Origin of the sequence: Streptomyces ferrugineus (assembly GCF_015160855.1) — a bacterium.
Taxonomy (GTDB): Bacteria; Actinomycetota; Actinomycetes; order Streptomycetales; family Streptomycetaceae; genus Streptomyces; species Streptomyces ferrugineus.
Genome location: NZ_CP063373.1, coordinates 8,013,358 through 8,070,410 on the forward strand (window position 1 = coordinate 8,013,358; position 57,053 = coordinate 8,070,410).

At 71.1% G+C, this 57,053-nt stretch carries 50 protein-coding genes and 1 pseudogene (1 of these 51 running past the window's edge); 12 read left to right on the top strand and 39 right to left on the bottom strand.

Annotated elements, in window-relative coordinates; translation table 11 throughout:
• The 3 genes in view from IM697_RS35685 to IM697_RS35695 are tightly spaced (each overlapping or abutting the next) and all read left to right on the top strand, a layout consistent with a single transcriptional unit that may run on beyond the window.
• Positions 1 to 1,041: the 3' portion of an ABC transporter permease subunit gene (locus IM697_RS35685; protein WP_194040242.1), read on the top strand. 738 nt of this gene lie to the left of the window's left edge; 1,041 of the gene's 1,779 nt are visible here — the last part of the coding sequence; the start codon falls outside the window, past its left edge; the stop codon is at positions 1,039 to 1,041.
• Positions 1,031 to 2,002, top strand: coding sequence for an ABC transporter ATP-binding protein (locus IM697_RS35690; RefSeq protein WP_194040244.1), 972 nt, complete (start codon positions 1,031 to 1,033; stop codon positions 2,000 to 2,002). The genes IM697_RS35685 and IM697_RS35690 overlap by 11 nt, the downstream gene beginning before the upstream one ends.
• Entirely contained in the window at positions 1,999 to 2,670 is a 672-nt protein-coding gene (locus IM697_RS35695) for an ATP-binding cassette domain-containing protein (protein WP_194040247.1), read from the top strand. The genes IM697_RS35690 and IM697_RS35695 overlap by 4 nt, the downstream gene beginning before the upstream one ends.
• A gap of 528 nt (positions 2,671 to 3,198) precedes the next feature.
• On the opposite strand, the gene serA is transcribed toward IM697_RS35695, so the two are convergent.
• From serA to IM697_RS35730, 6 genes are all read right to left on the bottom strand, one after another.
• Complete coding sequence (gene serA, locus IM697_RS35705) at positions 3,199 to 4,788, bottom strand: phosphoglycerate dehydrogenase (protein WP_194040250.1); 1,590 nt, start codon at positions 4,786 to 4,788, stop codon at positions 3,199 to 3,201.
• Positions 4,789 to 5,071: 283 nt separating this feature from the next.
• A complete protein-coding gene (gene ilvC, locus IM697_RS35710) occupies positions 5,072 to 6,070 on the bottom strand; it encodes a ketol-acid reductoisomerase (RefSeq protein ID WP_031485291.1) in 999 nt (332 codons plus the stop codon).
• A 129-nt stretch (positions 6,071 to 6,199) separates the two neighbouring features.
• Positions 6,200 to 6,724: an acetolactate synthase small subunit gene (ilvN, locus tag IM697_RS35715; RefSeq protein ID WP_030614411.1), complete on the bottom strand. Its 525-nt coding sequence runs from the start codon at positions 6,722 to 6,724 to the stop codon at positions 6,200 to 6,202.
• 31 nt (positions 6,725 to 6,755) lie between these two features.
• Positions 6,756 to 8,612, bottom strand: a complete 1,857-nt coding sequence (locus tag IM697_RS35720) for an acetolactate synthase large subunit (RefSeq protein ID WP_194040253.1) — start codon at positions 8,610 to 8,612, stop codon at positions 6,756 to 6,758.
• A gap of 237 nt (positions 8,613 to 8,849) precedes the next feature.
• Positions 8,850 to 11,867: a putative bifunctional diguanylate cyclase/phosphodiesterase gene (locus IM697_RS35725; protein ID WP_194040255.1), complete on the bottom strand. Its 3,018-nt coding sequence runs from the start codon at positions 11,865 to 11,867 to the stop codon at positions 8,850 to 8,852.
• Between the two features lie 404 nt (positions 11,868 to 12,271).
• Positions 12,272 to 13,213, bottom strand: a complete 942-nt coding sequence (locus IM697_RS35730; RefSeq protein ID WP_194040258.1) for a 2-hydroxyacid dehydrogenase — start codon at positions 13,211 to 13,213, stop codon at positions 12,272 to 12,274.
• Between the two features lie 76 nt (positions 13,214 to 13,289).
• On the opposite strand from IM697_RS35730, the gene IM697_RS35735 reads away from it, so the two are divergent.
• Complete coding sequence (locus tag IM697_RS35735) at positions 13,290 to 14,288, top strand: aldo/keto reductase (protein ID WP_194040261.1); 999 nt, start codon at positions 13,290 to 13,292, stop codon at positions 14,286 to 14,288.
• 156 nt (positions 14,289 to 14,444) lie between these two features.
• On the top strand, positions 14,445 to 15,596 hold the full coding sequence (locus tag IM697_RS35740; protein WP_228044305.1) for a PQQ-dependent sugar dehydrogenase: 1,152 nt from the start codon (positions 14,445 to 14,447) through the stop codon (positions 15,594 to 15,596).
• A 6-nt stretch (positions 15,597 to 15,602) separates the two neighbouring features.
• On the opposite strand, the gene IM697_RS35745 is transcribed toward IM697_RS35740, so the two are convergent.
• The 8 genes from IM697_RS35745 to IM697_RS35780 all read right to left on the bottom strand — a co-directional run bounded on the left by IM697_RS35745 (position 15,603) and on the right by IM697_RS35780 (position 24,720).
• Positions 15,603 to 15,803: a DUF6191 domain-containing protein gene (locus IM697_RS35745; protein WP_194040266.1), complete on the bottom strand. Its 201-nt coding sequence runs from the start codon at positions 15,801 to 15,803 to the stop codon at positions 15,603 to 15,605.
• Between the two features lie 38 nt (positions 15,804 to 15,841).
• The gene (locus tag IM697_RS35750) at positions 15,842 to 18,892 is read right to left on the bottom strand and encodes a helix-turn-helix transcriptional regulator (RefSeq protein WP_194040268.1); all 3,051 of its coding nucleotides are present in this window, start codon (positions 18,890 to 18,892) and stop codon (positions 15,842 to 15,844) included.
• 56 nt (positions 18,893 to 18,948) lie between these two features.
• Positions 18,949 to 19,137 (bottom strand): hypothetical protein, encoded by a 189-nt coding sequence (locus IM697_RS35755; protein ID WP_194040270.1) that lies wholly within the window; start codon positions 19,135 to 19,137, stop codon positions 18,949 to 18,951.
• A gap of 184 nt (positions 19,138 to 19,321) precedes the next feature.
• A complete protein-coding gene (locus IM697_RS35760) occupies positions 19,322 to 19,894 on the bottom strand; it encodes a hypothetical protein (RefSeq protein ID WP_194040272.1) in 573 nt (190 codons plus the stop codon).
• Between the two features lie 35 nt (positions 19,895 to 19,929).
• Positions 19,930 to 20,505: a GNAT family N-acetyltransferase gene (locus IM697_RS35765; RefSeq protein ID WP_194040274.1), complete on the bottom strand. Its 576-nt coding sequence runs from the start codon at positions 20,503 to 20,505 to the stop codon at positions 19,930 to 19,932.
• The gene (locus IM697_RS35770) at positions 20,483 to 22,711 is read right to left on the bottom strand and encodes an MMPL family transporter (RefSeq protein ID WP_194040276.1); all 2,229 of its coding nucleotides are present in this window, start codon (positions 22,709 to 22,711) and stop codon (positions 20,483 to 20,485) included. Before IM697_RS35770 ends, IM697_RS35765 begins: the two co-directional genes overlap by 23 nt.
• 237 nt (positions 22,712 to 22,948) lie before the next feature.
• Positions 22,949 to 23,299, bottom strand: coding sequence for a hypothetical protein (locus IM697_RS35775; RefSeq protein ID WP_194040278.1), 351 nt, complete (start codon positions 23,297 to 23,299; stop codon positions 22,949 to 22,951).
• Between the two features lie 8 nt (positions 23,300 to 23,307).
• Positions 23,308 to 24,720 carry an NF041680 family putative transposase gene (locus IM697_RS35780; RefSeq protein ID WP_322734582.1) on the bottom strand — a complete coding sequence of 471 codons (1,413 nt, stop codon included), beginning with the start codon at positions 24,718 to 24,720 and terminating at the stop codon, positions 23,308 to 23,310.
• A gap of 353 nt (positions 24,721 to 25,073) precedes the next feature.
• On the opposite strand from IM697_RS35780, the gene IM697_RS35785 reads away from it, so the two are divergent.
• Positions 25,074 to 25,886, top strand: a complete 813-nt coding sequence (locus IM697_RS35785; RefSeq protein ID WP_194040282.1) for an SAM-dependent methyltransferase — start codon at positions 25,074 to 25,076, stop codon at positions 25,884 to 25,886.
• Between the two features lie 70 nt (positions 25,887 to 25,956).
• On the opposite strand, the gene gatB is transcribed toward IM697_RS35785, so the two are convergent.
• From gatB to IM697_RS35810, 5 genes are all read right to left on the bottom strand, one after another.
• Entirely contained in the window at positions 25,957 to 27,471 is a 1,515-nt protein-coding gene (gene gatB, locus IM697_RS35790; protein WP_194040284.1) for an Asp-tRNA(Asn)/Glu-tRNA(Gln) amidotransferase subunit GatB, read from the bottom strand.
• Positions 27,472 to 27,486: 15 nt separating this feature from the next.
• Positions 27,487 to 27,726 carry a hypothetical protein gene (locus tag IM697_RS35795; RefSeq protein WP_194040287.1) on the bottom strand — a complete coding sequence of 80 codons (240 nt, stop codon included), beginning with the start codon at positions 27,724 to 27,726 and terminating at the stop codon, positions 27,487 to 27,489.
• Entirely contained in the window at positions 27,723 to 29,216 is a 1,494-nt protein-coding gene (gatA, locus tag IM697_RS35800) for an Asp-tRNA(Asn)/Glu-tRNA(Gln) amidotransferase subunit GatA (RefSeq protein WP_194040289.1), read from the bottom strand. The genes IM697_RS35795 and gatA overlap by 4 nt, the downstream gene beginning before the upstream one ends.
• Before the next feature lie 6 nt (positions 29,217 to 29,222).
• Positions 29,223 to 29,519: an Asp-tRNA(Asn)/Glu-tRNA(Gln) amidotransferase subunit GatC gene (gatC, locus tag IM697_RS35805; RefSeq protein ID WP_095936815.1), complete on the bottom strand. Its 297-nt coding sequence runs from the start codon at positions 29,517 to 29,519 to the stop codon at positions 29,223 to 29,225.
• 130 nt (positions 29,520 to 29,649) lie between these two features.
• On the bottom strand, positions 29,650 to 30,021 hold the full coding sequence (locus tag IM697_RS35810) for a DUF4267 domain-containing protein (protein WP_194040291.1): 372 nt from the start codon (positions 30,019 to 30,021) through the stop codon (positions 29,650 to 29,652).
• A gap of 87 nt (positions 30,022 to 30,108) precedes the next feature.
• Here IM697_RS35810 and IM697_RS35815 point away from each other — a divergent pair, with 87 nt between their 5' ends.
• Positions 30,109 to 30,693: a TetR/AcrR family transcriptional regulator gene (locus tag IM697_RS35815; protein ID WP_194040293.1), complete on the top strand. Its 585-nt coding sequence runs from the start codon at positions 30,109 to 30,111 to the stop codon at positions 30,691 to 30,693.
• 25 nt (positions 30,694 to 30,718) lie between these two features.
• On the opposite strand, the gene IM697_RS35820 is transcribed toward IM697_RS35815, so the two are convergent.
• The 5 genes and pseudogenes from IM697_RS35820 to IM697_RS35840 form a co-directional block, all read right to left on the bottom strand.
• Positions 30,719 to 32,974, bottom strand: coding sequence for a putative bifunctional diguanylate cyclase/phosphodiesterase (locus IM697_RS35820; protein WP_194040295.1), 2,256 nt, complete (start codon positions 32,972 to 32,974; stop codon positions 30,719 to 30,721).
• 272 nt (positions 32,975 to 33,246) lie between these two features.
• Positions 33,247 to 35,439, bottom strand: a complete 2,193-nt coding sequence (gene ligA, locus IM697_RS35825) for an NAD-dependent DNA ligase LigA (RefSeq protein ID WP_194040297.1) — start codon at positions 35,437 to 35,439, stop codon at positions 33,247 to 33,249.
• A gap of 15 nt (positions 35,440 to 35,454) precedes the next feature.
• Positions 35,455 to 36,462, bottom strand: coding sequence for a methionine synthase (locus IM697_RS35830; protein ID WP_194040299.1), 1,008 nt, complete (start codon positions 36,460 to 36,462; stop codon positions 35,455 to 35,457).
• A gap of 52 nt (positions 36,463 to 36,514) precedes the next feature.
• Positions 36,515 to 37,204, bottom strand: a complete 690-nt coding sequence (locus IM697_RS35835) for an SDR family oxidoreductase (RefSeq protein WP_194040301.1) — start codon at positions 37,202 to 37,204, stop codon at positions 36,515 to 36,517.
• 16 nt (positions 37,205 to 37,220) lie between these two features.
• A pseudogene (locus IM697_RS35840) lies at positions 37,221 to 37,792 on the bottom strand (LOG family protein).
• A 50-nt stretch (positions 37,793 to 37,842) separates the two neighbouring features.
• On the opposite strand from IM697_RS35840, the gene IM697_RS35845 reads away from it, so the two are divergent.
• Both IM697_RS35845 and IM697_RS35850 read left to right on the top strand, forming a co-directional pair.
• A complete protein-coding gene (locus tag IM697_RS35845) occupies positions 37,843 to 38,166 on the top strand; it encodes a DUF427 domain-containing protein (RefSeq protein WP_194040303.1) in 324 nt (107 codons plus the stop codon).
• 37 nt (positions 38,167 to 38,203) lie between these two features.
• Complete coding sequence (locus IM697_RS35850; RefSeq protein ID WP_194040305.1) at positions 38,204 to 38,983, top strand: alpha/beta fold hydrolase; 780 nt, start codon at positions 38,204 to 38,206, stop codon at positions 38,981 to 38,983.
• A 7-nt stretch (positions 38,984 to 38,990) separates the two neighbouring features.
• Here the strand turns inward: IM697_RS35850 and mnmA are convergent, their stop codons facing one another.
• On the bottom strand, positions 38,991 to 40,121 hold the full coding sequence (mnmA, locus tag IM697_RS35855) for a tRNA 2-thiouridine(34) synthase MnmA (RefSeq protein ID WP_194040307.1): 1,131 nt from the start codon (positions 40,119 to 40,121) through the stop codon (positions 38,991 to 38,993).
• A 59-nt stretch (positions 40,122 to 40,180) separates the two neighbouring features.
• Between mnmA and IM697_RS35860 the strand changes: the two genes are divergently transcribed.
• Positions 40,181 to 40,849 (top strand): N-acetylmuramoyl-L-alanine amidase, encoded by a 669-nt coding sequence (locus tag IM697_RS35860; RefSeq protein WP_194040309.1) that lies wholly within the window; start codon positions 40,181 to 40,183, stop codon positions 40,847 to 40,849.
• Between the two features lie 4 nt (positions 40,850 to 40,853).
• Here the strand turns inward: IM697_RS35860 and IM697_RS35865 are convergent, their stop codons facing one another.
• From IM697_RS35865 to IM697_RS35880, 4 genes are all read right to left on the bottom strand, one after another.
• Positions 40,854 to 41,228: a DUF1304 domain-containing protein gene (locus tag IM697_RS35865; RefSeq protein ID WP_194040311.1), complete on the bottom strand. Its 375-nt coding sequence runs from the start codon at positions 41,226 to 41,228 to the stop codon at positions 40,854 to 40,856.
• 26 nt (positions 41,229 to 41,254) lie between these two features.
• Complete coding sequence (locus IM697_RS35870; protein WP_194040313.1) at positions 41,255 to 42,430, bottom strand: cysteine desulfurase family protein; 1,176 nt, start codon at positions 42,428 to 42,430, stop codon at positions 41,255 to 41,257.
• Between the two features lie 71 nt (positions 42,431 to 42,501).
• Entirely contained in the window at positions 42,502 to 42,774 is a 273-nt protein-coding gene (locus IM697_RS35875; RefSeq protein WP_194040315.1) for a DUF4190 domain-containing protein, read from the bottom strand.
• 43 nt (positions 42,775 to 42,817) lie between these two features.
• Positions 42,818 to 42,970, bottom strand: a complete 153-nt coding sequence (locus tag IM697_RS35880; protein ID WP_194040317.1) for a hypothetical protein — start codon at positions 42,968 to 42,970, stop codon at positions 42,818 to 42,820.
• A 167-nt stretch (positions 42,971 to 43,137) separates the two neighbouring features.
• Here IM697_RS35880 and IM697_RS35885 point away from each other — a divergent pair, with 167 nt between their 5' ends.
• Positions 43,138 to 43,767: a TetR family transcriptional regulator gene (locus IM697_RS35885; protein WP_194040319.1), complete on the top strand. Its 630-nt coding sequence runs from the start codon at positions 43,138 to 43,140 to the stop codon at positions 43,765 to 43,767.
• 503 nt (positions 43,768 to 44,270) lie between these two features.
• On the opposite strand, the gene IM697_RS35890 is transcribed toward IM697_RS35885, so the two are convergent.
• A complete protein-coding gene (locus tag IM697_RS35890) occupies positions 44,271 to 45,161 on the bottom strand; it encodes a thioesterase family protein (protein ID WP_194040321.1) in 891 nt (296 codons plus the stop codon).
• 143 nt (positions 45,162 to 45,304) lie between these two features.
• On the opposite strand from IM697_RS35890, the gene IM697_RS35895 reads away from it, so the two are divergent.
• Entirely contained in the window at positions 45,305 to 46,543 is a 1,239-nt protein-coding gene (locus IM697_RS35895) for an alpha/beta hydrolase (RefSeq protein ID WP_194040323.1), read from the top strand.
• Here the strand turns inward: IM697_RS35895 and IM697_RS35900 are convergent.
• The 9 genes from IM697_RS35900 to IM697_RS35940 form a co-directional block, all read right to left on the bottom strand.
• Positions 46,452 to 47,108 (bottom strand): trimeric intracellular cation channel family protein, encoded by a 657-nt coding sequence (locus tag IM697_RS35900; protein WP_194040325.1) that lies wholly within the window; start codon positions 47,106 to 47,108, stop codon positions 46,452 to 46,454. The two genes, IM697_RS35895 and IM697_RS35900, sit on opposite strands and share 92 nt — an antisense overlap.
• A 63-nt stretch (positions 47,109 to 47,171) precedes the next feature.
• Positions 47,172 to 48,341 (bottom strand): ABC transporter ATP-binding protein, encoded by a 1,170-nt coding sequence (locus tag IM697_RS35905; RefSeq protein ID WP_407699567.1) that lies wholly within the window; start codon positions 48,339 to 48,341, stop codon positions 47,172 to 47,174.
• Complete coding sequence (locus IM697_RS35910; protein WP_194040327.1) at positions 48,338 to 49,432, bottom strand: ABC transporter ATP-binding protein; 1,095 nt, start codon at positions 49,430 to 49,432, stop codon at positions 48,338 to 48,340. Before IM697_RS35910 ends, IM697_RS35905 begins: the two co-directional genes overlap by 4 nt.
• A complete protein-coding gene (locus IM697_RS35915; RefSeq protein WP_194040329.1) occupies positions 49,429 to 50,436 on the bottom strand; it encodes an ABC transporter permease in 1,008 nt (335 codons plus the stop codon). Before IM697_RS35915 ends, IM697_RS35910 begins: the two co-directional genes overlap by 4 nt.
• 70 nt (positions 50,437 to 50,506) lie before the next feature.
• Complete coding sequence (locus IM697_RS35920; RefSeq protein ID WP_194040331.1) at positions 50,507 to 52,258, bottom strand: ABC transporter substrate-binding protein; 1,752 nt, start codon at positions 52,256 to 52,258, stop codon at positions 50,507 to 50,509.
• A 76-nt stretch (positions 52,259 to 52,334) separates the two neighbouring features.
• Positions 52,335 to 53,333, bottom strand: coding sequence for an ABC transporter permease (locus IM697_RS35925; RefSeq protein ID WP_194040333.1), 999 nt, complete (start codon positions 53,331 to 53,333; stop codon positions 52,335 to 52,337).
• Between the two features lie 362 nt (positions 53,334 to 53,695).
• On the bottom strand, positions 53,696 to 54,496 hold the full coding sequence (locus IM697_RS35930; RefSeq protein ID WP_194040335.1) for an enhanced serine sensitivity protein SseB C-terminal domain-containing protein: 801 nt from the start codon (positions 54,494 to 54,496) through the stop codon (positions 53,696 to 53,698).
• Between the two features lie 97 nt (positions 54,497 to 54,593).
• Positions 54,594 to 55,385 (bottom strand): enhanced serine sensitivity protein SseB, encoded by a 792-nt coding sequence (locus IM697_RS35935; RefSeq protein ID WP_194040337.1) that lies wholly within the window; start codon positions 55,383 to 55,385, stop codon positions 54,594 to 54,596.
• 934 nt (positions 55,386 to 56,319) lie between these two features.
• The gene (locus IM697_RS35940) at positions 56,320 to 56,994 is read right to left on the bottom strand and encodes an AAA family ATPase (protein WP_194040339.1); all 675 of its coding nucleotides are present in this window, start codon (positions 56,992 to 56,994) and stop codon (positions 56,320 to 56,322) included.
• Between the last annotated feature and the right edge of the window lie 59 nt (positions 56,995 to 57,053).

Here is a 57,053-nt window from a genome sequence, read left to right on the forward strand (position 1 = left end):
ACCGGTGGCGCGGTCGCGGTGGAGATGGTGTTCGCGGTGCCCGGCATCGGCCGTACCGCGCTCGGCGCGGCCAAGTCGCAGGACCTGCCGCTGCTCCAGGGCTCGGTGCTGGCCCTGCTGCTGCTCGGCCTGGTCGCGGGCGCGGTGGCGGTGGCGGTACGGCGCCGGCTGCTGGGCCCGGCCCTGCGCGACGCGGGGCTGACGCTGCCGCCGGTCCGCCCGGTCCGCGCCCACCCGTCGATCCCGCTGACGCTCGCCGCCGTGCTGGGCCTGACCATCGGCTGGGGTCTGCTGCGCGACCCGTACACGGTGAACACGGCCGCCCGCCTGGCCGCCCCCTCCTGGGCGCACCCGCTCGGCACCGACGCCCTCGGCCGCGACGTCCTCGCCCGGCTCGGCCACGGCGCCGCCGCGACGGTCGGCACGGCCGCCGCCATCTGTGCGCTGAGCCTGCTGGTCGCGCTCGCGCTGGGCTTCCTGCCCGGCGTCGCGACGGGCGCGGCCGACATCGCCAACGCCCTGCCCCCGGTGATCGTCGGCATCCTGGTCGCCGCGGCGACCGGCCCCGGCACCGGGGGCGCGGCCCTCGCGGTCGCGCTGATCTCCTGGCCGGCGCTGTCCGCACACGCGGCGGCTCTGGTGCAGGAGGTGAGGGCATCGGCGTTCCTGACCGCCCAACGGGCCATGGGCGCGACCCCGTTGTGGATCCTCACCCGGCACGTCCTGCCGTCCGTCGCCGGCCCGGTCGCCCGGCACGCCATCCTCCGGCTGCCCGGTATCGCCCTCGCCCTGGCCTCCCTGGGCTTCCTGGGCCTGGGCGCCCAGCCGCCGACGCCCGAGTGGGGCCTGCTGCTGGACGAGTCCCGCGCCTACGTCGAACGGGCCCCCTGGGCGGCCCTCGCCCCGGCCGTGGCGCTGGCCCTGCTGGCGGGGCTGGCGGTGTCGGGAGCGGCGTCCGTGCAGGGCCGGAGGGTGAAGCGACCCGCTCCAGTGGATCGCCCCGCTCCGGTGGAGCAGAAGGAGACCTCCGTTGCCGTCTGACGCACTGCTGTCGGTGCACGACCTGCGCATCGCCTTCGACGGAGTCGCGGCCGTACGCGGCCTGACCTTCGACGTCCGCCCGCGCGAAGTCCTCGCCCTCGTCGGCGAATCGGGCGCGGGCAAGTCCCTCACGGCCCGGGCGCTGCTGGGCATGCTGCCGCGCGGCGCGACGACGAGCGGCACGATCCGGCCGGACCTCGTACCCCACCGCGGCCGCCGCATCTCCCTCGTTCCGCAAGATGCCCTGTCCGCCCTCTCCCCCGTGCACCCGGTCGGGGACCAACTGGCCGCCGCCGTACGCTCGGTGGCCCGCGTCCCGCGCAAGGAGGCCCGGGCCCGCGCGGTCGCCGCCCTCGAACGGGTCGGCATCCCGGATGCCGTACGCAGGGCACGGGCGTATCCGCACGAGTACTCCGGCGGCATGCGGCAGCGCGCGGTCATCGCCATGGCGACGATCAACGAGCCCGACATCGTCGTCGCCGACGAGCCCACCACCGCCCTGGACGAGGCCCACCGCGACCAGGTGCTGCGGGTGCTGGCCGAGCGGCGGGAGGCGGTGGGCGCCGCGCTCGTGCTGGTCACCCACGACATGGACGTCGTACGGGACCACGCGGACCGCGTGCTGGTCATGTACGCCGGCCGCCTCACCGAACTCGGCCCGGCGGACGAGGTCCTGGGCCGCCCCCGCGCCCCCTACACGGCGGGCCTGCTGGCCTCCCTCCCTCAGCACGCGCCCCCGGGCCGCCGCCTGCCCGCGCTGCACGGCACCCCTCCCGCCCCCGGCACCCTCCCTCCGGGCTGCGCCTTCGCCCCCCGCTGCCCGCTGGCGACGGACGCCTGCCGTACGGCGGAACCGGAGCCGCAGGAGGTGGAGGGGCGGCTGGTGGCCTGCGACCGCTGGGCGGAACTCCCCCACCCGGCCACCCGGTTGTTCCAGGAAGAGGAGCGGCAGCCCGTATGAGTGACGCCCTGCTCGACGTCCGCGACCTCGTGGTCCGCTACGGCGACGCCACCGCCGTCGACCACGTCTCCTTCACCCTGGCCCCCGGCGAGACCCTCGCCCTGAACGGCCCCTCCGGCTGCGGCAAGTCCTCCACGGCCCTGGCGGTCCTCCAGCTGCGCCGCCCGGCCTCCGGTGAAGTCCGCTTCGAGGGACAGGAGTTGACGACCCTGTCCGAACCCGAACTCCGCCCGATCCGCCCGCGGATGCAGCCGGTCTTCCAGGACCCGTACGGTTCGCTCAGCCCTCGCCACAGGATCCGCGACGCGGTGGCGGAACCACTGCGGATCCAGGGCCGCCGGCCCACCCCCGACCAGGTGGCCGAGCTCCTGGACCGGGTGGGCCTGGACCCGGCGTACGGCGACCGCCGGCCGCACGAGCTCTCCGGCGGCCAGTGCCAACGCGCCGGAATCGCCCGCGCGCTGGCCTGCGAACCCCACCTGCTGGTCCTCGACGAACCGGTCTCGTCCCTCGACCCCTCCATCCGGGCCGGCGTGCTGAACCTGCTCGCCGACCTCCAGGACGACCTCGGCCTCGGCTACCTGTTCATCTGCCACGACCGGGCGGTCGTACGACGTTTCGCGGACCGGGTGATGGAGATGCGGGACGGGCGGGTCATTTCCGGGTAGCGGCCTCGAGACCGTCATGAGGGTCGTTTAGAACCTGCCGAGGGTGTCCAGGGCCCGGTCCGAGACCTCCTCCTCCGGAACACCCACCATGACAGCGCGACGAGAGCGCGCTCGGCGTCCCGCTGCTGCCGCACCAGGCGATCACGCACCGCGGGCAGCTGGTCCCCCATGGCCACGATCTCGATGCTGAGGCGCCACATCGACCCCGGCCCCTTCATGGTGCCGATGACGTCCGCCCACACCTGGCGGCCTCGGGCCCCGGGCTGCTGGCCCTCGCGGTACGGACTCGATGGTGCTGGTCGCGTGCGCGGTCATCGCCGTCGGGAGTGTCGTGGTGATGTCCCAGATCGTGGACCTGGCGATGGGCACCGCCACGAGATCCCGGCATCAGCGCCGGACGTGGCACGCGAGACGCTGGGCGGAGCGCTGGCGGCGGTCGCGCTGCGGTGGGTCGAGGTGTGGGAGCCCGCGTGCGAAACGCCGGACGAGCCGAGTCGCCTCAGCCCGTCCGGCGTGTGAGTCGGTCTCTCAGACCAGGTTCACCGAGCGAGCCGACGTCGCCCCGATCTCCTCGGCCACCTCGGTCAGCACCGCCTGGGTCACCGTGTCGTCGACCGTCAGGACCGCCAGCGCCTCGCCGCCGGCCACCGACCGCGACACCTGCATACCGGCGATGTTGATCCCGGCCTCACCGAAGATCCGGCCGACCGTGCCGACGACACCGGGACGGTCCTCGTACTTGAGGACGACCATGTGGTCGGCCAGCGCGAGGTCCACGTCGTACTCGCCGACCGCGACGATCTTCTGCAGGTGCTTGGGCCCGGCCAGCGTGCCGGACACCGACACCTCCTCGCCGCCCGCGAGCGTGCCGCGCACGGTCACGACGTTGCGGTGGTCGGTGGCCTCCGAGCTGGTCGTCAGCCGCACCTCGACACCGCGCTCCTGCGCGAACAGCGGGGCGTTGACGTACGACACCGTCTCGTCGACGACGTCCTCGAAGACACCCTTGAGGGCGCTGAGCTCCAGCACCTTCACATCGTGCTGGGTGATCTCGCCGTACACCTCGACGTCGAGGCGGACCGCGACCTCACCGGCGAGCGCCGTGAAGATGCGGCCGAGGCGCTCGGCGAGCGGCAGACCCGGCTTGACGTCCTCGGCGATGACACCGCCCTGGACGTTCACCGCGTCGGGCACGAGCTCACCGGCGAGGGCGAGGCGCACCGAGCGGGCGACGGCGATGCCGGCCTTTTCCTGCGCCTCGTCGGTGGAGGCACCGAGGTGCGGGGTGGACACGACCTGGTCGAACTCGAACAGCGGGGAGTCCGTGCAGGGCTCCTTCGCGTACACGTCGAGGCCGGCACCGGCGACCCGGCCCTCCTTCAGCGCCGAGTACAGCGCCTCCTCGTCGACGATGCCGCCGCGCGCGGCGTTGACGATGCGCACGCTCGGCTTGACCTTGCGCAGCGCCTCGTCGCCGATGAGGCCGAGGGTCTCGGGGGTCTTGGGCAGGTGGACGGTGATGAAGTCGGAGACCTCGAGCAGCTCGTCCAGCGACAGCACCTTGACGCCCATCTGCGCGGCGCGCGCGGGCTGCACATAGGGGTCGTAGGCGACGACCTTCATGCCGAAGGCGGACATGCGCTGCGCGACGAGCGCGCCGATGCGGCCGAGGCCGACCACGCCGAGGGTCTTCTCGGCGAGCTCCACTCCGGTGTACTTGCTGCGCTTCCACTCGCCGTTCTTCAGCGCGGCGTTGGCCTGCGGGATGTTGCGGGCGGTGGCGAGCAGCAGACCACAGGCCAGCTCGGCGGCGGTCACGATGTTCGAGGTGGGGGCGTTGACGACCATCACGCCGGCCTTGGTGGCGGCGGAGACGTCGACGTTGTCCAGGCCGACGCCGGCTCGTGCGACGACCTTGAGCTTGTTCGCGGCGGCGATCGCCTCGGCGTCGACCTTGGTGGCGGAGCGGATCAGGATCGCGTCCACGTCGGCGATGGCGGGCAGCAGGGCGGCCCGGTCGGCGCCGTTGCAGTGCCGGATCTCGAAGTCCGGACCGAGCGCGTCCACGGTTGCGGGCGAAAGCTCTTCAGCGATGAGTACGACGGGTTTCGAGCTCACGTGAGTCCTCACATGTCCAATGCGGACGGCCGTCCCGACGGCCGCAGGCGGTGGAGGGAAGCGGCGCCGGAGAAGGGCGGCGTGGGGACGTGCCCGCACTTCTTCGGTGTCGCTGGGCCGCGTGGAAGACGCACGACGCTGTGGGCCTGACGCGTATGTTGTGCGCCAGTGTAGTGGCGCGGCGGAGGCCGTCTTGCGCCTCAGCGGAAGGATCACCCGTCCGAGATCCGACGGGTTGGACAAAGGGGCCGGAGCAGCGCGCTCCGGCCCCGTCGGGCGAGGCTTACGCCTCCTCGTTCACCCAGCTCATGAGCTTGCGCAGCTCCTTGCCGGTGGTCTCCAGCAGGTGCTCGGAGTCGGCCGTCTTGTACTCGTTGTACTTCTTCAGACCGCCGTGGTACTCGTCCATCCAGGCCTGGGCGAAGGTGCCGTCCTGGATCTCGGCGAGGACCTTCTTCATCTCGGCCTTGGTGGCGTCGGTGATGATCCGCGGGCCGGTGACGTAGTCGCCCCACTCGGCGGTCTCGGAGATCGACCAGCGCATCTTCTCCAGGCCGCCCTCGTACATGAGGTCCACGATCAGCTTCAGCTCGTGCAGGCACTCGAAGTAGGCGATCTCCGGCTGGTAGCCGGCCTCGGTGAGCGTCTCGAAACCGGCCTTCACCAGGGCGGCGGTGCCACCGCACAGGACGGCCTGCTCACCGAACAGGTCGGTCTCGGTCTCCTCGGTGAAGGTCGTCTTGATGACGCCGGCGCGGGTGCCGCCGATGCCCTTGGCGTACGACAGGGCCAGCGCGAAGGCGTTGCCGCTCGCGTCCTGCTCGACGGCGGCGATGCAGGGAACGCCGCGGCCCTCCTCGTACTGGCGGCGCACCAGGTGGCCCGGGCCCTTGGGGGCGACCATGCAGACGTCCACGCCGGCCGGGGGCTTGATGAAGCCGAAGCGGATGTTGAAGCCGTGGCCGAAGAACAGGGCGTCGCCGTCGTTGAGGTTCGGGGCGATGTGCTCCTCGTAGACCTGGGCCTGGATCGGGTCCGGCACCAGGATCATGATGACGTCGGCCTCGGCGGCGGCCTCGGAGGGGGTCACCACGCGCAGGCCCTGCTCCTCGGCCTTCGCCTTGGACTTGGAGCCCTCGTGCAGACCGACCCGCACGTCGACACCCGAGTCGCGCAGCGACAGCGCGTGGGCGTGGCCCTGGCTGCCGTAGCCGATGACCGCGACCTTGCGGCCCTGGATGATGGACAGGTCGGCGTCGGCGTCGTAGAACAGCTCGGCCACTTTGGGTTCTCTCCTTGTGTGCAGGTGTTGCGTCCCACCGTATGACGGCGGGGGGAAGGGAAGTTCGGGGGTCTCGCCATACGGGCGGAATCCGGGCGGTCGGAGTCACCCGACCGCCCGAACACGGCCCTATGCCGACCGGTCCAGCGCCCGCAGCGAGCGGTCCGTGATCGAGCGCGCGCCGCGGCCGATCGCGATGGTGCCGGACTGGACGAGCTCCTTGATGCCGTACGGCTCCAGCATCTTCAGCATGGCGGACAGCTTGTCGCTGGAGCCGGTGGCCTCGATGGTGACGGCCTCCGGGGAGACGTCGACGGTCTTGGCGCGGAACAGCTGGACGATCTCGACGATCTGGGAGCGCGTCTCGTTGTCGGCGCGCACCTTCACCAGGACGAGTTCGCGCTGAACGGCCTGTCCCGGCTCCAGCTCGACGATCTTCAGCACGTTGACGAGCTTGTTGAGCTGCTTGGTCACCTGCTCCAGCGGCAGGTCCTCGACGTTCACCACGATGGTGATGCGGGAGATGTCGGGGTGCTCGGTGACACCGACCGCGAGGGAGTCGATGTTGAAGCCGCGGCGCGAGAACAGGGCGGCGATCCGGGCCAGGATGCCCGGGGTGTTCTCCACCAGGACGGAGAGCGTGTGCTTGGACATGGTCTTTACGTCTCTCTCTTACGTCTCTCGCTCAGTCGTCTTCGTTGTCGCCGAAGTCGGGGCGGACGTCCCGGGCGGCCATGATCTCGTCGTTGGAAGTGCCGGCGGCGACCATCGGCCACACCATCGCGTCCTCGTGGACGATGAAGTCCACGACGACCGGGCGGTCGTTGATGGAGTTCGCCTCCTCGATGACCTTGTCGAGGTCGGCCGGCGACTCGCAGCGGATCGCGTAGCAGCCCATGGCCTCGGACAGCTTCACGAAGTCGGGGACGCGGGTGCCGGCGCTCGGCTGCTTGCCGTCGGCCTCCGGGCCGCTGTGCAGCACGGTGTTGGAGTAGCGCTGGTTGTAGAACAGCGTCTGCCACTGGCGGACCATCCCGAGGGCACCGTTGTTGATGATGGCGACCTTGATCGGGATGTTGTTCAGGGCGCAGGTGGTCAGCTCCTGATTGGTCATCTGGAAGCAGCCGTCGCCGTCGATCGCCCACACCGTCTGCTGCGGCGCTCCGGCCTTGGCGCCCATCGCGGCCGGCACCGCGTAGCCCATCGTCCCGGCGCCGCCGGAGTTCAGCCAGGTGGCGGGCTTGTCGTACTGGATGAAGTGCGCGGCCCACATCTGGTGCTGGCCGACGCCCGCCGCGAAGATCGTGCCCTCCGGGGCGAGCTGGCCGATCCTCTCGATGACCTGCTGCGGGGACAGCGAGCCGTCCTCGGGCTGGTCGTAGCCCAGCGGATAGGTCTCCCGCCACCGCGACAGGTCCTTCCACCAGGCGCTGTAGTCGCCCTGATGGCCCTCGGCGTGCTCCTTCTGCACCGCCTGGACCAGATCGGCGATGACCTCCCGGGCATCCCCCACGATCGGCACGTCGGCGGCACGGTTCTTGCCGATCTCGGCCGGGTCGATGTCGGCGTGCACGATCTTGGCGTACGGGGCGAAGCTGTCCAGCTTGCCGGTGACACGGTCGTCGAAGCGGGCTCCGAGGGCGACGATCAGGTCGGCCTTCTGCAGCGCGGTGACGGCGGTGACCGCACCGTGCATGCCCGGCATTCCCACGTGCAGCGGGTGGCCGTCGGGGAATGCGCCGAGCGCCATCAGGGTGGTGGTGACGGGCGCTCCGGTCAGTTCCGCCAGGACCTTCAGCTCGGCGGTGGCGCCGGACTTGATGACACCGCCGCCGACGTAGAGGACGGGCCGCTTGGCGGCGGTGATCAGCTTGGCGGCCTCACGGATCTGCTTGGCGTGCGGCTTGGTGACGGGCCGGTAGCCGGGCAGGTCCATGGCGGGCGGCCAGGAGAAGGTGGTCTTCGCCTGGAGGGCGTCCTTGGCGATGTCGACGAGAACCGGGCCGGGGCGGCCGGTGGCGGCGATGTGGAACGCCTGCGCGATCACCCGCGGAATGTCCTCGGCCCGGGTGACCAGGAAGTTGTGCTTGGTGACCGGCATCGTGATGCCCACGATGTCCGCCTCCTGGAAGGCGTCCGTGCCGATCGCCTTGGAGGCGACCTGCCCGGTGATCGCCACCAGCGGCACCGAGTCCATGTGCGCGTCCGCGATCGGCGTGACCAGGTTGGTGGCGCCGGGGCCGGAGGTCGCCATACAGACACCGACCTTGCCGGTGGCCTGCGCGTAACCCGTGGCCGCGTGGCCGGCCCCCTGCTCATGGCGGACCAGGACATGACGCACTCGGGTGGAGTCCATCAGCGGGTCGTACGCCGGAAGGATCGCACCACCGGGAATGCCGAATACCGTGTCGGCGCCGACCTCCTCGAGCGAACGGATGAGGGACTGCGCACCCGTGACGTGTTCGGGGGCGGACTGGTGTCCTCCGGATCGGGGCCGCGGCTGCGGGTGATGGGCCCCGGTGGCCTGCTCGGTCATCGGCATTCTCTTCTCGATGCTGAGGGTTTTTGCGAAGTTTGAGCGGAGTTTCGATGCTGCACGACTGGCGCCTGTGCAACAAAAAACCCCTCGTGCCATAAGGCAAGCGAGGGGAGCGCGTCGGGTGTGGACGCTGGGAGTTCCGGATCTGTCCGGACGTCACCAGCTTCAGCCGACGCGCTTTCCAAGTACGAGGATTCGGGTGCGCATGGCACTGACCCTCCCCCCGGCACACACCCACTGTCAAGTGGGTGGGACGGGAGTCTCATTATGTGAGCGAAGGGCACTGCCGCCTCCGAGAACGACGGGGACACCACTGGTGTACACCCCCGAACCACCCCCCGCGAACGCGGGCTCCACCGGGGCGTGCGGAACCGGATAGTGGCCGGAACTGAGCGCCCGGCGCAGCCGGTACTCGTCCAGCGGCCCGGAGAACGCCATGCCCTGCCCGTGCGTGCACCCCATAGCGCGCAGCGCCACGACCTGCTCCGGCAGGTCCACGCCGTCGGCCACGGACTGCAGCCCGAGGTCCCCGGCGATCCGCAGCAGCCCGCTGGTGATCTTGTGCAGCCGTGTGGACTCGACGACGCCCTCGACCAGACCGCGGTCGAGCTTGAGCACGTCGACGGGGAGCCTGCGCAGCGCGGTGATCGCCGCGTACCCGCTGCCGAAGCCGTCCAGGGCGACCCGGACGCCGAGTCTGCGCAGGCCGCTCAGGCGGCGCTCCAGGTCGTCCAGCGAGATCCTCGGGTCGAGGTCGGACAGCTCGATGATCAGCGACCCGGACGGCAGCCCGTGCCGGGTCAGCAGCGCCTCGATCGAGCCCAGCGGCATCGAGCGGTCCAGCAGCCGGCGCGCACCCATCCGTACGGCAACCGGTACGGCGAGCCCGGTCGCGGTGCGCTCGGCGGCCTGCTCGGCGGCCTCCTCCAGCATCCAGCGGCCCAGCTCGGCGGTCTTGTCGCTGTCCTCGGACACCCGCAGGAACTCGGCGGGCGTGAACAGCACCCCTTGCGAGGACCGCCAGCGCGCCTGGGCGGCGACCGACGTGATCCGGCCGTCCGCCAGGCACACCACCGGCTGGTGCAGCAGTGCGAACTCGCCGTCGTGCAGCGCGGCACGCAGCCGCGTGGCCAGCTCCGCCTTGCGTACGACGTCCTGCTGCATCTGCGGCTTGTACAGCTCGACGCGGCCCTTGCCGCCCGCCTTGGCGCGGTACATGGCGAGGTCGGCGTTGCGCAGCAGCTCCCCCGCGCCGAGGCCCGGCTCGGCGAAGGCGACGCCGATGGAGGCGTTGACACGGACATCGTTGCCGTCGATGAGGTACGGCTGCGACAGCGTGACCCTGAGGCGGTCGGCGAGCTCCAGGATGTGGCGTTCACGGGCGGTGCGGTCACGGGTGTTGTCCCCGGCGATCAGGGCCGCGAACTCGTCGCCGCCCAGCCGGGACGCGGTGTCGCCGTGCCGGACCGCCTCCTGGAGTCTGCGGGCGGCCTGGACGAGCAGTTCGTCGCCGGCCTGGTGTCCGATCGTGTCGTTGACGCCCTTGAAGCCGTCGAGGTCGATGAAGAGGACGGCCGTGTTGCGCAGGGCGAGACCCCGGTCGGTGGCGCGGCGGCCGGACAGGGCCTGCTGCACGCGCTTGGTGAACAGCGCGCGGTTGGGCAGGTCGGTGAGCGGGTCGTGCTCGGCGTTGTGCTGGAGCTGCGCCTGCAGGCGCACTCTTTCGGTCACGTCCCGGCTGTTGAAGATGAGGCCGCCGTGGTGCCGGTTGACGGTCGACTCGACATTGAGCCAGCCGTCGTCGCCCGAGCGGAAGCGGCACTCGATGCGCGTAGTGGGTTCCTCAACTGGGCTGGCGGCGAGGAAGCGGCGCACTTCGTGCACCACGCAGCCCAGGTCCTCCGGGTGGATGAGATTGGCCAGTTCGGTACCCACCAGCTCCTCGGCGGAGCGTCCGTAGACCCCGGCGGCGGCCGGGGAGACGTACCGGAGGATTCCGTTGGGCGCGGCGATCATGATGACGTCGCTGGAGCCCTGCACCAGGGAGCGGAAGTGGTTCTCCTTCTGCGCCAGTTCCTGGGTGAGGGTGATGTTGTCGAGGAGCATGATGCCCTGGCGCACCACGAGGGCCAGCACCACGGTGCCGCCGGTGATGAGCACCACGCGGTCGACGCTGCGGCCGTTGAGGACGTTGTAGAGGATCCCCAGGGTGCAGACGGCGGCGGCGAGGTACGGCGTGAGCGCGGCCAGGGAGCCGGCGATCGGACGGGTGACCGGGTACCGGGTGTGATCACCTCCCTGCGCGGGCGGCGTGTGGTGGTGGCCCCCGCCGCGCTGTCCGGGCACGTGCTCGTGCACCACGCGCGTGTGCCCCGCCCTGTCGTGCCGGTCGGCGTCCTCGTGCCCGCGCCGGGGCGCGGCCCACGGGGCGTACGCCAGGAGCAGCGAGCCGGCGAACCAGCCCGCGTCGAGGAGCTGGCCGGAGCGGTAGCTGTTGTGCAGCAGCGGCGAGGTGAACAGGGCGTCGCACATCACGGTCAGGGCGAGCGCGCCGATCGCGGTGTTGACCGCGGTGCGGTTGGCCGAGGAGCGCCGGAAGTGCAGCGCGAGCACCATGCTGACCAGGGCGATGTCGAGCAGCGGGTAGGCCAGCGAGAGCGCGGTGTGCGCCACGCTCGTGCCGCCGGAGTCGAGCTTGGCCGCCTGGGCCAGGGCGAGGCTCCATGCCAGGGTCAGCAGCGAGCCGCCGATCAGCCAGGCGTCCAGCCCGAGGCAGACCCAGCCGGCCTTGGTCACCGGCCGTTTGGCGAGCACCAGGAGTCCCACGATGGCGGGCGGCGCGAAGCACAGGAAGAACCCGTCGGCGTAGGAGGGGCTGGGCACGGGCCGCTCCAGGACGACCTCGTACCACCCCCAGACGAGGTTGCCGAGGGCCGCCATGGCCGAGGAGAGCGCGAACAGCAGCCAGGCGGGTCGAAAGCGGATACGGCGGCTGCGGGCGTAGCGGAAGCAGGACACGGAGGCCGCGCCGGCCGCGGCGGCCAGCCCGAAGTCGCCCATGATCAGCGCGACTTGGACCGAACCCCAGCCGACCGCGGAACCGACGGCGTATCCCGCGCACACCAGGGCCAGAACGAGTTGCGGATACAGTCCCGAGCCGGTGCCCCGGGACGAGAGACGAGGCAGCGTCGCCGCCGGTGAGGGCTTGGCCCGCAGCGCTCCGTCGAGCGTGGTCGTGGGGGGCGGTGGCGAGCTCACCGGGTCCTCCCGGTCCGCGCCGCTCGCGGGTCCCGAGGGTCCCGGTGCGCTGCGTGTGCCTGCCGCCTGCGGCTGCTGTGCCGGCGGTGGTGATGGCTGTGACGGCAGCCGTGGGTGCCGTGATGGCCGCGTCTGCGCGTGGTCGGTCGCCAGGGTCGCCGCCGACGGCCCCGTCGCGTCGGATCGCTCGTCCATAGGCCGTGCATCGCCCGTCGCCCCCCTCACAAATCTGAAATGTCCATCCCCGGCGCCGATCGGTGCTGGCGCTGCCCCTGTCGGGACGATACACCAGTCTCGTCACTCAGGGACATAGTGCCTCTACGCTCCGTGACGACCAGCGCATATGCGAGTACTGACCGCTTCCGTGAGGTTGCGGACGGTACTCGAAACGGATTATGGGCCTGTTACGTGCCTGTCGTAAGGATCACGTTGCGCAGCGGCTCCCGGTTCACGTAACGACTCAACTGGTCCACCAGCAGCCGCTTCGCGCGCGGCAGGAACGCGGATGTCGGCCCGCCCACGTGCGGGCTGATGAGCACGCCCGGCGCCCGCCACAGGGGGTGCTCCCGGGGCAGCGGTTCGGGGTCGGTGACGTCCAGGGCGGCGGTGATGCGCCCGGTCTCCAGCTCGGCCAGCAGCGCCTTTGTGTCCACGACGGGTCCGCGGGCGACGTTGACCAGCAGCGCGCCGTCCTTCATGCGGGCGAGGAAGTCGGCGTCGACCAGGTGCCGGGTGGCCTCCGTCAGGGGCGTGGACAGGATGACGACGTCCGCTTCCGGGAGCAGGGCGGGCAGTTCGGTGAGCGGATGCACATCTCCGCGCGCCGTGGTGCGCTCAGAGCGCGCGACGCGCGCCACCCGCGCGAGTTCAAAGGGTACGAGCCGGTCCTCGATGGCGGCGCCGATCGAGCCGTATCCCACGATGAGGACGTTCTTGTCCGCCAGCGCGGGCCGGAACCCGCCGAGCCACTCCCCCCTGTCCTGCGCCCGCACGAAGTCGGGGACGCCGCGCAGCGAGGCGAGGATCAGCGTGAGCGTGAGCTCGCCCGTGCTCGCCTCGTGCACCCCGCGCGCGTTGCACAGCCGCACGCCGGGCCGCAGGTGCTTCAGGCCCGCCTCCACGTGATCGATACCGGCGGAGAGCGTCTGCACCACCTCCACGCCGCTCATCTCCGGCAGGGGACGCTGCCCGAGCCCGGCGGGCTTCATGTACGGGACGACGTAGAAGACACAGTCGGCCGGGTCGGCGGGGAAGTCCTCGGCACCGTCCCAGAAGCGGTAGTCGGGGCCCTCGGGGAGGCCCTCGATCTCGTCCGGCGGGATGGGGAGCCACACGTCAGCAGTCATGCTCTGGAGGCTATGTCAGGCGAACAGGAGTCCAGAGGTTAGGTTGGGGTGCCGGAAGAGGGAGGGTTACGGCCAGGTGGAGCGCAGGACGATCGGCGCGGCGGCGCTCGCGGTGGGGGCCATAGGGCTCGGGTGCATGCCGATGAGCTGGGCGTACAGCTCGTCGCGGCAGCGGGGCGAGGAGTCGGTCAGGGCGGTGCACCGGGCGCTCGATCTGGGCTCGACGCTGCTGGACACGGCCGACATGTACGGCCCCTTCACCAACGAGCTGCTGGTGGGGCGGGTGTTGAAGGAGCGCCGCCAGGACGCGTTCGTGTCGACCAAGGTCGGGCTGCTGGTCGGCGAGCAGCACATCGTGGCCAACGGCCGCCCCGGCTATGTGAAGCGGGCCTGCGACGCCTCTCTGCGCCGTCTCCAGACGGACGTCATCGACCTCTACCAGCTGCACCGCGCGGACCCCGAGGTGCCGGTGGAGGAGACGTGGGGCGCGATGGCGGAACTCGTCCGGGCCGGAAAGGTACGGGCGTTGGGGCTGTGCGCGGTGGGCGCGCGGGGTGGCCGCCGCCTTGGGACGCGTCTGCACGACGCCACGATCCGGCAGTTGCAGCGGGTGCAGCAGGTCTTCCCGGTCAGCGCGGTGGAGGCCGAGCTGTCGGTGTGGTCGCCGGAGGCGCTGGAGGCGCTGCTGCCGTGGTGCGAGGCGCGTGGCATCGGCTTCCTGGCCGCGATGCCGCTGGGCAACGGCTTCCTCACCGGCACACTGACCCCGGGCGAGGGTTTCGAGCCGGACGACGTGCGGGCCCGGCACCCGCGCTTCACCGCCGAGATGATGGCGGCGAACCAGCCGATAGTGGCCGGACTGCGCCGCATCGCGGCCCGGCACGGGGACGCGGTCACGCCGGCGCAGGTGGCGCTGGCCTGGGTGGTGGCTCAGGGACGGCACGTCGTCGCGGTGCCGGGGGCCAAGCGGGAGCGCTGGGTGGCGCAGAACGCGGGGGCTCAGGGGTTGCGGCTGACCCCGGAGGACCTGGTCGAGGTGGCGGAGCTGCCGGGCGCGCAGGGATCCTGGGACTGACGGCCGCCGAGCCGGGGGCGGAATCCGGCCGAGTCGGGCCGTGCGCCCGGCGGCATTGGTTCAGTGTTCATGGATCGGGAACCTGTGAGGCCCGAGCGGTGTAAGAAAAGTAGAACCCGCCGCGTCGAAGGGACCGTGATCGTGCAACGTCGAGCTGTGACGGCCGTATTGGCCGCTGCCGCACTCCTGCTGGCGGCCGGCTGTTCCTCCGACGACGGGGAATCGCCGGGCAAGAACGGGAGCGCGGAATCGAGCACCACCTCGGGAGCGGACGCCTCGCCCACCGGCCGGGCGGCCGAGGAGACCCCGCCGGCACAGGGCTCGGTGAAGGTGGTGCGCACGGTCGCCGAGGGCCTGAACTCCCCGTGGGGCCTGGCCCCGCTCCCTGACGGGGACCTGCTGGTCTCCTCCCGCGACGACGCCACGATCACCCGGGTCGACGGGGAGAGCGGCAAGAAGGCCGAGCTGGGCGAGGTGCCCGGGGTGTCGCCGGCGGGCGAGGGCGGACTGATGGGCCTGGCACTGTCGCCGGACTACGCCTCGGACCACATGGTCTACGCCTACTTCACCTCGGCCTCGGACAACCGCATCGTCCGCATGCTGTACGACGAGCAGCGCCCGTCCGGCGACCAGCTCGGCGCGCCCGACACGATCTTCAAGGGCATCCCCAAGGGCTTCATCCACAACGGCGGCCGGATCGCCTTCGGCCCGGACAAGATGCTCTACGCGGGCACGGGAGAGAGCGGTGACACGGGCCTGTCCCAGGACAGGAAGTCCCTGGGCGGCAAGATCCTGCGCCTGACCCCGGAGGGCGAACCGGCTCCCGGCAACCCCTTCCCGGACTCGCCCGTGTACTCCTACGGCCACCGCAATGTGCAGGGCCTGGCCTGGGACTCCCAACAGCGCCTGTTCGCCTCCGAGTTCGGCCAGGACACCTGGGACGAGCTGAACGCGATCAAGCCGGGCGACAACTACGGCTGGCCGGAGGCCGAGGGCAAGTCGGACGACTCCGAGTACCACAACCCGCTGGCCCAGTGGGGCACCGACGACGCCTCCCCCAGCGGCGCCGCCTACGCCGAGGGCTCCATATGGATGGCCGGCCTGAAGGGCCAGCGCCTGTGGCGCATTCCGCTGAACGGCACGGAGGCGTCGGCGGACCCGCAGGCCTTCCTGGAGGGCGAGTACGGCCGGCTGCGCACGGTCGTCCCGGCGGGCGGCGACAAGCTGTGGCTGATGACCAGCAACACGGACGGACGCGGCGACCCCAAGGACGGGGACGACCGGATACTGGAGCTGCGGGTGACCTGAGCGGCCTCACCCCTTGCCGTCGTCCTCGTCGCCCTCCTCACCCGACTCCTCGGGCGGTCTGACGACGACCTTCCCGGACGCGAGATCTATCGGCCCGCGCCCGGGGTCGTTGTCGCCGACGTCCTCGCGGGTCAGTTCCAGGCGGTTCTGCTCGTCGCGGGTGTGCTTGCGGCCGGGGGCGAAGAGTTCCTCGAACGCGTTGAACACGGAGCCTCCCTGGACCGACGTCCCTTACAGCGTAAACCTCAGCCTTCCATCCCGGACGTGAGCATTTCGGCCGGAAACAGTCCCAGCCGATGCGCCACCGCCGCCGCCTCGCCCCTCCCCGAGACGCCGAGCTTCCCGAGGATGTTCGACACATGGACGCTGGCCGTCTTCGGGGAGATGAAGAGTTCCTCGGCGATCTGGCGGTTGGTGCGACCGTCGGAGACCAGGCGCAGCACGTCGCGTTCTCGGGTGGTGAGACCGAGGGAGTCGGCCGGGTCGGCCGGGGGCGGGGCCGTTGTGAGGGTGAGGCGGGCGCGCTGGGCGAGCTGGGTCGTGGCGTCGGCGAGTGGGCGGGCGCCGAGGTGGACGGCGGTGGCCCGGGTCAGGCGGAGCAGTTCGGTGGCGCGGGCGCGCTCGTCGTCGCCGCCGATCGTGAGCAGGGCCTCGGCGAGGCGGTGGCGGACCTGGGCGAGGTCATAGGGGCGCTCCAGGGCTTCGAAGGCGGTGACCACGTCCGACCAGGTGTCGGGGGCGGCGCGGCCCTGAGCGCGGTCGAGCTCGGCGCGGGTCCACTTCTCGTACGCCAGCCACAGGGGTGCGCCGGTGGTGAGCCGACGGACGGTGTCGAAGAGCCGTTCCAGGAAGGCGGCGCGGCCCTCCCGGGCGGCGGGCAGGGCTTGGGCGCGGGCGTCGGACTCGGCGACGGCGGCGGCCAGCAGAAGCGGCCAGGCGTAGCGCTGGGTGCCGGGCGGGAAGCCGGCGCTCAGGGCTCGCTCGGCCTCCGCCCGGGCGTCGAGGAGGCGGCCCTCGGCGGCGGCTATGCCGAGGGCGAGGTAGGACATCGGCAGGTTGTTCTGCGGCATGGGGTCGTGGGTGCCGTAGGAGGCGCGGGCGGCGGCGAGGTGGCGGGCGGCCTCGGCGACCTCGCCGCGGGCCAGGGCGAGATGGGCGAGGCGGTTGGAGGCGCCGCCGCGCGGCTTGACGGACTGGCCGGTGCGCTGGGCGTTCAGCGCGGCTTCGGCGGCCTCGTCCCAGCGGCCCAGGGAGATCAGTGACTCGGCGAGGTTCGCCCAGATCCAGGCCTCGGAGTCGCGCAGGCCCCACTCCTGGGTGAGCCGCAGCCCCTCGCGCAGGATGCGGACGGAGTCCTCGGAGCGGCCGATGCCTTCGAGGACGGAAGGGAGGTTGACATGGCTGCGGCCCACCACGGCCGTGAGGCCCCGGGCCAGTACCTGGTCCTTGACCTCGTACATCTGGTCGAGTCCGGCCTCGATGTGGCCGGCGTCGACCATGAGGACGCCGAGGGTGAGGCGGGCGTTGAGTTCGATGTCCTCGGCGCCCACCATGCGGGCGTACTCGACGGCCCGTTCGGCGGCCGACATGGCGTCGGGGCCGGGGGCGCGCAGCATCGACCAGTTGGCCGCGGCGGCCAGCACCTCGGCGTGCACCTCGGAGGGCGGCAGACCGCGGACCAGGTCCTGTGCGGTGCCCAGCTCCTTCCAGCCGTCACCGCGGGCCTGTGCCTGGACGAGACGGGCGCGCTGGACCCAGAACCAGGCGGCGCGCAGGGGTGCGCCCTCGTCCTCCAGCAGGTGCAGGGCCCGCTTGGTGATCTTCAGGGCGCGTTCGCGTTCCCCGCAGAGCCGTCCGGCGACGGCGGCCTCGGCCATCAGGTCGAGGTAGCGCAGGGGTGTGGTCGCGGGGTCACAGCCGCAGGGCGGATAGACCTCGGTGTAGTCGACGGGGCGCAGCGTGGCCCGGGTCTCCTCGGGGGCGGAGTCCCACAGTTCCATCGCACGTTCCAGCAGCCGCAGTTGCTCGGCGTGGGCGTGCCTGCGGCGGGCGGTGACGGAGGCGTCCAGGACGGCGGGCAGGGCCTTGGCCGGGTCGTGGGCGTGGTACCAGTAGCTGGCCAGCCGCATGACGCGTTCGCCGGCCGGGACGAGCGTCGGGTCGGCCTCCAGGGCCTCGGCGTAGCGGCGGTTGAGGCGGGAGCGCTCGCCGGGCAGCAGGTCGTCGCCGACGGCCTCGCGGACCAGGGAGTGCCGGAAGCGGTAGCCGTCGCCGGAGGGCGCGGCGCTGAGGATGTTGGCGTTCACGGCGGCCCGCAGCGCCTCGATGAGGTCGTCCTCGGCGAGCTGGGCGACGGCGGCGAGCAGCCGGTACTCGACGGTGGAGCCGCCCTCGGCGACGATCCTGGCGACCCGCTGGGCGCTCTCGGGCAGTCGCTCGACGCGGACCAGGAGCAGGTCGCGCAGGGAGTCGGTGAGGCCGGTGCAGCTGCCCTCGTGGGTGGCGACGGCGAGTTCCTCGACGAAGAAGGCGTTGCCGTCGGAGCGTTCGAAGATCGCGTCGACCTGGGCCGGGTCGGGTTCGCAGGCGAGGATGCCGGCGATCTGGCGGCCGACCTCGGCGCGGTTGAAACGGCCGAGTTCGATTCGGCGGACGGTGCGCAGCCGGTCGAGTTCGGCGAGGAGCGGGCGCAGCGGGTGGCGGCGGTGGATGTCGTCGGAGCGGTAGGTGGCGAGGACGGCCAGGCGGCCGGTGCGCAGGGTGCGGAAGAGATAGGCGAGCAGGTGGCGGGTGGAGGCGTCGGCCCAGTGCAGGTCCTCCAGGGCGACGACGACCGTGCGGCCGGCGGCGACGCGCTCCAGGAGGCGGGCGGTGAGTTCGAAGAGGCGGGCCATGCCCTCCTCGTCGGAGCGGTCCGGGCCGCGGGCGGCAGCCGTCTCGCCCAACTCGGGCAGCAGCCGGGCCAGTTCCTCCTCCTGGCCGGCGGCAGCGGCGGCCAGTTCGTCGGGCAGTTCCCGGCGCAGGGCGCGCAGGGCGGTGGAGAACGGGGCGAAGGGCAGGCCGTCGGCGCCGATCTCGACGCAGCCGCCGAGCACGACGACGGCGCCCTCGCGGGCGGCGGCGCCGGCGAACTCCTCGACGAGGCGGGTCTTGCCGACCCCTGCCTCACCGCCGATCACCAGCGCCTGCGGCTCGCCCGCGGCGGCTCCGGCGAGGGCGTCGTGCAGTGTCTCCAATTCGGCTGCGCGACCGACGAACACGGGGCTGACGGACCTGCTTTCCACGGGGGTGAGCATGTCACGCGGCGTCGACAGCCGTGCACCGGTTTTCTGAGGGCTGCCGTCCCCCGCCCTCATGCGGCACGCGGATGCCGATTCCGGCGCAGGCGCGACCTCTGCGCCGGCGCGTCCTCCGTGCCCTCGGCGGAGCGTTCGCGGCGGGCCGCGCGGCGGACTCGGACGGCCTCGCGGACCAGGCGCTCGTGTTCGGCCTGCCGGATCAGGTCGGCGGAACGGATGTGGTGAAACGCGTAGTCGTACATGGCTGGTCCCTCGTTTTCCCTGGTGAGAGGCGGTTTTGTGCTCGCTTTTCGCGATGCCTCAACCTTCCTCTCCCAGGCGGGTCCGCCACATCGGGAGAGTTCCGCATCTTCAGCGGGGCGCCGGGCCTTAGACATGCGTGAGGGGCCTCAGGAATCCCTAAGGCCCCTCAGCGCCTGCGGTAAGTCAGCCCGCCGAGGGCAGGCCGAGCAGTGCGTCGGTGTACTTGAGGACGGCGAGCAGCAGGCCGATGACGCCGAGCGCGACACCGCCCCAGGCGACCGACTTGATCCACGCGGGCTGCGGGCTGCTGCCGGGCGCCCCGAACGCGGGGCGGGCGAGCACCACGACGCCGACGATCAGCGCGGTCAGCGCGAAGAGGCCGGCCCACAGCGCGGAGGTCTGCCAGGCGTCGCCGTAGACCTCCTTGATCTGCTGGGCGACACCCGCGTTGGACGCGGTCTCCAGCTGGCCGATGAGGGTCTCGCGCGCGGCGGCGACCGTACCGATCCAGCCACCGGTCAGGGAGACGAGACCGAGCGCCGCGGAGACGACCGCGCCCGCGCCCTGGCCGACGACGGAGGGACCGGCTTCCGTGGCCTCGGCGGTCACCTCGTCCCCGGCCGCGGCCTCGTCGTTCTCGGTCACCTCGTCGGAGACGGTGGTGTCGGTCGCCTTGCCGACGTCCACCTTCTCCTCGTCGGTCTTGGCCTCGGTGCCCGTCTCGGACCCGGTCTCGTCCACTGTCTTCGTTCCCATGCCTCGCACCGTACGGACGCTGTCTGAGAGCTCTCTTAATGATCCCCGTGAGCGGCACGCGCGCGTGCTTCACGCCACTCGGGGGCCAGGATCGACCACATCTCGAGGTCGTGCCGCACCCCACGATAGGGGTAGCTCTCACGCCGTACGCCGTCGCGGGTCATGCCGAGGCGCCGGGCGACGTTCAGGCTGGGCGTGTTCCCGGCGGAGGCGATCCACTCGACCCGGTGGACACCGCGCTGCTCCACGGCGAAGTCGATGAGCACCCGCATCGCGCGCGTGACGAGCCCGCGCCCGGTGCCGGCGGGCTCCAGCCAGCAGCCGACCTCGCAGTTGGCGTTCTCGGCGTCGAAGTTCAGGAAGAGCACCCCGCCGACCAGCTTCCCCTCCAGCCACAGGCCGTGCAGGGAGCCGGTGTCGGCGGCGCGCATGTCGGCGTACCGCTGGAGCGTCTCGCGCGCGGTGTCCAGGTCGACGGCCTTCGACCCGAAGGGGACGTACTGGTTGATGAACTCCCGCCCCCGCTCCAGGTGCGCCAGGAACTCCTCGGCGTGCCACGGTTCCAGGGGCCTGAGCTCGGCTCCGTCGTCACCCAGCGGTATCGCGTACATCGCCCTGCTGCTCCTTCTCAAGTTCCGCCACGACGTCGGTGAGCCTCTCATGGGCGACGCGGGACTCGGGCGGCTCGATGCTGATGCGGGGCATGCGCTTGTCGAGCCAGCGGGGCAGCCACCAGTTGGCGCCGCCGAGCAGATGCATCAGGGCGGGGACGAGGAGGGTGCGCAGGACGAAGGCGTCCAGGGCGACGGCGGCGGCGAGGGCGATGCCGAACATGGCGATCACGCGGTCGCCGCTGAGGACGAAGGCGAGGAAGACGGAGATCATGATGACCGCGGCGGAGTTGATCACCCGGCTGGTCTCGGCGAGGCCGACCCGGACGGCCCGCCGGTTGTCGCCGGTCTCCAGCCACTCCTCGTACATCCGGCTGACCAGGAAGACCTGGTAGTCCATGGAGAGGCCGAAGAGGACGGACACCATGATGACCGGGAGGAACGGCTCGATCGGGCCCGCCCGGCCCAGTCCCAGCAGCTCGCTGCCCCAGCCCCACTGGAAGATCGCGACGACGACACCGAAGGCGGCGGCGACGGCGGCCACGTTCATCGCGGCGGCCTTCAGCGGTATGCCGACGGACCGGAAGGCGAGCAGGAGCAGCAGACAGCCCAGGCCGATGACGACCCCGACGAACAGCGGCAGCTTGCCGACGATCACCTCGGCGAAGTCGTCGTAGCCGGCCGTCATGCCGCCGACGTGCACGTCGAGGGACGTGCCGGTCTCGGCGCGCGGAAGGATGTCGTCGCGCAGCCGGTCGACGAGGTCGCTGGTCTGCCGTGACTGCGGCGAGGACTCCGGTACGACGGTGAGGTACGCGGTGTCGCCGCCGGCGTTGTACGTCACCGGGGTCACGGACGCGACGCCCTCAGTGGCGCGCAGGGTGGCGTCGAGGTTGTCGAGGGCGAGCGTGTCGTCGCCGCCGTCGACCTTGGTGACGAGGGTGAGCGGGCCGTTCACGCCGGGGCCGAAGCCGTCGGCTATGAGGTCGTAGGCCTGGCGGGTGGTGGAGGTCTCCGGGCCGTTGCCCTGGTCGGAGGTGCCCAGGCGCAGGCCGAGGGTGGGCAGTGCGAGGAGCGTGATGACGGCCAGGGCGAGGGCGCCGAGCGCCTTGGGGTGGCGCTCGACGAACGCCGACCAGCGGGCGGCGAACCCGGTCGGCAGCTCGGGCTCGGGGCCGTGCTCGGTGAGGCGGCGCCGCTCGCGGCGGCTGAGGGCGCGCATGCCGATGAACGACAGCAGGGCGGGCAGCAGGGTCACGGAGGCGGCGACCGTGAGGACCACGGTCAGCGAGGCTGCTATCGCCACGCCGTTGAGGAAGCCGAGCTGCAGGATCAGCATCCCGAGCAGGGCTATGCACACCGTCGCGCCCGCGAACACCACGGCCCGTCCGGTGGTCGCCACGGCGTTCGTGATGGACTCGGCGACGGGCAGCCCGCGTTTCAGCCCGCGCCGGTGCCGGGTGACGATGAACAGGGCGTAGTCGATGCCGACACCCAGCCCGATGAGCATGCCGAGCATGGGCGCGAAGTCGGCGACGGTCATGGCGTGCCCGAGGAGCACGATCCCGGCGTACGCGGTGCCGACGCTGACCAGCGCGGTGGCGATGGGCAGCAGCGACGCGGCGAGCGAGCCGAAGGCCAGGAACAGGACGACCGCGGCGACGGCCACCCCGACGATCTCGGCGACATGCCCGTCGGCGGACTCGGTGAGCGCGACGGCGCTGCCGCCCAGCTCCACCTGGAGCCCGTCGGTCTCGGCGTCCTTGGCCGCGTCCACGACGGCCTGCGCCTCGCCGCTGACGAGGTTCTCGGCGCGGTCGTCGAAGGTGACGGTGGCGTACGCCGTGTGCCCGTCCCCGCTGATCTGGGCGGCGCCCTGCTTGTCGTACGGGCTGCCGACGGCCGCGACGCCGGGCAGTTCGGCGATCTCGTCCAGGGCGCGCGTCATGGTCTGCTCGACGTCGGCGGCGTGGACGGTGCCGGACCCGGTGTGCCAGACAACGGTGTCGCTGTCGCCGCCGAGGCCGGGGAAGCCCTCCTGAAGGAGCTGGGTGGCGCGGCCCGACTCGGTGCCGGGGACGTGGTAGTCGTTCGAGTACGCGGTGCCCGTGACGACGGCGGCCGCGCTCACCCCGCCGAAGGCGAGCAGCCAGAGCAATACGGCGACGAGGCGGCGTTGGACACACCAGCGTGCAAGAGCTGCCACGAACGTGCTCCCGGGGACGATTTATGGATCTTTGACCGGGATCAGTCGTTCATGAAGTGAACAGCCCGCAAAGAACGCATGAGCGATGTGAAGCAAACTCTTACAGGCGGGAGAGATCGTTTGCCGCGTTCGTGGCTTTATTCACAGGAGTGGGAGCCAGATCACAGGACAGTAACGGTCACTCTGTCGTCGCACGTGGCACCTCTCACAGAATTGCCCGCCCGCACCGGGAACTTCTCAGTCGAACTTGTCCCCCAGTGCCATCACCATCACCCCGGTGACGAGCAGCCACAGCGCCCGGCGGGTGCGCCCCCGCGAACCGAGGAAGGCGGCGAGCGCGCAGACGGCCGCGCCGAAGGCATAGGCGGCCGGGACGAGGGCCGGGGCGGATCCGGTGGCCCGCAGCGCCGACGCGGCCAGCCCGGCGAGGGCGAGGAGCGCCCCGGTCACGGCCGCCGACCAGCGGGCCCGCCGCGCCACCCGCGCCGGATCCTCGGCCTCTTCCAGCTCTTCGTCGCCCACGTCCTCCGGCGTCTCGGACCGCTCCTCCCCCGTCTCGGATATCTCGGAATCACCGCGTCCACTCATCTTGATCATTAACCTCGCTGCTGTTTCAGGCGGACGTGTTCGGTGAGGGTTTCGATTCGTTTCACGGTCTTCCCAGGCTCGTGACGTGGGGCTGGCCTGCGGTTCTTCGAGCCGGGTGGGCGTCCGGGTCCGGGCTTGGAGGGTCTGGGCACGTCGGCGGGACGGGCGGTCTTCACGCGGAGGTGGCGGAACCCTCGGCGGACTCGGGCGGGGGTGAGCCGGCGCGGCTCGGAGGGCCGTTCCCAGGGGCGGCGGAGGTCCTCGGCGAGGGGCCGGGCGAGGCGGAGTTGGGTGTGGGCGGCGATGATCAGCCAGGTCCACAGGTCGGCCGTGTGCGGATCGCGGACCTTGGGGACGGTCCAGCCCAGGGTCTGCTTGAACAGCCGGAAGGTATGTTCAAGATCGAATCTGCGGAGGAACGCCTGCCAGCGCAGGTCGACGTCCTGGCCGGTCATGCCGGTGCGCGAGGACCACATCCATACCGGCTTGGGGTCGCGGTCACCAGGTAGGTGCTCGACCTTCAGCCGGATCAACGTGCCGTGGATCAGAGGGAGTTCGCCGCAGTGGTCGAGCCAGGGGCCGCGGGCCTGCAATCGGGGGTGCATCCGGTCCCAGGCGAGGGCTTCGGCCGTGCCGTAGCGGGTGGTGTCGCAGGTCGTGGCTTGGTCGGGGGTGTGCCAGGTCTCCGGCTTGGAGAAGGTGAGGACGCCGCCGTGCTTGCGGGGCTGCCCGCCACGCGGGGAGGAGCGGCGTGGGCCGGCGTCCCGGAGCATGACGCGGTCCGAGCGTAGGCGGCCGACCAGTTCGACGGGCAGGTCGGCCAGGACGTAGGCGAGGCGGGTGACGTCGTAGCCGGTGTCCATCACGACGAGGATGTCTGCGTCGCCCGGCTGCCACTGCCCGGCGTGCACCAGCCGGGTGACCACCTCGCGCAGCTGGGCGGCGGTCACCGCGGTGGCATCGTCGCACGGCCCCAGCCGGATCGCGTCCAGCACGGCCGTCCATGACGTGCGTCCCGTCGCCAGGGCGGCGACGAAGGAGTAGGGCCAGCCGGGGATGAACTGATCCGCGCTGCGGCCCCGCCCGTAGACGTGGCAGAACAGCAACTCCGGGCTGGTGGGGGCGTCGGGTCGCAGCCAGTTGCTCACGTCCACCGCGAGCACGATCCGCCCGTCGGCGGCGCGTGGCAGCGGCGTGGCGGCCAGCAGCCTGCGCAGGCGGCGCGGTTCCAGCCAGCCGTGGTTGACCGCGTCGTACATCGCTCCGTGCCCGCGCCGGTGCTCGGCGGTGAGCGTCAACTCGACCAGCGACGTCACCGGGCCGTCCGAGCACAGCACCGCGTCGGTGAGCTCGAAGAGCGCATCCGCCCGGGTGTAGAGGCAGTCGTAGAACTCGACACGAAAGTGGGACAGGACGCCCACCGCGGCGTCAGCGGACTGTTCAGCGGCGAGACTCTTCACCAGCGGCCGTTCCTTCACGCGACGTTGCTCGACACCTCGAAGCGTGAAGAACGGCCGCCCTGTTGTCCCTGGAACGAACCAAGATCAGCGGGTCAGGTGAACGGCCGAGGTTAAACACCAAGCTCATGGCGGGCGAGCGTAGCGCGTCGCGCTGGGAAACCGGGTGCGGGACCGAACGGCCGGCTGCTAGCTTCCGAAGGTCGACCCCTGTGCGGCACACCGCCGCCGACCTGGGCAGGTGCATTGTTTGAGCGTCCGACCGAGCTCCTCCGTATCCCTTTCCGCTTCCCCGGACTCAAGGAGCCGTCTCACCGATGCCGGACATCCCCCCGCCGACGATGGAACCCTCGGATGAGGACCTCGCCAAGCGGCTGACGCACACCCGCTACCCGCGCAGCAACAGCTACGACCCCCGCTGGGTCATCGAGAACCAGATGGGCCCGAACGCCCTCTGGCTGCTGGAGTGGCTGTCCCCCGCCCTCGGCCTGGACGCCCTGCGCCCCTGCGCCCGCGTCCTCGACCTGGGCTGCGGCCGGGCGATGACCTCCGTCTTCCTGGCCAGGGAGTACGACGCCCAGGTCACCGCCGCCGACCTGTGGATCAAACCCGACGACAACGCCCGGCGCGTCGCCGAGGCCGGCTTCGCCGACCGGGTGCTGCCGGTGCACGCCGAGGCGCACGACCTGCCGTTCGCCGAGGGCGGCTTCGACGCGATCGTGAGCATCGACGCGTACCAGTACTTCGGCACGGACGATCTCTATCTGCCCACCCTGACCCGGCTGCTGAAGCCCGGCGGGCGGATCGGTGTCGTCGTGCCCGCCCTGCGGGAGGAGCCGGCCGGCTTCGAACCGCCGGAGCATCTCGAACCCTGGTGGGAGCCCGACTTCTGGTGCTTCCACTCCGCCGAGTGGTGGCGGCGCCACTGGACTCGCAGCGGCGCCGTCGAGGTCGAGACGGCCGACTGGCTGGAGGACGGCTGGCGGGACTGGCTGCTGTGGTGCGAGGTGATCGCCGAGGAGAGCCCGGAGGAGTTCCATCGCACGATGGCCCGCCGGGTGGGCGAGATGGTGCGGCTCGACGAGGGGCGCGCGCTGGGCTTCGTACGGCTCGTAGGACGCCGCAAGTGACTTACTGAACCCCCTGAGCACGGCAACGGCCCCGGAGGCAGCGCCTCCGGGGCCGTACGGGTCTCGGCGCTCAGCCCTCGCTGACGCCCAGCTTCTCCAGGATCAGCTCCTTGACGCGCGCCGCGTCGGCCTGACCCCGGGTCGCCTTCATGACCGCGCCGACCAGAGCGCCGGCCGCGGCCACCTTGCCGCCGCGGATCTTGTCCGCGATGGCCGGGTTGCCGGCGATGGCCTCCTCGACGGCGGTGGTCAGGGCGCCCTCGTCGGAGACGACCTTCAGACCGCGCTTGTCGACGACCTCGTCCGGGGTGCCTTCGCCCGCGAGGACGCCCTCGATGACCTGGCGGGCCAGCTTGTCGTTCAGATCGCCCTTCGAGACCAGCTCGGTGACCCGCGCGACCTGCGCCGGGGTGATGGCCAGCTCGTCCAGCGACGTGCCCGACTCGTTGGCGCTGCGCGCCAGTTCGCCCATCCACCACTTGCGGGCGGAGGCCGCGTCGGCACCGGCGTCGATCGTGGCGACGATCGGCTCCAGCGCGCCGGCGTTGAGGATCGCCTGCATGTCGGTGGCCGAGATGCCCCACTCCGCGAGCAGCCGGGTACGGCGGGCCAGCGGCAGTTCGGGCAGGGCCGCCTGGATCTCCTCGACCCACTCGCGGGACGGGGCGACCGGGACGAGGTCCGGCTCAGGGAAGTACCGGTAGTCCTCGGCCTCCTCCTTCACTCGGCCCGAGGTCGTGGACCCGGTGTCCTCGTGGAAGTGGCGGGTCTCCTGGATGACCGTCCCGCCGCCGCCCAGTACGGCGGCGTGCCGCTGGATCTCGTAGCGGGCCGCGCGCTCCACGGACCGCAGCGAGTTGACGTTCTTGGTCTCGCTGCGCGTGCCGAACTTCTCGCTGCCCTTGGGCATCAGCGAGAGGTTCACGTCGCAGCGCATCTGGCCCATCTCCATGCGGGCTTCCGACACACCGAGCGCCTTGATGAGCTCGCGCAGCTCACGGACGTACGCCTTCGCCACCTCGGGAGCGCGCTCGCCCGCGCCGACGATCGGCTTGGTGACGATCTCGATGAGCGGGATGCCGGCGCGGTTGTAGTCCAGGAGTGAGTGCTGGGCGCCGTGGATACGGCCCGTCGCGCCGCCGACGTGCGTCGACTTGCCGGTGTCCTCCTCCATGTGGGCGCGCTCGATCTCCACCCGGAAGGTCTCGCCGTCCTCCAGCTGGACGTCGAGATAGCCGTTGAAGGCGATCGGCTCGTCGTACTGGGAGGTCTGGAAGTTCTTCGGCATGTCCGGATAGAAGTAGTTCTTCCGGGCGAAGCGGCACCACTCGGCGATCTCGCAGTTCAGCGCGAGACCGATCTTGATCGCGGACTCGACGCCGGTCGCGTTGACGACCGGGAGCGCGCCGGGCAGGCCGAGGCAGGTGGGGCAGGTCTGCGTGTTGGCGTCCTGACCGAGGGCGGTCGAACAGCCGCAGAACATCTTGGTCTTGGTGCCGAGTTCGACATGGACCTCGAGGCCCATGACGGGGTCGTACGACGCCAGCGCGTCCTCGTACGACACCAGGTCGGTCGTGGTGGTCACGGTGAAACTTCCCTCTCAGCCCAGCAGGACGTCGTCGTCGCCCAGCCGCTTCAGCTCGCGGTAGAGGATGGCGAGGCCGGTGACGATGGCGGCGGCGGACACGGCGGCGTCGATCAGGACCAGCGTGTCGCTTTCGGCACGGGCCTTCTTGAACCGCTTGGCGACGCCGACGGCGCCGAACGCCGTGGTGGCGATGGACAGGTACGTACCGGACTTGGACTTCTTGAAGTCCTTGGCCTTGGACAGCTTGCTCACAGCGACGGTGCCTCCTCCAGGAGCGGGTGCCCCCACTTTTCCACGAAGGCCGCCTCGACGGCCGCGCCGACCTTGTACAGACGGTCGTCCCGCATCGCCGGGGCGATGATCTGCAGGCCGACCGGGAGGTTGTCCTCCGGCGCCAGACCGCACGGCAGCGACATGGCCGCGTTGCCCGCGAGGTTGGTCGGGATGGTGCACAGGTCGGCGAGGTACATCGCCATCGGGTCGTCGGCGCGCTCGCCGATCGCGAAGGCGGTGGTCGGCGTCGTCGGCGAGACGATGACGTCCACCTGCTCGAAGGCCTTCTCGAAGTCGCGCGTGATGAGCGTGCGGACCTTCTGGGCGCTGCCGTAGTACGCGTCGTAGTAGCCGGAGCTGAGCGCGTACGTGCCGAGCATGATGCGGCGCTTGACCTCGGGGCCGAAGCCCGCCTCACGGGTGAGGGAGGTGACCTCCTCGGCAGAGTGCGTGCCGTCGTCGCCGGTCCGCAGGCCGTAGCGCAGGCCGTCGAAGCGGGCGAGGTTGGAGGAGCACTCGGAGGGCGCGATCAGGTAGTACGCCGACAGCGCGAGGTCGAAGGACCGGCAGTCCAGCTCGACGATCTCGGCGCCCAGCTCCTTGAGGAGGGCCACGGACTCGTCGAAGCGCTGGATGACGCCGGCCTGGTAGCCCTCGCCTCGGAACTGCTTGACGACGCCGACGCGCATGCCGGCGACGCTGCCGTTGCGAGCGGCCTCGACGACCGGCGGGACCGGGGCGTCGATGGACGTGGAGTCCAGCGGGTCGTGCCCGGCGATGACCTCGTGCAGCAGGGCCGCGTCCAGGACCGTACGGGCGCAGGGCCCGCCCTGGTCGAGGGAGGAGGAGAAGGCGACCATGCCGAAGCGGGACACCGCGCCGTACGTCGGCTTCACGCCGACCGTGCCGGTGACGGCGGCCGGCTGGCGGATGGAGCCGCCGGTGTCGGTACCGATGGCCAGCGGCGCCTGGAAGGAGGCGAGCGCGGCGGAGGAACCGCCGCCGGAACCGCCGGGGATCTTGGTGAGGTCCCAGGGGTTGCCGGTCGGGCCGTAGGCGCTGTTCTCGGTGGAGGACCCCATGGCGAACTCGTCCATGTTGGTCTTGCCGAGGATGACCACGTCGGCGGCCTTGAGCCGCTTGGTGAGCGTCGCGTCGTACGGCGGGATCCAGCCCTCGAGGATCTTCGAACCGACGGTCGTCGGAACGCCCTCGGTGGTGAAGATGTCCTTCAGCGCGAGGGGGACGCCGGCCAGCGGGCCGAGCTTCTCGCCCTTCGCCCGCTTCTCGTCGACGGCACGGGCCTGGGCGAGGGCGCCCTCGCGGTCGACGTGCAGGAAGGCGTGCACCTTCTCGTCGACGGCCTCGATGCGGGCCAGGTGGGCCTCGGCGACCTCGACGGCCGTCAGCTCGCCGGAGGCGATCTTCGCGGCGGTCTCGGCGGCGGTGAGCTTGATGATGTCCGTCATGGCTTCTTAGTCCTCCCCCAGGATCTGCGGCACCTTGAAACGCTGCTGCTCCTGGGCCGGGGCGCCGGAGAGCGCCTGCTCGGGGGTGAGCGACGGACGGACCTCGTCCACGCGCATGACGTTCGTCAGCGGGAGCGGGTGCGAGGTCGGCGGTACGTCTTGGTCGGCGACCTCGCTGACGCGGGCGACCGCGCCGATGATGTCGTCCAGCTGGCCGGCGAAGTGATCAAGCTCTTCGGGCTTCAGCTCCAGACGCGCCAGCCGGGCGAGGTGGGCGACCTCCTCGCGCGTAATGCCAGGCATGCAGCGATCCTCTGGGGTGAGTGTGTGGTTTGGGGCTGGGGCTAGTCGTCCCAATCCTATGGGGCGGGGGCCGATGCCCGTGAAACGGTTTCGCCGCGCCTCGGGGCGAGGCACCGCCGGCACACGGGCGTCAGACGGCGAACAGCAGTCCGGCGCTGATGAGCACGACGACCGCCGTGGCGAAGTGGATCCCGAAGGCCACCGCCTTCGCGCCGCCGTGCCGCAGCACTATCAGGGTGTCGCAGAGCGGGACGATCGCCACGGCGAGCATGAACCAGGCCTCGGCGCGGGCACCGACGAAGAGCAGCAGCGCCAGGCCCACCAGGCCGAAGGTGCCGTCCCGCAGGCCCTTGATCGAGAGATACGCGCCGGCGTCACCGTCGGGCCGGGCGGGGACGCCGTAGCCGGTGGCGGCGGAGGCGGGCCGGAACAGGAACTGGTATCCGAGGAACAGGCAGAACAGGTTGAGTACGACGGCCAGGGCATAGGCGGTCACGGTCATGTCGTCACTCCTTGCTAGCAGCGCTAGGGACAGGAGCGAAGCTAGCAGAGCATCGACCGCTTCGCTAGCGCTGCTAGAATTCCTGGTATGTCGATCCAGACGCGCAGGGAGCGCGAACGAGCGGAACGCGAGCGGCTGATCGTCACGGCGGCCAGGGAACTCGCGGAGTCGGAGGGCTGGGACGCGGTGACGACCCGTCGGCTGGCGGCGGAGATCGAGTACAGCCAGCCGGTCCTCTACAGCCACTTCAAGGGCAAGGACGCGATCATGGCCGCGGTCGCGGTGCAGGGCTGCGCGGATCTGGCGGCCGAGTTGCGCACGGCCCGTACGGCGGTGACGGGCGAGCGGGCGGCGCTGGCGGCCGTCGGCGAGGCGTACACGGCCTTCGCGCGGCGGCGCCCCGCCCTCTACGACGCCATGTTCACGCTCGCCGTGCCGCTCCCGTTCGCCACCGAGGAGGCTCCGGAGCCGCTGAAGGCGGCGTTCGGCGAAATCCTGCAGGCGGTCCTGCCCATCGCGGCCGAGGGCGACGATCCGGGTCTGCTGACGGAGACGTACTGGGCGGGCCTGCACGGCCTGGTGACGCTGATGCGGAGCGGGCGGCTGCCGGAGTGGGGGCACGAACAGCGGCTGGCGCTGCTGATCGGGCACTTCACGGCCGCCTCCGGCTGACCGGGCCGAGCGCCTCGAGGTCAGGTCATTCGTCGGTCGCCGCGGCCGGCAGGGCCGCTCGCGGCCGCTGCCATCCCCGCGACCCGCGCGCCCGCAGCCACGCCGTCGTCTCCTCCGCCGGCATCGCGGCGGCCACCAGCCATCCCTGTACGGCGTCGCAGCCCAGGTCCCGCAGCCGCTCCCAGGTCTCGTCGTCCTCGACGCCCTCGGCGACCACCAACAGGCCCAGCGAATGCGCCAGATCCACGGTGCAGCGCACGATCTCCGCGTCCTCGGTGTCCACCGCGAGCCGGGCCACGAACGAACGGTCGATCTTCAGCTCGCTCACCGGCAGCCGTCTGAGGTGGACCAGCGAGGAGTAGCCCGTGCCGAAGTCGTCCAGCGACATCTTCACGCCGTGCCCGGTCAGCCCGGCCAGCGTGTCCGCGGCACGCTGCGGGTCCTCCAGCAGGACGTGTTCCGTGATCTCCAGCTGGAGCGCCCCCGCCGGGACGCCGTGCCGGGCGAGCCGGGCGGCGACGGAGCCCGCGAAGCCGGGGGTGTGGACGTCGCGCGGGGAGACGTTGACCGCGACCGGCACGAACAGCCCCTGGGAGCGCCACTGGGCCACCTGCCCGAGCGCCGTCTCCAGCACGTACTCCGTCAGATGCGGCATCAGCCCCGAGGACTCGGCGATCGCTATGAACTCGTCCGGCGGCACCCTCCCGCGCTCCGGGTGCACCCAGCGGACCAGGGCCTCGAGGCCCGAGACCTGTCCGTCGAAGCGGACCTTCGGCTGGTAGTGCAGCTCGACCTCGTGCGCGTCGAGGGCGCGGCGCAGATCGCCCAGCAGGCCCAGCCGGTCCGGGGTGTTCGAGTCGCGCTTGGACTCGTAGACCTCCACGCCCGTGCGGTCCCGCTTCGCCTGGTACATCGCGACGTCCGCGCGCCGCAGCAGCCCCTCGGCGTCCAGGGCGTGGTCGGGGAAGACGGCGACGCCCGCGCTGGCCTCCAGGACCAGGGTGAGGCCGTCGAGGTCGAGTGGGGAGCTGAGGGCGGTGACCAGACCGCGGGCGACCCGGGTCGCGGACGTCGTGGAGTCGGCGACCGGCAGTAAGACGGCGAACTCGTCGCCGCCGAGCCGCGCGGCCTCCGCTCCGCGCGGCAGGGCCAGGCGCAGCCGGTCCGCTATCTGCAACAGCAGCCGGTCACCGGCCAGATGACCGAGCGTGTCATTGACCGACCGGAACCGGTCGAGGTCGATCAGCATCAGGGCGGACCGGGCGCCGATGCGCTCGGCGTCGTCGAGCGCGGTCCAGATGCGCTCCAGCAGCCACTGCCGGTTGGGCAGCCCGGTCAGCGGATCGCGCAGCTGCTCCTCCGCCCGGGCCCGGGCTATCCACAGGGTGGAGTCCAGCGCGATGAGGGGGATCGCGAACAGCGGCAGCAGAAGGGGCTTGGCGATGGCGACGACGCACACCAGCGGCGCGATGCCGAGCAGGGCGACCGCGACCAGGCCGTGTCTGACCAGGGCGGTGCGCTCGACGGTGGGCAGTCCGCCGCGCGGGGCGTGCAGGTACCACAGCAGGACCCGGGTGACCGCGAGGTAGGCGGCGGCGACGAGCACCACGCCGGGGGCGGTGTAGAGGGTCCAGCTGTCCGGATTCCAGGGGCTCTCGACGGTCGGCACCCGCCCGAAGGCGGCCAGCACGAGGGCCCCCGCCGCGATACCGAGGATGTCCACCGCGCCGTGCAGCACGCCCTGGCGCCAGCGGCCCCGGCGGGCGACCCCGACCAGGACGACGACGGTGAGGCTGACCATGCCGGCGGGCACCCAGCCGTACAGCATCAGCACGGCGAGGGTGAGGGCGGCGCCGGAGCCGGTGCCGCCCCACCAGCGGGCGCGGCCGAGCGCGACCAGGTGGCCGACGATGACGCCGGTCAGCACGGCCAGCGACCAGCCGACCGTGCCGGCCGGGAAGAGGGCGTGGTTGTCGGTGAACGCCCGGTAGAACCCGGCGCCGAGGACGAACCCGGCCGCCGCGACGACCGCCGCGGGCAGGGCGGGCCAGGACAGGTGCCGTTCGTGGTCGGAGTGGTGGTCGGAGTGGTGCAGCCCGGCGGCGCGGTCCGCGCCGAGCGGCGCGGTGGTGCGGCCGTCCACCGCGGTGCGCTGTCCGGTGGCGCGCCCGGCGCCGCCGTCCGCACCCGGACGCGCCGCTGTCCGCGCCGCCCATGCCCGCCACGCACCGGCCATCCGGCGCAGCCGTGAGTGCGGGGCGGCGCTCTCGGTCGGTTCCATTCCCGTCCCTCTCACAGCCGGCGGTGCCCACGCCACGCGGCCCGATGCCCGACAACGACCTTCAACGGCACCGCGTTGGAAAGCCCTTCCCCTCGCCCTTCACAGCTCCTCAAGAGCAAAGGGATGCCCCAACCGCAGCTGGGCACGGCAGGCGCACATCTCAACAGTAGGCCGCAGAAGGCTTCCACGGGCAGCGGTCGTCGACGGTTGCCCGAATGCGCCCCAGCCACCCGTATGCATCTGGTATGCGCCGATCGGGTGACCTTCAACCGCTACTCCTCCGCGGGGAGGGCAACTTCGGCCGCCGCGTCGGGGCCCTGTTCCAACAGGACATTGAAGCCATCCTCGTTCAGAACAGGCACCTTCAGCTGCATGGCCTTGTCATATTTGGACCCGGGGCTGTCACCTACGACAACAAAAGATGTCTTCTTCGAAACGGAACCGGTCACTTTCGCCCCGCGGCTCTGGAGCGCGTCCTTGGCGCCGTCGCGCGTGAAGTGCTCCAGTGTGCCGGTCACCACCACCGTGAGCCCCTCCAGCGGACGCGGCCCCTCATCCGCCCCGGAGCCCTCCTCCTCCATGCGGACGCCGGCCGCCTTCCACTTGCGGAGGATCTCCTGGTGCCACTCCTCGGCGAACCACTCCTTGAGCGAGGCGGCGATGATCGAGCCGACGCCCTCGGTGTTCGCCAGCTCCTCCTCGCTCGCCTGCTCGATACGGTCGATGGAGCGGAACTCCCGGGCCAGCGCCTCCGCGGCGACCGGGCCGACGTGACGGATCGACAGTCCGGTCAGGACGCGGGCCAGCGGGCGCTCCTTGGCGGCGGCGATGAACTCCAGCATCGCGACCGCGTTCTTCTTGAGCTCGCCCTGCTGGTTGGCGAAGACCGTGGCGATCTTCTCCTCGCCGGTCTTCGGGTCGCGCTTGGGCAGGCCGCTGTCCTGGTCGAGGACGTAGGCCTTGATGGGCAGGAGCTGCTCGGGCGACAGGTCGAACAGGTCGCCCTCGTCGGCCAGTGGCGGATCGGCCGGCTCCAGCGGCTTGGTGAGCGCGGCGGCGGCGACGTAGCCGAAGTGCTCGATGTCCAGCGCCTTGCGGCCCGCGAGGTAGAACAGCCGCTCGCGCAACTGGGCCGGGCAGGTACGGGCGTTCGGGCAGCGCAGGTCGACGTCGCCTTCCTTCATGGGCCTGAGCGCCGTACCGCACTCCGGGCACTCGGCCGGCATCACGAACTCGCGCTCGCTGCCGTCGCGCAGGTCGACGACCGGACCGAGGATCTCCGGGATGACGTCACCGGCCTTGCGCAGCACCACCGTGTCGCCGATGAGGACGCCCTTGGCCTTGACGACGTCCTGGTTGTGCAGGGTGGCGAACTCGACCTCCGAGCCCGCGACCGTGACCGGCTCGACCTGGGCGTACGGCGTGACCCGGCCGGTGCGGCCGACGCCCACACGGATGTTGACGAGCTTGGTGTTGACCTCCTCCGGCGCGTACTTGTACGCGATGGCCCAGCGCGGGGCGCGCGCGGTGGACCCGAGGCGGCCCTGGAGGCGGATCTCGTCGAGCTTGACGACGACTCCGTCGATCTCGTGCTCCACGGAGTGCCGGTTCTCGCCGTAGTAGGCGATGAACTCCCGTACGCCGTCGAGGTCGTCGACCACCTTGTTGTGGGTCGAGGTGGGCAGACCCCACGTCTTGAGCAGGTCGTACGCCTCCGAGAGGCGGGTCATGCCGTCGAAGCCCTCCAGGGCGCCGATGCCGTGGACGACCATGTGCAGGGGAAGGGTCGCCGTGACCTTCGGGTCCTTCTGCCGCAGCGAACCCGAGGCGGAGTTGCGCGGGTTGGCGTACGGCTTCTCCCCGGCCGCCACCCGCCGGGCGTTGAGGTCCGCGAAGGCCTCCATCGGGAAGTAGACCTCGCCACGGATCTCGACGAGTCGCGGGACACGGTCGCCCTTCAGCCGATGTGGGATCTCCGCGATCGTCATGACATTGGGCGTGATGTCCTCGCCGATCCGTCCGGTACCCCGGGTGGCCGCGCGGGTGAGTCGGCCGTCCTCGTACGTCAGGTTCACCGCGAGCCCGTCGACCTTGAGCTCGCACAGGAGGTGATAGTCGGAACTGCCGACGTCCTTGGCCACTCTCTCTGCCCAGGCGGCGAGCCCCGCGTCGTCGAAGACGTTGTCGAGGGAGAGCATGCGCTCGCGGTGCTCCACCTCGGCAAGGTCGGTCTCGTACTCGACCGCGACCTTCTGGGTCGGTGAGTCGGGCGTGCGCAGCTCGGGGTACTCGTCCTCGACCGCCTCCAGCGAGCGCAGCAGCCTGTCGAACTCCGCGTCGCTGATGACCGGAGCGTCCTTCACGTAGTACCGGAAGCGGTGCTCCTCGATCTGCTCAGCGAGCTGCGCGTGCTTCTCCCGTGCCTCGGCGGGCACCGTCGTCTCCGCTTGCTTGTCGCCGGCCACCGTGTTGTCCTCCCGTTACTCTGGGTTGTCCGCGAGGGATCTCGCCGCCCGGACGCAGTGGGCGAGGGCCTTGCGCGCGTACTCGGGAGAGGCCCCCGCGAGTCCGCACGACGGCGTGAGAGTGACCGCCTCCGCGAGAAGCCCCGGTGACAGCCCCAGCCTGCGCCACAGCGTCCTGACACCCATGACGCTACCGGCAGGGTCTGACAATGGGCCGTCCGTGCCCGGGACGACACCGGCGAAGAGCCGGGTGCCGCCTTCCACCGCCTCACCGATCGCGTCGTCGTCACGTTCGGTGAGCAGAGAGAGGTCGAAGGAGATCGCCGCCGCGCCCGCCCGGCGCAGCAGGGCGAACGGGACGTCCGGTGCGCACGAGTGGACCACGACGGGGCCGTCGCCGTGAACCCCGACGACGTCGCGGAGGGTGGCCTCGACGGTCTGCCGGTCGACGGCCCGGTGGGTCCGGTAGCCGCTGGCGGTCTTCACCCGGCCGCGGAGCACGGCGATGAGGGAGGGCTCGTCGAGCTGGAGGACGACCTGGGCGCCGGGGACGCGGCGGCGGAGTTCCTCGATGTGCAGCCGCAGGCCCTCGGCGAGGGAGGCGGCGAGGTCGCGGCAGGCGCCGGGGTCGGAGAGGGCGGCCTCGCCGTTCTTCAGCTCCAGCGCGGCGGCGAGCGTCCAGGGGCCCACGGCCTGCACCTTCAGCGGCCCGTCGTAGTCCTGGGTGAACTCCTCCAGCGCGTCGAGGTCCTCCCCCAGCCACGACCTCGCCCGCCGGGTGTCCCGCCCCGGCCGGTCCCCGATCCGCCACCCGCTGGGCTCCACGCGCGCGTACAGCTCGACGAGCATCCCGGCGGTCCGGCCGATCATGTCCGCGCCGGGCCCGCGGGCGGGCAGTTCGGCGAGGAACGGGAAGTCCTCGAGGGACCCGGTGACGGTCTTGGCGGCCTCACGGGCGTCGCCGCCGGGCATCGATCCGATGCCGGTGGCGGGGGCGAACCTGAACGGGCTGTTTTCACTCACCCGGGAAGCCTATGCAACCCGCCCAGGGCCACGCTCGAGGCGTCCGGCTCGGTCAGCGTCCCGGCCGCACCGTCAGGTCGTTCACCTCCGCGTCCCGCGGCAGGTCCAGGGCCATCAGGATCGTCGTCGCGACCGACTCGGGGTCGATCCACTTCGAGGCGTCGTACTCCTTGCCCTCCTGCTGGTGGACCTTGGCCTGCATGGGGCTGGCCGTGCGGCCGGGGTAGACCGTGGTGACGCGGACGCCGTTGCCGTGCTCCTCGTGGCGCAGCGAGTCGGCCAGGGCCTTGAGGCCGTGTTTGGAGGCGGCGTAGGCGGACCAGTCGGCGTGCGCGTTGAGGCCGGCGCCCGAGTTGACGAAGATCACGTGGCCTCGGGTGGCGCGGAGCTGGGGGAGGAAGTGGCGGGTCAGCTCCGCGGGGGCGATCAGGTTGACGTTGAGCTGGTGGCGCCAGGACTTCGGGGTCAGGTCGCCCACCGGGCCCAGGTCCACGACCCCGGCGATGTGGAGCAGGGAGTCCACCCGGTCCGGAAGCGACTGGTGGGAGAAGGCCCAGGACAGCTTGTCGGGGTCGGCCAGGTCGCCGACCAGCGTCCTGGCGCCGGGGAACTCCGCCGCCAACTCCTTCGCGCGGCCCGCGTCGCGCGCGTGCAGGACGAGGTCGTCCCCGCGCGCGTGCAGACGGCGGGCGACGGCCGCGCCGATGCCGGAACCGGCTCCGGTGATCACATGAGTAGCCATGCCGGCCATGCTCGCACTACCGGGCGCCCGCGCTCTCCTCCAGGTACGCCAGCGCCCCCACCGGCTCCTCCGCGAAGAACACCAGGTCGCTCAGCGGACGGGGCAGGAAGCCCTCCTCCTCCATGCGGCGGAACTGCTGCTTGAGGCCGTCGTAGAAGCCCGCGGTGTTGAGCAGGACCACCGGCTTGTCCGTGTGGCCGTGCTTCTTCAGCTCCAGGATCTCCGTCGCCTCGTCGAGCGTGCCCGTGCCGCCGACCATGATCACCACCGCGTCGGCCTTGTCCAGGAGCAGCTTCTTTCGTTCGGCGAGATCCCTGGCGATGACCATCTCGTCGGCGCCCGGACGGGCCTTCGCCGCGAGGAAGCCCACCGAGACCCCGCACAGCCGCCCGCCGGCGTCCTGCACTCCGTCGGCGACCACTTTCATCAGCCCGACGTCCGAACCGCCCCACACGTGGGGGTGCCCCCACGCCCTTAAGGCAGTGGGGGAGTGTGCCCGCCCTTGCCCAGCAGTTTCGCGAACTCGCGCGCGGGGCGCGTGTAACGGTCGTCGAGGTCGGCGGCGGAGAGGAAGACGCAGATTCGCATGGGGCCACCGTACGCGGGAAGAACCCGGCGCCCGTGAGCGCTCTTCGGGTATGGCTGATGGACACACGATCACGATCGAGCAGGGCGCGCGACGCGTACGGGCCGTTCACGGCGGCCAGGTCCTGGCGGAGAGCGACCGGCCCCTCGTGCTGCGCGAGACCGGCTGTCCCGTGCGGTACTACCTCCCCGCCGAGGACGTGCGGCTGGACCTGCTGACGCCCTCCGACACGCACACGTACTGCCCTTTCAAGGGAACGGCCTCCTACTGGTCGCTGCCGGACGCGGCGGACCTCGTCTGGTCGTATCCGGACCCCGAACCGGACGTGGCGGAGATCAAGGACCACCTCTGCTTCTACGAAGTCGAAGTGTCGTGAGCGATTAGTTCCGTGCCGTACGGCAATCTCCACAGGCATGGACAAGAAGACCAATTCGGCCGACGGCACCTCCATCGCCTACGAGAGCACCGGCGAGGGACCGGTGGTGATCCTTGTCAGCGGCGCGATGTCCACCGGGGGCACCGTGGCGCCGCTGGCCGTGCCCCTGGCGGAGCACTTCAAGGTCGTCGTGTACGACAGGCGGGGGCGCGGTGAGAGCCGTGACACGCCGCCGTACGCGGTGGAGCGCGAGGTCGAGGACCTCGCCGCGCTGATCGAGGCGGCCGGCGGGGAGGCGGCGCTGTGCGGCATCTCGTCGGGGGGCGCCCTGGCGCTGGAGGCGGCGGCGAGCGGGCTGCCGGTGCGTCAGGTCGCCGTGTACGAGGTGCCGTTCGCCGTCTACGAGGGCGGCGCCAAGGAGCGCGCGGAGTACACCGAGCGGCTGACGGAAGCCCTCGAGCAGGGCCGTCGCGGCGACGCAGTCGAGCTGTTCCTGCGGCTGGCCGGGATGGCCGAGCAGATGATCCAGGGCGCCCGCCACTCCCCCATGTGGCCCGGCATGGAGTCGATCGCGCCGAGCCTGGCCTACGACAACGCCGTGATGGGCGACGGCCTGGTGCCCCGGGACCGATTGGCGTCGATCGCCGTCCCGGTGCTGGCCGTCGCGGGCAGCGCGAGCCCCGCGTGGATGCACGAGGCCGCGCGGGCCGTCGCTCGGACCGTGCCGGGCGGGACGTACCGGAGTCTGGAGGGGCAGACCCACATGGTGGAGCCGGAGGTGCTCGGGCCGGTGCTGGTGGAGTTCTTCGGGCGGTGAACGGAGTTCAGACGGTCGACGGCGTCGCCCGCACCGTCGACGCGATCGTCGCCGAGCCCACCACGCGCGTGCCGTCGTACAGGACGATCGCCTGGCCCGGGGCGACGCCGCGGACGGGCTCGGTGAAGGTGACCTCGAGGGAGCCGTCGATCAGTTCCGCGGTCACCTCGGTCTCGCCGCCGTGGGCGCGCAGCTGGGCCGTGTAGGTGCCGGGGCCGGTCGGGGCGGCGCCGCACCAGCGGGGCTTGATGGCGGTGAGGGCGCTGACGTCCAGGGCGGACGCCGGGCCGACCGTGACGGTGTTGTCCACCGGGGAGATGTCGAGGACGTAGCGCGGCTTGCCGTCGGCGGCCGGGGTGCCGATGCGCAGGCCCTTGCGCTGGCCGATGGTGAAGCCGTACGCGCCCTCGTGGCTGCCGAGCCTGGCGCCCGACTCGTCGACGATGTCGCCCTCGGCCTTGCCGAGGCGGTTCGCGAGGAAGCCCTGGGTGTCGCCGTCGGCGATGAAGCAGATGTCGTGCGAGTCGGGCTTCTTGGCGACCGCGAGGCCGCGGCGCTCGGCCTCCGCGCGGATCTCGTCCTTGGTCGTGAGCGTGTCGCCGAGCGGGAACATCGCGTGGGCGAGCTGCTTCTCGTCGAGGACGCCGAGGACGTACGACTGGTCCTTGGCCATGTCGGAGGCGCGGTGCAGCTCGCGTGTGCCGTCCTCGTTCCGTACGACCGTGGCGTAGTGGCCGGTGCAGACCGCGTCGAAGCCGAGGGCGAGCGCCTTGTCGAGCAGGGCCGCGAACTTGATCTTCTCGTTGCAGCGCAGGCACGGGTTCGGGGTGCGGCCGGCCTCGTACTCGGCGATGAAGTCCTCGACCACGTCCTCGCGGAAGCGGTCGGCGAGGTCCCACACGTAGAACGGGATGCCGATGACGTCCGCGGCGCGGCGGGCGTCGCGCGAGTCCTCGATGGTGCAACAGCCCCGCGCGCCCGTGCGGAAGGATTGCGGGTTCGCGGAGAGCGCGAGGTGGACGCCGGTCACGTCGTGGCCCGCTTCGGCCGCGCGGGCGGCGGCGACGGCGGAGTCGACCCCGCCGGACATGGCGGCGAGGACGCGGAGGGGGCGGGAGGGCTGCGCGGTGTCAGTCATAACCCTTCCAGGGTACGGGGCGCGGGAACCAGGGCCCGCGAGTATCCGTTGACGATCACATGGGACAGCGGAAGGCTCCGAAGGACGGCGACCGGAAGGTCGGGCGTCGTGCGTTGCTCATCGGCGGGACGGCGGCCGCGGTGGGCTCGGCCGTGCTGGCCCGGGACGAGCTGGCGCGTCTGTGGTGGCGGGTGCCGGGCGTGGAGAAGCCGCGCAAGGCGGGCGAGGTCGACTTCGCCGGGGCGCGCTGGGTGGCGGCGTCGGACGCGAACTGGAGACGGGCGGACCGTCCCGACGACTACGGCGTCGACATGGTGGTCATCCATGTCACGCAGGGCAGCTACGACAGCGCGGTGAAGGTGTTCCAGGACCCGGAGCACGGGGCGGCCGCGCACTACATCGTGCGCAAGGACGGGCACATCACGCAGATGATCCGCGAGCTGGACGTGGCGTACCACGCGGGCAACCGCGACTACAACGAGCGCAGTGTCGGCATCGAGCACGAGGGCTTCGTGGACCGGCCGCAGGACCTCACGGACGAGATGTACGAGGCCTCGGCGCGGCTCACGGCCCGAATATGCGCCCGCTACGACATCCCCGTCGACCGCGAGCACATCATCGGTCATGTGGAGGTGCCGGGGACCGACCACACGGATCCCGGGGAGCACTGGGACTGGGACCGGTACATGAAGCTGGTGCGCCAGGCGCGTACGGCGGCGCCGGCCTGAGCGGTCAGAACAGCGTGGCGACGAGGGCCACCGCGGGCGCCAGCCCCTGGCCCAGCGCGCCCCGCCACAGTTTCGGGAAGGACACCGCGAAGACGACGGCGGAGGCGATCAGGAAGGCGCACAGGTAGCCGATCAGTGTGCGGCCGACCGTGGTGGCGTCGGTGTGCAGGGCGACGATTCCGACGACGAGGCCCAGGCCGAGAAGGATGTTGTAGACGGCCACGCCCGAGCGCCAGAGGGTGACTTCGGGGGCGTCCGCCTCGGAGGTGGTGAGGAAGACGCGTACGGCGGGACGGTCGTAGAAGAAGCGCTCCAGCGTGCCCACCACGATGTGCGTCACGGCCGCGAGCAGGGCGAAGACCTGGGATACGACGTTCACGCCCGGAGTGTCCCGCTGCCGCGCCCCTATGTCAGCCCCGCCGCCCGTGCCCGCTCCACCGCCGGGCCGATCGCCTTGGCGACCGCCTCCACGTCGGCCTCCGTGGAGGTGTGGCCGAGGGAGAAGCGGAGGGTGCCGCGGGCCAGGTCGGGGTCGGTGCCGGTGGCCAGCAGGACGTGGCTGGGCTGGGCGACGCCCGCGGTGCAGGCGGAGCCGGTGGAGCACTCGATGCCCTGGGCGTCCAGGAGCAGCAGCAGCGAGTCGCCCTCGCAGCCGGGGAACGTGAAGTGGGCGTTGGCCGGGAGGCGCCCGCCGGGTGCCGGGTCGCCGCCGAGGATCGCGTCCGGGACCGCCGTACGCACCGCCTCGACCAGGGCGTCGCGCAGGGCGCCGATCTCGTTCGCGAACCATTCGCGCTGCTCGGCGGCGAGGCGGCCGGCGACCGCGAAGGAGGCGATGGCGGGGACGTCGAGGGTGCCGGAGCGGACGTGGCGCTCCTGGCCGCCGCCGTGCAGGACGGGGACGGGGGTCTGGTCGCGGCCGAGGATCAGGGCGCCGATGCCGTACGGCCCGCCGATCTTGTGTCCGGAGACGGTCATCGCGGCGAGGCCGGAGGCGGCGAAGTCGACGGGGACCTGGCCGAGCGCCTGGACGGCGTCGGCGTGCAGGGGGACGTCGAACTCCCTTGCCACGTCGGCCAGTTCCCGGACCGGCATGACGGTGCCGATCTCGTTGTTGGCCCACATCACGGTGGCCAGGGCGACGTCGTCGGGGTTGCGGGCGATGGCCTCGCGCAGGGCGTCCGGGTGGACCCGGCCGTGCCGGTCGACCGGGAGGTACTCGATGGTGGCGCCCTCGTGCTCGCCGAGCCAGTGGACGGCGTCCAGGACGGCGTGGTGTTCGACGGGGCTGGCCAGGACCCGGGTGCGGTTGCCGGCCGGGGCGGCGTCGCGGCGGGACCAGTACAGGCCCTTGACCGCGAGGTTGTCGGCCTCGGTGCCGCCCGAGGTGAAGACGACCTCGCTGGGGCGGGCGCCGAGCGCTTCCGCGAGGGTCTCGCGGGCCTCCTCGACGGTGCGCCTGGCTCGGCGGCCGGATGCGTGGAGGGAGGACGCGTTGCCGGTGACGCTCAGCCGGGCGGTCAGCGCCTCTGCCGCCTCCGGGAGCATGGGGGTCGTCGCGGCGTGGTCGAGGTAAGCCATGGTGGCGACGATTCTACGGGGGTGTGTCGGCCGACCTCGCTGCAAGGTGGGGCAGTGCCGCGGGCCGTGCCCTAGAAGCTCCAGGACAGCGTGTTGTCCATCGCAACGAACGCCAGCAGGACCAGCAGGTCGGCGACGCCCAGCCCCATGCCCAGGTACGCCCGGCCCTTGCGCCTGGTGCCGCGCCACAGGGACACCGCCGCCAGGACGATGGCGGTCGGGCCGAGGAAGACGTTGAAGACCAGGAGGCCGATGAGGCCGAGGATGAAGGACGCCACGGCCATGCCGTCGGCGTCGCGGGTGCGGGTGCCGGGGCGGGCGGTGGCCGGCGCGGTGAGTTGCACGGGTGTCAGCTCCTGAGGAGTCGGGTCGGTCCGGGCGGCGGGGTCAGTTGCGGCGGGCGTGACGCTCGCGGGCGGCGAAGACGCCGAGCCATACGGCGATCACTCCGGCGGCGACGGCGGTGAAGGCGAGCGGCGCGTGGGCCACGGTGCCCAGCAGCACGCCCAGCAGCAGGAGCGCGGCGACGAGGAACAGCATGGGTCGGATCCCCCTCCGAGATCTCTCGCGACGATCTCTCTCGTTCTCTACTCGTTCTCTGTCGTTACGTTTCGGTGAACAGTTGTAGTTACAGTTGTTCACTGACTCCTAAGTCTAGCGCGCCGTACGGCTTTTCAATTCCAGAGAACAGTTGTTAACTGCATGGCATGAGTCACACCCTCGGCCTTCGGCAGGCACAGAAACAGAAGACCCGACAGGCGCTCCTGGACGCGGCGTTGGGATTGCTGGAGGAGCAGAGCCTGAGCAGCCTGGGTCTGCGCGAGGTCACCCGCGCCGTCGGCGTCGCCCCGACCGCGTTCTACCGGCACTTCCGGTCCACCGCCGACCTCGGCGTCGCCCTGGTCGAGGAGGCGCTGGGCAGTCTGCACCCGATGATCCGCACGATCGTCTCCTCGGCCGGCGACAGCGACCAACGCATAGAGCGCGCCGTCGGGTTGATCGCCGGGCATGTCGAGACGCATCCGGCCCACGTCCGCTTCATCGCCCGGGAGCGGCACGGCGGGGTGCAGTCGGTGCGGGAGGCGATCCAGGACCAACTGGCCCGTTTCGCCGAGGAGGTGAAGGACGCGCTCGCCAAGGACCCGGTCTCCGCGGGCTGGGACGACGAGGACCTCCTCATGCTGGCCAACCTCTACGTCGACCAGATGCTGATCACGGCATCGGCGTTCCTGGACGCCCTGGAGGCCTCGGAGGAGGAGCGACGGCGCGCCGTCCAGGCCGCGACCCGCCGGATGCGGCTGATCAGCATCGGCCGGGAGCACTGGCTGAAGGGCTGAGCACCGGCGGCGGCACGGCAGGGGCGGCACCCCCTCTCCGGGAGTACCGCCCGTGCCGTACGGCGTCCTGCGTCAGCTCTTGGTCGCCGACGCCTCCGCGCTGGGTGCACCGCTCGGCGCACCGCTGGGTACCGCGCCGCCCTGGCCCCCGCCCGGACCACCGCAGCCACCACCCTGACCGCCGCCCTGCCCACCACCGGGACCGCCCCTGGGCACACCGCTCGGCACCCCCGAAGGAGCCCCGGACGCCCCGTCCGACGGCGCACCGCTCGGCACACCCGACGGCTGCCGGCACGACGACTGCTGCTGCCCGGAGTCACCGTTGTCCGAGGTCGACGACGAGTCGCCGGAACCGCAGGCCGCCAGGGCCAGGGGCGAGAGCGCCAGGTCCTGGAGCCGGGAACTCAACCAGCGCCGCTCAGGGCTCCCTTGAGGGCTTGCTGTCGAGGGCCTGTGCACAGGGCAAAGGCCACTTCAAGGAACCCTCTGACCTGCGCGTCTAATCAACCCAGCCGCACCCGCGCCAGTTGCCTCGACTGTGCCACCAGCCTGTCCGCGCTGTCCCAGACCTCCGCGTCCTCCTCCAGGAAGCCGCCGGCGAGGTTGCGCGTGGTGATCGACACCCGCAGCGGGCCCGGTGCCGGGCGGCACCGTACATGCACGGTGAGTTCGACCGTCGGGACCCAGCCGGATATGCCGATCTCGAAGGCGGTGGGCGGCAGCGCGTCCACCGCGAGGAGCAGCGAGAGCGGGTCGGGGTCGCGGCCGTCCGCGAGACCGAACCACGCCCGCATCTCCCCCTTGCCGGAGGGCTGCCCGAGCGCCCAGCCCAGGGTCGACGGGTCGAGCCTGAGCATCAGGCGGTCGGCGATGGCCGAGCTGCCGTCGACCGGCGCCGGACCACCCGACGGTAGTCGGATATCGGATGCGGTCTCGGGGCCGAAGCAGTGGTCCATCGGCGGGATCGCGGGCGGCTTGGCCGTCGTACGGACGTCGTCGGGGAGGGTGCCGAGGTCGCCGTAGGAGGCGAGGACGCGGATGCGCTCGATCTCCTTGCCCTGGTCGTCGTACTGCAAGAGCGAGGCCTGGCCGGTCGACAGGGTGCGGCCGGTGCGCACGACGTCCGTGCGGACGACCGCGGGGCCGGGCTGGGACGCGGTCAGGTAGTGCGCGGAGATGGTGAACGGGTCGCCGTGCGGCAGGGCGTCCGCGAGGGCCCGGCCGAGGACGGCCAGCAGATAGCCGCCGTTGACGGCGCTGATGATGGTCCAGCCGGCGGAGAGGTCGATGTCGTAGACGCCGGGTTCGCGCAGGCTGAGCGCGGTGTCGCGGTCGAACTCGCTGTCGCCGATCGTGCCCCGCGGGGCCGTCGGGGCGGAGGCTGCTTCTGGCATGGATGAACGGTACAACAAGAAACTACTAAGCGGTAGCTTTTGCGTGTGACCACATCCGCGAGATCGGCGAGATGCGGTCAGCTTTTCGGTAAGTGTCCGGCTCGTTCCGAAACCCGAAGCCCGATCTCCCCCTCTATCAGGACATGAGTCTCACCGGGACCCCGTTTCTCTACACGCTCGTCGTGCTGTGCGTCGTCGCCGTGGTGCTGCCGCTCGTCCTCTGGTCACGGGTGCGCGGCCCCAGGGTCGTGCGGGCCGCCGCTCGGGTGCTGATGGTGGTGTTCGCCCAGGGCACGGCCGTCGCGCTGGTCTTCACGATGGTCAACAACTCCAACCAGCTCTACGACAACTGGGGCGACCTGCTCGGCACCAGCGACCATGTGCACCGGGCCGCGGACCTCGGGGCGAGCGGCACCGGTGGGATCGCCCTGGAGAAGCTGCCCAGGGTCCGGCAGGCCTTCAAGCCGGCCAAGGGGCCGGGCATGCGCGCGGAGGGCGGGGTGCTCACCACCGAGCTCAGGGGCCGGGTGTCCGGGGTGCAGGCCGAGGTCAACGTCTGGCTGCCGCCGCAGTACCACGAGCCCGCCTACCGCAACCACAGGTTCCCGGTCGTCGAGGTGCTGCCGGGCTATCCGGGCTCGTCGAAGGCCTGGTACGGCACGATGGACGCGTCCCAGCAGCTGGCGCCGCTGATGCGCCGGGGACAGATCGAGCCGTTCATCCTGGTCTCGCCGCGCACCACGCTGCTGCCCGGCAAGGACACCGGCTGCGCGAACATCCCGGGCAAGGTGAACGCCGACAGCTGGCTCAGCGTCGACGTGCCGAAGATGGTCATGGACAACTTCCGGGCCAAGGCGGCGCCGGACGGCTGGGCGGTCGCCGGCTACTCGGCGGGCGCGCACTGCGCGGCGAAGCTGGCGGTCGCCCACCCCGACCGCTACCGGGCCGCGGTCAGCCTGTCCGGCTACAACGACCCCGGCGCCGTACCCCAGTCGCTCGCCGGGAAGTCCCCGGCGCTGCGGGCCGCGAACAACCCGTACGTGCTGCTCAAGGACGCCCGTGTCGCGCCGCGTGTCGCGCTGTACCTGTCCGGTCAGCCGAACGACGGGTACGAGGCGGCGATGGCTCTCAAGCGGGTCGCGAAGGCACCCACGACCGTGCGTGTCGTGTTCATCCCGACCGACGCCGGCGGGCACACCATGGCGCTGTGGAAGCCGCAGGTCGTACCGGCGTTCCGCTGGCTGACCGAGGTGATGGGGAGCGAGCACCGGACCCGTACGGCGCCGGGCACTACTCCTCTCGCACCGTCGACCGCCGGTTCCAGGCACGCGGAGCTCGCCAGTGGAAACGTATCGCCAGCAGGCGCAGCGCGAAGGCCGTGACGGCCGCGAGAGCGCTGGTGAGCGGGGTCAGGGCGTCGTAGCGGATGCACAGCACGACCATGGTGGCCCCGACGATCGCCGGGGCCGCGTACAGGTCGCGGTCCCAGCGCAGCAGTGACGGCACCTCGTTGGCGAGGATGTCGCGCAGCACACCGCCGCCCACGGCGGTCGCCATGCCGAGGCAGGCGGAGGCGGTGAGGCCGAGTCCGTAGTCGTACGCCTTCGTCGTGCCGGCGACGCAGAACAGGCCGAGGCCCGCCGCGTCGAAGACGTTCACCCCGGTCTGGATGCGCTCCACCTGCGGGTGCAGGAAGAAGACGAGGACCGCGGCGAACAGCGGGGTGAGGAAGTACCCCAGGTCCGTGAAGGCGGCCGGGGGCACGGCGCCGATGACCACGTCCCGGAACAGCCCGCCGCCCAGGGCGGTGACCTCGGCGAGCACGGCGATGCCGAAGACGTCGAAGTTCTTGCGGACGGCCAGCAGGGCGCCGGAGATCGCGAAGACGAAGATGCCGATCAGGTCGAGCGTGTGCTGGACGGACGGGCTGAACAATTGCTGGAGCACCCGTACATTCTTACGCAACAAAAGGCCCCCACCTTGCAAAACAAGGTGAGGGCCTGAGCACGGTTACTTACCTTCGTCCGTGGACGGCTCTTCGGACGGCTCCGTGGACGACGTGGCGGGCACCTCGTCCGGCACCAGCTCCGCCGCCTCCTTGGCCACCGACAGCAGCACCGTGTCCTGCGGCTGCTGGTCCTCGAAGTTCTCCGGGTGGTGGCACGCCACGCGCTGGCCGGGCCGCAGCTCCGTCAGCGGCGGCTCCGTCGTGCGGCAGACCTCCGTCGCCTTCCAGCACCGGGTGTGGAACCGGCAGCCGCTCGGCGGCGCGATCGGCGAGGGCACGTCACCGCGCAGCAGGATGCGCTCGCTCTTGGCCGTACGCCGCTTCGGGTCCGGGATCGGCACCGCCGACAGCAGGGCCTTGGTGTACGGGTGCATCGGCGACGCGTACAGCGAGTCCCGGTCGGCGAGCTCCACGATCTTGCCGAGGTACATCACCGCGATGCGGTCCGAGACATGGCGTACCACGGACAGGTCGTGCGCGATGATCACATACGTCAGCCCGAGCTCGTCCTGGAGGTCGTCCATCAGGTTCACGACCTGCGCCTGGATCGACACGTCGAGCGCGGAGACCGGCTCGTCGGCCACGACCATCCGGGGCTTCAGGGCCAGTGCGCGGGCGATGCCGATGCGCTGGCGCTGACCGCCGGAGAACTCGTGCGGGTAGCGGTTGTAGTGCTCGGGGCTCAGGCCCACCAGCTCCAGCAGCCGTTGGACCTCCTTCTTGACGCCACCCTCGGGTTCGACGCCCTGCAGCCGGAACGGTGCCGAGACGATGCTGCCGATGGTGTGCCGGGGGTTCAGCGAGCCGTACGGGTCCTGGAAGATCATCTGCACGTCGCGGCGCAGCGGGCGCATGCCGCCGGTGTTCAGGTGCGTGATGTCCGTACCGTCGAACTCGATCTTGCCGCCGGTCGGCTCCAGCAGCCGGGTGATGAGCCGGCCCATGGTCGACTTGCCGCAGCCGGACTCGCCCACGACGCCGAGGGTCTCCCCCCGGCGCACCTCGAAGTCGATCCCGTCCACGGCCTTGACCGCGCCGACCTGCCGCTGCAGCAGGCCCTTCTTGATGGGGAAGTGCTTGACCAGGCCCTCGACCCTGAGCAGGGGTTCGGCGTCGTCGGCCGGCCCGGCTTTCACGGCCGCTGCCCCGGCCCCGGTCTCAGTCTCACTCACAGTTTCGGCGCAATCTCTTCGGTCCAGATCCGGGTACGGTCCTCCGGCGACAGGTGGCAGGCGGTGAAGTGCCTGCTGCCGACCTCGCGCAGTTCGGGACGCTCGGTGCGCGTGATCCCGTCCTTGGGGACGTCCGCGTAGGGGCAGCGCGGGTTGAACGCGCAGCCCGAGGGGACGTTGATGAGGCTCGGCGGCTGCCCCTTGACCGGGATGAGCCGGTCGGTCTGCTCTCGGTCGATGCGCGGCATCGAGCCGAGCAGGCCCCAGGTGTAGGGGTGCGACGGCTCGTAGAAGATCTTGTCGACCGGGCCGCGCTCCACGCAGCGTCCGCCGTACATCACGAGGATGTCGTCGGCGATCTCGGCGACCACGCCGAGGTCGTGCGTGATGATGATGACGGCGGAGCCGAACTCCTTCTGCAGGTCCCGGATGAGGTCGAGGATCTGCGCCTGAACGGTCACGTCGAGCGCGGTGGTCGGCTCGTCCGCGATCAGCAGCTCGGGGTTGTTCACCAGCGCCATGGCGATCATGGCGCGCTGCCGCATACCGCCGGAGAACTCGTGCGGGTACATGTCCACGCGCTTGTTCGGCTCCGGGATGCCGACGCGGTCGAGGAGTTCGACGGCACGGCGGCGGGCGGTCTTCTTGTCCACCTTGTTGTGGACTCGGTACGCCTCCACGATCTGGCTGCCGACCGTGTAGTACGGATGCATGGCGGACAGCGGGTCCTGGAAGATCATCGCCATCTCGCGGCCGCGCAGCCGGCGCACCTCGTCGGGGCTCGCCGAGACGAGTTCCTTGCCGTCGAGCCAGATCTCGCCGGACATCCGCACGTTCTTGCCACGGTTGCCCAGACGGTGCAGGCCCATGACGGCCAGCGAGGTCACGGACTTGCCGGAGCCGGACTCGCCCACGATGCCGAGGGTGCTGCCCTTCTCCAGCTGGAAGGAGAGCCCGTCCACGGACTTGACCAGGCCGTCGTCGGTCGGGAAGTGCACCTTGAGGTCGCGCACTTCGAGGAACGCCCGGGGCGGCTCGCCGGCGCGTACGGGCTCGCCCACAGCGGCCCCGGTCTTGGTCAGGTCGGTCACGAGAGCCTCACCCGCGGGTCGATCGTGGCATACAGCAGGTCCACCACAAGGTTCATGAAAACGACGAAGAACGCCGCAAGCAGGGTCACCCCGAGGATCGGGGGCAGGTCGTTGGCGGTGATCGCCTGTACCGCGTACTCACCGATGCCGTGCAGGGAGAACACCGTCTCGGTGATGACGGCACCGCCGAGCAGCAGGCCGATGTCCATGCCGAAGACCGTCACCAGCGGGGTCAGCGCGGCCCGCAGGCCGTGTCGGACGACGACCTTGCGCTCGCGCAGTCCCTTGGCCCGGGCGGTTCGGATGTAGTCCTCGTTCATGGTCTCCAGCATCCCCGAGCGGGTCAGCCGGGCGTAGATGGCCGAGTACAGCAGCGCCAGTGAACACCAGGGCAGGAACAGGGTGTTGGCCCACTGGGAGGGGTTCTCGGTGAAGGGGACGTACGTTCTGCCGAAGATCTCCAGCTTGTAGCTGAACAGCAGCAGGGCCAGCTGCCCGGTGAAGAACATGGGCAGGGAGACGCCCGCCAGGGCCACACCCATGGCGGACCGGTCGAAGACCGAGCCCGGCCTGAGCGCGGAGATGACACCTGCCGTGATGCCGCCGACCAGCCAGATCACGGCGGCGCCGAGGGCCAACGAGAGGGTGACGGGCAGCCGTTCGGTCAGCTGCGGCCAGACCTCGATGTGGTCCTTGAAGGAGTACCCGAAGCAGGGGGCGTCACAGCGGACCGTGGTGGGGCCGAGGTCGTACGTGGCGCCGGAGACGATCCCCTTGATGAATTCCCAGTACTGGACGTAGACCGGCTGGTCGAGACCGAGGTTCCGCTTGACCGCCGCGATGTCCTCGGGGGTGGGGTTCTTGCCGATGTACTGCTGCGCCAGCTGGTCGGCGGTCTGCCCTGCGAGTTTCGGCAGGATGAAGAAGATGCCGAAGGTGACCGCGGTGACGACGAGCAGCAGGACCAGTGCCGCGATCGTCCGGCGGATGATGTACGAGATCACGAGGACCGGCGCCGGCGCCCGCGGATGACTTCAGTCCGCGGGCGCCAATGCCTTCACCTGCCTTCCGGGGCTACTTCTCGGCGGTACCGACGTTGAGGTAGTCGTACTGACCGCTCCAGGCGGACGACGACACCAGGTTGGTGGCGTGCGGCGAGCGGTACAGCAGGACCTTGAAGTAGGTCAGCGGAACGATGACGGCCTGTTCCATCATCTTCTGGTCGACCTCGGTGTACGCCTTGGTGCGAGCGGCCTCGTCGGTGTTGCCGATCGCGTCGTCCAGCAGCTTGTTGATCTCGGGGTTGTCCAGCTCGGACAGGTTGGTGTTGCCGGACTGGCTGATGGCCTTGCCGTGCGCGATCTGCTGCAGGAAGCCGTAGCCGGTGGGCCAGTCGGCGCCCCACTGCATCATGATCAGGCCGATGTTGTTCTTCTGGTTGAACTTGGGCACGCCCGCGTAGTCGGAGAAGTACTTGCCGGACGGGTACTGCTTGATGCTCGCGTCGATGCCGACCTTCTTCAGCGCGCCGACGATCGCGGTGGCCGCGTCGACCTCGCCCTGCCGGTCGCTGCGGGCCGAGATCGAGGTCTTGAAGCCGCCCTCCTTGCCACAGGCCTTCAGGTGCTCCTTGGCCTTGGCCACGTCGCCCTTGCTGTCCTTGGTGGCGTACAGGTCGGACTTCTCGTAGCCCGTGACGTCGGTGGGCAGGACGGTGGTGGCGATGTCACCGCGGACCGGGCCGCCCATCGCCGTCTGCACGGCGGTCTTGTCGATCGCGTACTCGACGGCCTTGCGGCACTCGACGTTGTCGAACGGCGCCACCTTGGTGTTGATCGCCGTGTAGATGAGGCGACCGCCCAGCGCGTTGTCCGTGTTGGCCATCTCGGCCTTGTCGTTCAGGATCTGCGCCTGGGTCTGCGCGTCGACACCGGTTCCCTGGATGTCGATCATGGTGGCCCCGGACATCACGTCCTTGTCGATCGTGGCCTTGTTGACCTTGAGGTTCACCACGATCTTGTCCGGGTACTGCTTGCGCAGCGGGTCCGTCTTGGCGTCCCACTCGGGGTTGCGCACCAGGACGATCTGCTTGCCCTCCTCGTACTTCTGGAACTTGTACGAGCCGGAGGAGACGACCTTCTTGGTGTAGTCCACACCCGTGTCCTTGGCCCGCGGCACGGGGGCCGTCTGCGGGGCGCTGACCAGGTAGTCGAACTCGGAGAACGACTTGTTCAGGTGGAAGACGATCGTGTGGTCGTCCGGGGTCTCGATGGACGAGATGCCCTTTTCGCTCTTGTCCTTGTAGGGGCCCTGGTACTTGTCCGGGTCGTCCAGCAGCTGCTGGAAGTAGTTGGGGCCGAGGGAGAGCACGTCACGGGCGAAGTTCGAGCGCTCCACGGCGTACTTGACGTCCTTGGCGGTGACCGGGGTCCCGTCCTCGTACTTGACGCCCTGGCGAATCTTGTACGTCCAGGTCTTGCCGCCGTCGCTGGGCGTGCCCTTGCTCTCGGCGAGGTCCGGGACGAGCTCGTTGCCCGCCTCACCGGGGCCGGGCTTGAACGTCATCAACGGACGCGCGTAGAGGCGGCTGAAGTTGTAGCCGTAGGCGTAGTACATGTTGCCCGGGTCCAGGGACTCGGGAGCATCGGAGCTCGCGTAGGTGACCGTGCCCCCCTTGTGCGTGGACTCGTTCACGACTCCCTTGGTCGCGGCGTTGGCGCCGGCGCCCTTGGACGTCTCTTTGCCGTCGTCGGCTTTGCTGCAGCCCGCCAGAAGCAGACCGGCGCAGCTGGCGGCCGCCACTGCGGCCATTGCTGACCTTCGCATGATGGTCGGATTCCCCTTCGTAGGTGGACATTTGGGTGGGACGTCGGGTCGCGGCCGGGCGCGGCGACCGCGGACGTCAGCGGCTGCGGGGGTCGAGTGCGTCCCGGAGGCCGTCACCGAGCAGGTTGAAGGCCAGCACCGTGACGAAGATCGCGAGGCCGGGAACGATCATGTACTGCGGGTCGACCTCGAAGAAGTCGACGGCCTGGTTGAGCATTCCGCCCCACGACGCCTGGGGCGGCTGGATACCCACGCCGAGGAAGCTCAGCGAGGCTTCGAAGAGGATGTTCGTCGGGATGAGCAGCGTCGCGTAGACGATGATCGGCGCGACGAGGTTGGGCAGGAGTTCCTTGAAGAGGATGTACGGGCCGCCGGCGCCCATCCCCCGGGAGGCGTCGACGAACTCGCGCTCCCGCAGCGCCAGGGTCTGACCGCGCACGATGCGCCCCATGTACGGCCAGTTGAAGAAGCCGATGACGAAGATCAGCACGGAGATGTGCAGGGGCAGCCCTTCGAGGCCGAAGGCACCGCCCTGGAGCGTCGCGGAGATGGCGATGGCGAAGAGGAGCAGCGGGAACGCGAGGAAGGTGTCCATGAGGCGGCTGACGACGGTGTCGACCCGTCCTCCGTAGTAGCCGGCGACCAGGCCCATCACCGTGCCGATGGCGACGGACAGCAGCGTCGCGCCGAAGGCGACGACCAGGGAGACCCAGGAACCCTCCAGGATGCGCGCGAGGATGTCCCGGCCGAACTTCGGCTCGACACCCAGCGGATGGTCCCAGCTCATCCCACCGAAGTCACCCTTGGGCAGAGAGGTGTTGGGGTCGATCAGGTCCTGGTGAAAGGCGTTGGGGTCGAGCCCCAGCACTGCCTGGAGCGGGCGGGACAGGACCGCCACGAGGATGAGCAGCACGACAACGATGCCGCCCGCCACCGCGACCCTGTCGCGCTTGAAACGGGTCCAGGCGATCTGCCCGAGTGACCGGCCCTCGATCTTCTCGGACTCGACCCCCTTCAGCACGACCTCCGGCTGGGCGTCGGCCTGCGATCCGGTGGTCTCGATCGGTGCCGTCACGGTGCGTCTGACCCCTCTCGGCCGACGGTTGTCGGCCCCCCTGGCTGCCGCTGTAGCGGTTGCTCCAACTCGCACACAGAACCTACCGGTCCGTGTCTTGCCGGGAGTCTTCAACGCTTTGGCGATCTGTTACCAGAGCTGGCGAGGAAAGTATGCGCAACCGTGATGCTGGCTGCGAGGTTCCGTTATCCGAACAGTGGATAACGGCCGCCGGACGGACGTCAGTTGGGGCGTATGAGGGCGGACCGGGACCTTCCGATCGTATCTACGCGCGGAGATTCGCCTGGGAAACCGAAGTTGACGGCCCTTTGCGCTGACGACAGCCGGGTCTGCGACCGGTCGGAAGGCCAGCCCATGAATGATCAGTAACGGCCCTGTGGCGGTGGGTAGCCGTAGCCGGCCGCCGGCGCCTGTGCCGGGGCGACGGCGTGCGCCTCGCGGTCGTAGAACGGACGGGCGGCGGCACGCATCCACATCGCGACCGGATCGTCGTCGTCGGACATCGCCACGGTCGACACCGGCAGCCCGTCCGGGACCGCGCCGATCGACTGGAGCATCATCGAGCGCACCGCGTCCACGGCCGGCGGGCTGGTGTCGTACACGTCGAGCCCGATCGCGAGATACGGCGCGCCGAGGGCCGGCTGCACCCAGGCGCGGCGCAGGGAGCGGACGGCGGGGGTGCGGTGGGCGTTCTGTGCGAGCAGGGCGTAGAACTGCGGGATCTCGATGCCGGGTTCCGACAGCCGCAGCGGGCCGGCGGGCTGGCGGTCCAGGCCGGTGGCGATGCGGCGCAGGTCGAGCCAGGGGATGCCGACGCCGCCGCCCGGGGCGTGCGGGTTGAGCCACAGGCCGTAGTGGTCCGGGTAGAGGGTGCGGGCCACGTCGACTCCGTCGACCACCTCGTAACTGCGGTTCCAGCCGCTGGCCGACAGCTCCTGGGCGGAGGTGACGCACGGCGCGTAGCCGTATCCCTCGACCTCCATGTTTCCGTACTGGGCGTCCGGGGAGCCGGACTGGCCGTGCCACAGCAGCATCCAGACCTGGCCGTTGTTCGGGGTGGCGAGGGCGCGCAGGAGGGCCTCGTAGGCGTCGTAGCGCCCGGGCGTCACCTGGCGCAGCATGTGCTCGACCTGTCCGGTCGAGGTGGTGCCGCTCGCGCTCACCTTTTAACCGCCCCTTCGCGAAGTCCGTTTTCGCAACAAGCTTAAGCGTTGAGAGCTCGGGACCTGATGTGGTCTGCGGGCCGCGGGTCGTGCGACGTCAGAAGTCCCGCTGGTAGAAAGGGCGTACCCGCTGCCGCATCCAGTCGATCACCGGATCCTGGGCCACGTCGAGCAGGACCAGGTTGACCGGCCACTGGACCGGGGCACGGCCGAGGGCCCGGGCGAGGGCCTCCATGGGGGCCGCTCGCAGGTCGCCGTCCCAGTGGGAGAGTTCCACGCCTATGAACATCACCGGGGTGGCCGTCTCGATCGCCGCGAGGCAGCGGCGGGCCGTCGCCACCACGCCGGTCCCCGCGAACTCGGCCGACGCCGCCGCGAGGAAGTCGACCGGGTCCTCCTGCCAGTCGGGCTCGTAGAGCTTGACGCGGCCCCCGGAGGTGAGGCCGTCCAGCGGCGTACGGCCCACCCGGCACAGTTCGGCGACCGCCGCCGGCGGGAGGGGGACGCCGACCACGCCGTCCGGGTTCAGGGCGATGCCGACCTGCGGGGGCAGTCCGCGGGCGAACTCCACGGCCGGGGCGACGGTGTACGCCATGTGGGAGCCGACGACCTGGCGGAACTGTTCCTCGGAGCTGAACACCGGGACGTATCCCTGGCCCTCGATCTCCACCGTCGGCAGGTCCAGCGGGCCGCTGTGCGGACCGCCGCCGCCCGGCAGGGGCACCCAGACGAAGCTGCGGCCCAGCACCTCGAGGATCCGGCCGCCCGCCGAGGGCATGCCGAGGGAGGCCGAGAGCACCTCCTCCAGTTCGTTGCCGGGCCAACCGCCGTGCGGATGGAGGTGGGCCGGGGCCGGGAAGTCCGCGGGGAGATCCGCTGGGAAGTCCATCTGTGTCTGACCGCCTGCTGTGAACCACGTCTGAGGCTCAGAAGGCTATCGGGTGTCCGGCCGGTCCGGACCAGGGACGGTCACACCGCGCACGCGACGACAGTCCGACCGCGCGCGTGGCCGCGTGCGTGCGGCTGGTCGGAACGTGCGTGCGGCGGTCGGCGCGTGCGTGCGGCCGCCGGCACGTGCCTGCGGTCGGTCGGCGCGTGCCTGCGGTCGGTCGGCGCGTGCCTGCGGTCGGTCGGCACGTGCCTGCGGCCGGTCGGCACGTGCCTGCGGCCGGTCAGCGTCCCTGCGGCCAGTCGGCGCCTACCTACGGCGGTCAGCGCTTGCCTGCGGCGGTCGCACCGCGCACAACGACAGTCCGACCACGCATGCAGCCGGTCGCCGCGTGCCTGCGACCAGTCGGCGCGTCCCCGCGGCCGGTCAGCCCGTCCCCGCGACCAGTCGGCAGGTGCCGTCGGCGGTCAGCGCTTGCCTGCGGCGGTCGGCACGTGCCTACGCCGGTCGGCGCGTGCATGCGGCGGTCGCACCGCGCACAACGACAGTCCGACCGCGCATGCAGCCGGTCGCCGCGTGCCTGCGACCAGTCGGCGCGTCCCTGCGGCCGGTCGGCACGTCCCTGCGGCCAGTCGGCGCCTACCTACGGCGGTCAGCGCTTGCCTGCGGCGGTCGCACCGCGCACAACGACAGTCCGACCGCGCGTGCGGCCGGAAGGCACGTGCCTGCGGCCAGTCGGCACGTGCCTGCGGTCGGTCGGCGCGTCCCTGCGGCCGGTCGGCGCGTCCCTGCGACCGATCAGCGCGTCCCCGCGGCCAGTCGGCGCGTCCCCGCGGCCGGTCGATCACGGCATGTGGTGGGCTGGGCGCCGTATCGTCCGGCAGCGCCGCATGGCGTCGGCACGGGAGGTCGGGAGCGCACGGGCCGCGGGCGGTCAGCCTGCGAAGCCGATCCGGCGCAGGACGTTCGCCGCCTCCCGGTCCAGCAGCACCGCGGAGTCGCAGCCCCGGGGCAGATGGCCCTTCTCCACCGAGCGCAGCAGGTGGCCGGCGGCCCTGCGGTGGCGCAGGAAGGCGTAGCGCGAGACGCCCCGGCCGCGCTCGCGCTGGCCCTCCAGGGCCGTGTCCGGGGTCACGTCGAGCAGCAGCAGATGCAGCGTGCCGCCGCGGCGGCGGGCCTCGCGGGCCAGCCAGGCGCGTACCCAGGCCTGGGTGCCGCAGTCGTGCACGACGACGCCCTCGCCGGAGCGCAGCGCGCGGCGCAGCCCGGCGTAGTGGGCGAGGCGGACCAGGGGACGGTAGATCGCGTAGGGCAGGAAGCCGGACATACGGGCGTCCCAGCGGTCCCGGGTGTCCTGGGAGTCGATGCGGATGCCCTTCACCGCCCGCCTCATCAGGGTGGACTTGCCGCTGCCGGGCAGGCCGGTGATCACGACGAGGTCCTCGGGGGCGAAGAGCAGCGCGTGCGGACTGTGGCCGGAGCGCTCGCGCAGATCGCGGACCACGGGCGCGGGGCACTGGGCGCGGGCTTCGACACCGGGGGCCGCGGGCTGCTTGGGCAGCGCGATGCCCGAGGTCGTGGCGTACGCCGTGGTGCGGTTCACCGTCATCGTCCTCCTCCGGGGTCAGGATTCCCCATCCCCACTGAGCGTAAAGAGAAGGTAATAGA

Excerpts from the sequence above, each read along its gene's own strand:
- ilvN (WP_030614411.1), bottom strand. The coding sequence starts at position 6,724 with ATGTCCAAGCACACGCTCTCCGTCCTGGTGGAGAACACCCCGGGCATC.
- IM697_RS35895 (WP_194040323.1), top strand. The coding sequence starts at position 45,305 with ATGAGTCTCACCGGGACCCCGTTTCTCTACACGCTCGTCGTGCTGTGC.
- IM697_RS35885 (WP_194040319.1), top strand. The coding sequence starts at position 43,138 with ATGAGTCACACCCTCGGCCTTCGGCAGGCACAGAAACAGAAGACCCGA.
- IM697_RS35815 (WP_194040293.1), top strand. The coding sequence starts at position 30,109 with ATGTCGATCCAGACGCGCAGGGAGCGCGAACGAGCGGAACGCGAGCGG.
- IM697_RS35775 (WP_194040278.1), bottom strand. The coding sequence starts at position 23,299 with ATGAGTGGACGCGGTGATTCCGAGATATCCGAGACGGGGGAGGAGCGG.
- IM697_RS35730 (WP_194040258.1), bottom strand. The coding sequence starts at position 13,213 with ATGACTGCTGACGTGTGGCTCCCCATCCCGCCGGACGAGATCGAGGGC.
- gatC (WP_095936815.1), bottom strand. The coding sequence starts at position 29,519 with ATGCCTGGCATTACGCGCGAGGAGGTCGCCCACCTCGCCCGGCTGGCG.
- IM697_RS35785 (WP_194040282.1), top strand. The coding sequence starts at position 25,074 with ATGCCGGACATCCCCCCGCCGACGATGGAACCCTCGGATGAGGACCTC.
- IM697_RS35695 (WP_194040247.1), top strand. The coding sequence starts at position 1,999 with ATGAGTGACGCCCTGCTCGACGTCCGCGACCTCGTGGTCCGCTACGGC.
- IM697_RS35870 (WP_194040313.1), bottom strand. The coding sequence starts at position 42,430 with ATGGCTTACCTCGACCACGCCGCGACGACCCCCATGCTCCCGGAGGCG.
- IM697_RS35845 (WP_194040303.1), top strand. The coding sequence starts at position 37,843 with ATGGCTGATGGACACACGATCACGATCGAGCAGGGCGCGCGACGCGTA.
- mnmA (WP_194040307.1), bottom strand. The coding sequence starts at position 40,121 with ATGACTGACACCGCGCAGCCCTCCCGCCCCCTCCGCGTCCTCGCCGCC.
- IM697_RS35720 (WP_194040253.1), bottom strand. The coding sequence starts at position 8,612 with ATGCCGATGACCGAGCAGGCCACCGGGGCCCATCACCCGCAGCCGCGG.
- IM697_RS35935 (WP_194040337.1), bottom strand. The coding sequence starts at position 55,385 with ATGGACTTCCCAGCGGATCTCCCCGCGGACTTCCCGGCCCCGGCCCAC.
- IM697_RS35890 (WP_194040321.1), bottom strand. The coding sequence starts at position 45,161 with ATGCCAGAAGCAGCCTCCGCCCCGACGGCCCCGCGGGGCACGATCGGC.
- IM697_RS35880 (WP_194040317.1), bottom strand. The coding sequence starts at position 42,970 with ATGCTGTTCCTCGTCGCCGCGCTCCTGCTGCTGGGCGTGCTGCTGGGC.
- IM697_RS35820 (WP_194040295.1), bottom strand. The coding sequence starts at position 32,974 with ATGGAACCGACCGAGAGCGCCGCCCCGCACTCACGGCTGCGCCGGATG.
- IM697_RS35750 (WP_194040268.1), bottom strand. The coding sequence starts at position 18,892 with ATGCTCACCCCCGTGGAAAGCAGGTCCGTCAGCCCCGTGTTCGTCGGT.
- IM697_RS35850 (WP_194040305.1), top strand. The coding sequence starts at position 38,204 with ATGGACAAGAAGACCAATTCGGCCGACGGCACCTCCATCGCCTACGAG.
- IM697_RS35835 (WP_194040301.1), bottom strand. The coding sequence starts at position 37,204 with ATGGCTACTCATGTGATCACCGGAGCCGGTTCCGGCATCGGCGCGGCC.
- IM697_RS35920 (WP_194040331.1), bottom strand. The coding sequence starts at position 52,258 with ATGCGAAGGTCAGCAATGGCCGCAGTGGCGGCCGCCAGCTGCGCCGGT.
- IM697_RS35860 (WP_194040309.1), top strand. The coding sequence starts at position 40,181 with ATGGGACAGCGGAAGGCTCCGAAGGACGGCGACCGGAAGGTCGGGCGT.
- IM697_RS35940 (WP_194040339.1), bottom strand. The coding sequence starts at position 56,994 with ATGACGGTGAACCGCACCACGGCGTACGCCACGACCTCGGGCATCGCG.
- IM697_RS35760 (WP_194040272.1), bottom strand. The coding sequence starts at position 19,894 with ATGGGAACGAAGACAGTGGACGAGACCGGGTCCGAGACGGGCACCGAG.
- IM697_RS35755 (WP_194040270.1), bottom strand. The coding sequence starts at position 19,137 with ATGTACGACTACGCGTTTCACCACATCCGTTCCGCCGACCTGATCCGG.
- gatA (WP_194040289.1), bottom strand. The coding sequence starts at position 29,216 with ATGACGGACATCATCAAGCTCACCGCCGCCGAGACCGCCGCGAAGATC.
- IM697_RS35810 (WP_194040291.1), bottom strand. The coding sequence starts at position 30,021 with ATGACCGTGACCGCCTATGCCCTGGCCGTCGTACTCAACCTGTTCTGC.
- IM697_RS35765 (WP_194040274.1), bottom strand. The coding sequence starts at position 20,505 with ATGTACGCGATACCGCTGGGTGACGACGGAGCCGAGCTCAGGCCCCTG.